The organism is Sphingomonas sp. FG14 (assembly GCF_057809675.1).
In genome coordinates this window covers 113459-161852 of the sequence record NZ_JBMDKK010000008.1, presented here as the reverse complement: position 1 = coordinate 161852, position 48394 = coordinate 113459, and the positions used below count along the sequence as shown (strand labels likewise).

Here is a 48394-nt window from a genome sequence, read left to right as displayed (position 1 = left end):
GCCAGACCGCTTCATCGTCAATCCGATCCACCAAATGCCGGGACTGAACACCTAGGACGCGCTGAACGCGCCGGGAATTTCGAGCTTTAGCTTCGTCGTCAACCCGCCGTCCTTGGCGTGGTGTGGGTGATCTCCGCGACCATCCAATCCTTGCCCTCGATCACCGGGTTCAGGCCGGTCAGCTTGACAGGCTGCTCCGGCACCACGTCCAGACGGCCGAGCCCGAGCGACACGTCGAACGCCACCTCGTCGCGCTTGGCGCGCTTCGATGCCGCCTCGGCCGCCTGACGCGCCTTTTCCTCACTGTGATAGACGCGGCGCAGGCGGCGCGGATCGCCCTTGGCATCGCCGCCGCCAACCTTCATCGTCTTTCGCTCGGCCGCGTCCTGGTCGACATAGCGCGCCTCCACGCCGGCGTCGGCCGATCGCTCGTACTCGCTGTAGCTATAGGGCGGCGACAGATCGGAGCGACGCAGCTCGAGGACGGGCAACTCCTTGCCGCCGACGCTCTTTCCCTTGCCGATCGGCGCGAGCAGCAGCTTGCCATCCTTGACGGTCGCGACGGCGTCGTGCTCGCGGCCGTCCCTTCATGATGTTGGAGCGAATGCAATGGTCAGGAGCGTGGCTGGTCGCGCCTTGCCTGAGCAATTGCATCGCTGAGCTTTGAGTAGCGATAATCTTTGCAATGATACTGATCGGCCGGGACGCGCGTGATGCCGTAAAGAGCCATCTGCTCGGCTGCTGTAGCTTCATCGAGGCCGGAGCGACTGTTCACGATCGTTGCTCCTGCGTCTGAAAGCTGGCGCGCAAGGCATCGAGCTTGGCCTTTTGCTGGCGCAGGACACGCGAACGATGAGCATAGGTGTTGTAACGCGTTCCGACTTTTCCATTGGCAAAATCGCTGGCCAAAGTGCCTTCCATGGCATTCACTTTGGCCTCGAACACCTCAACATCATCAGCTGAAATAGTGCGGGACGCGCTCGTGCTGCTTGGACTCGCCACACGCCCGCCTTCATTCTCCCAATTCTCCTCGCGCACCGATCGGGAGGCATCACGGCGTGCGGCGCTGGAAACCCGGATCATTGTAAGATCGAGCAGAAGAAGCGCTCTGCCTGTGTTGCTAATGCTACTGGATAAAAGGACATCGTTCGTCTCCATCGGCGAGCGGGAGCACGAACTATCTCTCAGCCACACTCATGCCCGAGGCATCCGGAGTGCGATGGAGCTGATATGGGGTATGAAATGCGAATTACCATGGGTGACAGGCGTTTTAATAATCACCAAGCAATTCGCCGATGCCCGGGATTTTCAGCGCATTTCCACTCGCACGGACTATGGTTCAGCATGTCCATAGGGCCCCATAGCTTCCGCTGACCGGCATCACCTGACGGATATCACGCACTAGCGCCACCTGGACACGATTGAAGGTATTACTGCTTGGTCGGTTTATCTCAGACGCACGTCCGGTTTCGGCGTGAGCCGAGGTTCACCCGGCAACCGACGAACGGCTAGAGCTGGTCGGAACCCACCAGACCGGGCTCGCCCCAATCGCCGTCACCGACGACAATTAATTTCCAGTCTGCGCGATCACCTTGTCGAGCACACGCGCGCTATCTTCGGGCGCGAGTCCGATCACCGGACGCTCCGGATAGGTCACCGCCGGTGAGCTCGGATCCCGCGTCACGGTATCGCACAAGCCGTATTGATGGACGCGCATGATGCGCGCCATGGCGCCGGCGTATGCAATCGTCGTGGGGTTTGGGAGAACCTTGAACACACAAGACGAAATTCAATATCTTAAACGACGTGCAAAACAGGAACATCGTCTTGCTGATTATGCGGACTGTCCATTAGCCAAACAGGCGCATTTAGAGCTGGCAGCCGGTTACGAGGCTCGAATCTACGTGCTCGAAAAGGCTGCGAAGCGCCCGGCCATGCGCTGGGGCGTTTGAGGTCAGCTATAAGCTACAGAGGCCGGTTTCGTGACGGCAGCACGACCATGAATTATCTCTACGTGTTGTAATTGACGGCGCTACAACTGCCGCAAATTGAAGTTCGCCGAAGTTCGTCGGAGCGGGCTCGGGCGCGCTGCAACCCGCACCGACGACGAGAGCAAGCTCGCCATGACCAGTCCGGCCGAACAGGCCAATCCCGCACCCGCGCAACGGGCGGGGCTCTTGGAGTGTGCTTTCATGAATTTTTCGTCAACGGCGCCGGCGAAGCCGGTTAGCCCTGAAGCTGGCTATATCGGCGGCAAGCGCAACCTGGCCGGCAGAATCGTGCCGATCATCGAGCGAACGCCACATCGCGCCTATGCGGAGCCGTTTGTCGGTATGGGCGGTATCTTTCTGCGCCGGCGCCAGCGCGCTCGGTGCGAATTCATCAACGACATATCGGGCGATGTCGCGACGTTTTTCCGGGTCCTCCAGGAGGCGTATCCCTATTTCATCGACGTGCTCAAATGGCGGATCGCCAGCCGAGCCGAGTTCGAACGGCTGCTCGGCCAGGACCCTTCACGCCTGATCGACCTGCACCGTGCCGCGCGTTTCCTGTATCTGCAGCGACTGGCGTTTGGTGGGAAGGTCAATGGCCGCACGTTTGGAGTCGACAAGAGAGCGTCGGCGCGGTTCAGCGTGTCGAAGCTGGAACCCATCCTTGCAGATATTCATGCGCGCCTGGACGGCGTCGTGATCGAGCAGCTGCAGCGGATCCGCGGACGGTTCATCTTGTCGTTGAACGATACGCCAGGCGCGCGCGAGTGCTTCGGCCGCTTCATCATCGCCGGCGTTGAGACGACCTACACGATCGGCGCCGGTGCCACGAAGCCTGCTGGCGAACTGATCGTCTCCAATTTCGACCTGGAGTGACCGGCCACTCGTTATCGCCCGGCTGGGGAAAGGCTTTCTCGACCCAGTTCGGGCGATCCTGCGGTTTGGTGCGATCGATGGAGGAGAGGTCGCACTTGTGCCGCGCCAAACGAGTTGAACAGGCCGGACACTAATGTTCGCCGCTGCTCAAGAGCCCAACGAGCAATGGCGATCCGGGCCTGGATCTGGTATGAAGGGGGCATCGTTGAGCCCGATCAAGCACGTCAGCGACTGAGGGCATCTGTAACGCTCCCGCTTGACGCTGGTGAGGCGCATCTGCGCCGCCGAATTGACGGAGCACATGATGCAGAAGCGACAAGTCCATATGGGCGATCTTCTATGCGCATGCGGGGCCAAAGGCCTGACGCGGTGGTCGCAGAACAAGAGCCCCGCTCGCGCCGGGGGCAAGGTTGCGGCAGTCGTGCTTTCGCTCGTCGGCCGGTTCACGCTTACGCGGAATCGCGGCGATCTCCCTCCCATCTACCGTTGCAGCCATTGTGGCCGCACCTCATCGGCCAGACCGCACGCCGTATCGGACGATGGATACAGCAATGACGCCTGAACCAGGGCGCGACAAAGAAGAAATGACCGCCGAGCATGAGCGTTGGGCCTTAGCGGCCAAGCTACTGGATGTGCATGGCACCGCCATCGGCGATTTCATCAAACACCGCGTCGACGATCTCACGGATATGGGCAACCTGAAAGGCCTGCGATTTTGGCACGACATCGCAGCGAAGCTCGTGCAGCTGATCGAACCGGCGGAAGGCTCAAGGCATCAGTGACATGCTCATTCGCCGGTGGTTCCGGCCTCGTCCATCTCAGAGGCCAGGATCTCATAACCCTCCGCAAAACGGAGCATTCGGGCGCGTATCTCATCGGAAACCCTGCCGCGCGCAGCTTCGCGGCACTGGTTCGATCGCATTCGCCAATAGGCCGCGTCGGGCGTGATCACAGGGGGTTGATTTCGAGCGCGCCCGCTTCCGCCCGGAGGGCGTCAACGCGAAGGCCGTAAGCTTTCGCCATGCCGATATGGGAAGCCTTGCTGGACACGCATTTCGCCTGATCGGCGCGCATCAGCGATATCTGATGGCGCGAATAGAAATAGTTGAGGTCTTCCATGAGACTGCTCCTGGCTTACAAGCGGGAGCACTGTCGGTCTCTCAGGCACGCGGTGCTTGGGCAGGATCCGCGCGATGCATATTCATACCGCACATCAGAGAAAATAGCGAATCGCCCGGCGAAAACATTTCGATCATCCAATGAGTTCGAGCAGTTGTTGGCCTTGCTGCCCGCCCCTGCCGAGATCCGGGAACAAGGGCAGGACCTCACTTCGGCAGCTCGCGACCGGGGCGGCGGCGATCGACGCGATCATGATCCATTCGACCTGCCAGTCGAAATCTAGCGCCTGGCGATCATCGCCTGAGATGCGAACCGTGGCCGCGCGATGGCCGCAGCCAGGTGCGGCGCGTCGCGCTTGCCCCCGCGCCTCGCCTGCGGGCTTTTTGGGTCAGATGCACGATCCTTTGGCATACCCCAATGCGGCCGGGCCAAATGAAATGCTCTGAGGCGTCGCGTCGTTGCAACTTGTTGCACGCCAGCCCCTCGAGGTGCCGAGGCACGGGAGAATTTTTTTGGCACGGAACCAATACGGTTAATCTAGGTTAAATCGGCATCTCGTGGACATCCGCTGCGGGCATCTAGGGGAAAATTAGTGACTCAGCCGGCGATTCTGGTCGTCGAGGATGAACCCATCCTTCGACTAAACGCGATCGACATTCTTGAATCCGAGGGATTCGAAGCTTTAGAAGCCGAGAACGCCGATGCGGCCATCGCCATCCTGACGGCTCGTCCTGACATTCAGCTGCTTTTCACCGACATCGAAATGCCGGGATCAATGGACGGATTACAGCTTGCCGCTTTCGTCCGCGATCGATGGCCTTCAATTCATATTATCCTAACCTCGGGACGTGGCCCGATCGACCTGTCCGGGGTGCCAACCGGATGCCTATTTTACAGGAAGCCACAGGTTTGGCCGACCGTGATCGACAGCATGAGGCGTTTGACCGCAGATAGCGGAGGTGGCGCTGGCCCTCTGCCCGTCATGCCGATTTGATGTCGCCGCTCAGGAATTCGACCAAAACGTGCCAGCGGAAATCGCTTGCTCCCCCGGGGAGCACCCGCGGGCGCGAGCCCGCGTTCGGCGGCCGTGCCACGACCGTCGTTTGAGTGAGTCATTGGGGGCTGTGCAGGTGGATCCATCAAATAGCGCAACGCGAAGCGCTTCCTTTAAATCTCTATGCCGGATTCTGGCCCCTTGGTGAACTCGCGCTCAGATCTTCGATCCCCTCGCCCATGCGGGCGAGGATCTCGGCGAGGTGAGGATCGTTGACGCGGGCTGCCATTCGCTCGCGCATCGGCAGGGACTCAATCATCTCCTCCAGCTCGGCCGCCTCGGCCGCTCGCCTGGTCACATCGTCATCGGGCGGCGGGGCCGCTCCCATAACCTGCTTCACCCAATCGGCCGCACGTTTGGGCAAGCCGAACCAGCAGGCATTGGTGATCTGGCGTACCTGAGGGCGTTGTCCCTCATTGTCGGTCGGCTCGGTACGACGGATCCAGTTGAGGAAGCCATGGGCCTTCAATCGCGCCAGGGCGCGTACGACGGCCGCCCTCGAGCGCTTGATACGCGACATGATGGTAGCAATCGAGGGATCGAGCCGGCCGGTTTTGAAGTCGACCATTCTGTAAAGCCCGCGAAGCACCTCAAACCCGATATGCCCGAGCGGGCCGTTGTGCTTGCCCGCCTCCTTGTGGCTCCGATCAAAATGCTCCGCAGCTTTCAGGCGCGCGCCGATCTCCCGTTTGTTGATCGGACGCCAGTGCCGATGCTCGCGCTCGCCGGCATGGTAGCTGTTCCGTCGGACGGGCTGGAAAGTCCGACGAACCTTCTTCGCCGTGCCAGCGAGAATGTCATCTATCGAACGCCCGGTCATGCGCGGATCTCGCGCGCGCGCTTCAGCTCCTGAAGCGCTTGAGCAGGCTGGAGGCTGGTGGGAAGCCGTCGAACAGCATATCGGCCCATTCCTGCGCGATCTCGCGCCGGCGCGGCATGTATGCCGCATGATTGTATGCGCCCTCGACGTTGTCGGGCACGTGCGCGAGCATCAGATCGATAATCACCCGATCGAGCGCACGCCCTTGCAGTTCCGCGCGTTCGTTCATGATCGTCGAGAAGGTCGCCCTCCAGCCATGGGGAACATGTCGGCCGCGCACAGGCCCCGAGCGTCGGCTAGTTTGTGAGGTTTCTCTTATCCCTTGGCATTCCGGCAGTGAATGTCGGTCAGCAAGCGATGCCCCCATTTGGCGAAACCGGTGCCCCGAAAATGCCCCCCACATTGGGGGCGCTGGATGGGGATCCGATGAGACAAGCTGAGGCGGCTATAGGTGCGTAAACACCTAGAAAAAAGCCCCTTTCGGGACTGGTTGAGATAGCTTGAGATTGAGTTTTGGTGGACAGGGCTGGATTCGAACCAGCGTACGCTCACGCGGGCAGATTTACAGTCTGCTGCCTTTAACCACTCGGCCACCTGTCCAGGGTGCCTGACGTCAGGAAGGCGGCTCAATGACGAAAGGGGGCTTGCCTGTCAACCGTGCCGCGGCCTACCGGTCGCACATTCACGAGGGAGATCCCGTTTCATGCGTCATGTTCTTGCCGCACTGCTGCTCGCATCCGTCGCCGCCGTCCCGGCAAATGCCCAGAAATCCGCGTCCGACAAAGGCGCATCCGCCGAAACCGGCCGGATCATCGACGAAGGGCTCAATCACAGCGAGGTGATGCAGACCGCCCAATATCTTACCGACCGCATCGGCGGACGGATGACCAACTCGCCCGCGATGCGCGAAGCCGAGAAATGGACGCAGGAAGAATTCCGCCGTTACGGCCTGTCGAACGTGCGCGCCGACCCCTTCGAATTCGGGCGTGGCTGGTCGATCGTGTCGTCGAGCGTGCGGATGACGAGTCCGCGCCCCATCGCCCTGACGGCAATTCCCGTGGCCTGGACGCCGGGCACCAACGGTGCGGTCAGCGCGGAGGTGATCGTCGCGCCGCTGAGGAAGGCGCGCGATTTCGACACGTGGCGCGGCAAGCTGGCGGGCAAGATCGTGCTCATAACCCTGCCCGACAACGGATCCGAGCTCGAAACCGCGCCGTTCCGCCGGCTCTCGTCCGATGATCTCGGCAAGCTCGATAAATTCGAGCAACCCAAATATACTCCCGATTCGGTCGAAAGCGACCTGAAGCAAGCGCGTTTCGCGCGCGAGATGGACGCGTTCCTGAAGCAGGAGGGCGCGCTCGCCTGGGTCCGCATGGCCTATCGCGACGGCAAGCTCGTCCATGGCGCGGGCAGCGTCGCGTTCCGCACCGGCCAGACCCCGGCGGTGCCGGGCATCGAACTGGCGGCGGAGGATTATCGCCGCCTCGCCCGTCTGGCGAAGGCTGGGCCCGCGCCGGTGGTCTCGATCGACAGCCAGGTGAAATGGCATGACGAGGATCTGAACGCCTATAATATCCTGGCCGATATCCCGGGCAGCGATCCTGCGGCCGGCTATGTGATGGCGGGTGCGCATCTCGACAGCTGGGTCGCCGGTGACGGCGCGACCGACAATGCGGCTGGCAGTGCCGTGATCATGGAAGCGGCGCGCATCCTGGCCAAGCTGGGCGTGCGGCCGAAGCGCACCATCCGCTTCGCGCTGTGGAGCGGCGAGGAACAGGGGCTGCGCGGATCGCTCGCCTATGTCGGCAAATATCTCGCGAATTTCCCGCCCATCGCACAGGGCGGCATCAACACGCGCGAGGAAGCGATCCTGCTGCGCCAGGCCTGGCCGATCACGCCCAAGGCCGGGCACAAGGATCTTGCCGCCTATTTCAACATGGACAATGGCTCCGGCCGGTTCCGCGGCGTTTACGCAGAGAACAACCCTGCGGTGGTGCCGATTTTCAAGGAATGGCTGGCGCCCTTCGCCAGCATGGGCGCGAACACTGTGGCGATCGGCAAGACCGGCGCGACCGACCATGTCTATATGCAATATGTCGGCCTGCCCGGCTTCCAGTTCATCCAGGATCCGCTGGATTACGGATCGCGCACCCATCATTCCAGCGTCGACACGTTCGACCATCTGAAGCCGGAGGATCTGCGGCAGAATGCGGTGATCCTGGCGAGCATGCTGCTCAACGCCGCCAACCGCGCCGAACAATTGCCGCGCCCGCCCTTCCCGACCAAACCCACGCCGACCGATCCGTTCGGCTATCGCGACGACAGGGACGACTGATGAGCCGCCGTGGTCACCGCCCGTCCCAGCCCGCGCATGGCCGTCCGCGCCTGTGGGGCCGTCACGCCGTGCTCGCCGCACTGGCCAATCCCGAACGAACCGTGCGCAAGCTGTGGGGCACGCGCGACGCGCTGACCCGGCTGGAGCTGCCTCCAGTGATTCCCGTCACCTATTGCGATGTCGCCGATCTCGGCCGGCTGGTGCCTTCGGACGCGCCGCACCAGGGGCTGGTGGCCGAGGTCGATCCGCTGGAAGACATCTGGCTGGGCGACCTGCTGGAGCAGAATGCAGAGGGCACACAGCCTTTGGTGGTGCTCGATCAGGTGACCGATCCGCACAATGTCGGCGCGATCCTGCGTTCGGCGGCGGCGTTCGGCGCGATCGGCATCGTCACCCAGGATCGGCACAGCCCGCCCGAATCGGGCACGGTCGCGCGCGCCGCATCGGGCGCGCTCGAACTCGTGCCCTGGGTGCGCGTGGTCAATCTGGCCCGCGCGCTCGACGAGATCGCGGAGGCTGGATTCTGGCGCATCGGACTGACCGGCGAAGCGAGCGACACGCTTGCCGATGCGATGGGCACCGCGCGCATCGCATTGGTGCTGGGCGCCGAGGGCGAAGGGCTGCGCTTCAACACCCAGGCGCATTGCGACATGCTTGCGCGGCTGCCGATCAGTCCTAAGGTGGAAAGCCTCAACGTGTCGAACGCGGCGGCAATCTCGCTCTATGCGGTCGCGACACGCTGACGATGGGGGATCCTATGACGGTTTACCGCTTCGGCCGGCTCGCGCTGGCGCTGTGCGCGCCCCTGTTGCTGCTCGGCTGCATCCTGACGCCGGGCAAGTTCACGTCGACCTTGTCGATCAATGCGGATCGCAGTTTCGCCTTCACCTACAAGGGCGAAGTGATCGCGGTCGACATGGCGAACGAGATGTCGAAGGGGCTCAATTCAGGCTCCAGCGACAGCGATTCCGAATCGATCGAGGAAACCGATCCCGAGAAGAAGGACAGCCTGTTCACCCCGACGGCGCTGCAACAGGACGAAAAAGCCGACGAGAAGGCCGAGGCCGCCAAGTCGAAGGCCGAAACCGAAGCCAAGAACCGCGCGATCGCGGAGGCACTATCGAAGGAAGCGGGCTATCGCTCGGTCCAATATGTCGGTGATGGCAAGTTCATCATCGACTATGCGATCAAGGGCACGCTCGACCACAATTTCGTCTATCCCTACAATGTCGACGCGGAAATCATCTTTCCCTTCATCGCCGTGGAGCTGCGCGCCAACGGCGCGGTGCGCATGAAGGCGCCGGCCTTCGGCAACGAGAAGAATGGCGGCGACAAGTCGATGGGCATGGGCGGCATGGGCGAGGACAAGGCGTCCAGGCTACGCGAAGGCACCTTCACGCTTGACACCGATGCCGAGATCATCAGCCAGAACAACGAGGACGGTGTTCAGACGATCAACGGCCGCAAGACCATCGTCTGGAAAGTCACGCCGCTCAGCCAGTCCGCGCCGACGGCGGTGCTGAAGATGGCGAAATAGGGGGTTCGGCAGGAGTCGCCCGACTCGTGGAGCGCCCATCAGCCGTTCGGGCTGAGCCTGTCGAAGCCCTGTCCTTCTTCTCGCATCGAGTCAGAAGAAAAAGGGGCAGGGCTTCGACAGGCTCAGCCCGAAGGGGTTTCATAGTGCGCCGGAGCGCTCAATCCTCGGCGGCGATGGTGATGCGCAGGCCGTCGAGATCGTCGCCGAAGGTGAGCTGGCACGAAAGCCGCGACGTCTCGTCACGGTGATCGGAGCTGTCGAGCAGGTCGTTCTCGTCCTCGCTCATCGCCGGCAGCTTGTCGGCGAATGCGGGATCGACATGGACATGGCAGGTCGCGCACGAGCAGCAGCCGCCGCACAGCGCCAGCAATTCGTCGAAGCCGGCATCGCGGATCACTTCCATCACCGACAGTCCGGATTCACCCTCGACCGTCCGTTCAGACCCATCCCGTGTCACGACGACCAGTTGCGGCATCTCAATCTCCCTTGCGTTCCCGCTGGGCTAATAGGGCGTACAGTCCGCAAATCAAGCGTCCAGGCGCGACAGGGCTGTTCAGCATGGTCGCCATGCGGCATGAGAACAAAATGGGACTTTCACAGGAACAGATCATCCGATCGATCGACGCCATCGCCGCGATCGAGCCGGGCTTCGCCACGGCGTTAGGCCGGGTCGGCTATCCCGAACCGCGCATCCGCGCACGCGGATACGACACGCTGCTGCGCACGATCGTCGGCCAGCAGGTGAGCGTGAAGGCCGCCTCGGCGGTCTGGAGCCGGCTGGAAGAAGCGCTGGGCGCGGGCTGCGATCCGGCGGCGCTGCTCGCCAGTGATTTCGACACGCTGCGCGGCTGCGGGCTCTCCCGTCAGAAACAGGGCTATGCGCGCAGCCTGGCCGAACTGGTCGTTTCGGGCGGGATCGATCTCCACGCGCTTCCGGAAGACGACGAGGCGGCCATAGCCACGCTCACGCGAATCAAGGGCATCGGGCGCTGGTCCGCTGAAATCTACCTGCTGTTCGCGGAAGGCCGGCCGGACATCTGGCCGGCGGGCGATCTGGCCGTCCAGATCGAGACCGGGCGGATCCTGGGGCTCAAAGCGCGGCCGAGCGAAGCGCTCACCCGCGAGCTGGCGGAACGCTGGCGGCCGCATCGCGGCGCGGCGGCCATCATGACCTGGCACCACTACAACAGCGACATGGGCATTCCGGTCTGACGGACCAGACGCGCGAGCATGAGAAACTCGCTTGCATCACCGATGGTTAGCATCAATCCTGATCCCGATGAGCCGGTTGATCGACAGGGATTCGCAGGCGGAGACAGCTCCGTCGCACGATGTGCGTTTCGCGCGCCCCTGCGCCGCGCTCGCGGACTGCCTGGCCGGCTATCACAGCTATGACATCCGCCTTCCGGCAGGGGAGGCGCGGGAGGAGGTCTTCTTTCCCGCCTGGGCCAATATCCGCTTCAAGCTCTCCGGGAACGACTGGGCAATGCGCTATGGTGAAACCCGGATCGACCCCATTCCCATGCCGGCGCTTTTCGGGCCGACATCCTGCGCCGGCTTCGCGGAGTTTTCGGGCGGCCATATGTTCGGCGTGGGCATCACGCCGGTCGGCTGGGCGCGGCTGATCGGCGGCGACGCCAGCCGCTTCACCGATGCGATCGTTCCGCTGGAAATCGTGCTGGGCGTGGATGCCGCGACACTCGACGAACGGATCGCGGCGAACGCCGGCGATTTCGAGGCGATGGTCGAGATACTGGAGACCTATCTGCTCGCCCGGCTGGCGCGATCGCGCCCCGCCACCGCCGAACTTGCCCGCATCATGGACCTGCTCAACAATCCGGGCATCGAGAGCGTCGAGCAGGCGGCTGAACGGCTGGCCATGCCGGTCTGGCAGTTCACCCGGCTGTGCCGCCGCAATTTCGGCTTCGCGCCCAAAAGGCTGATGCGCCGCGCACGCTTCCTGCGAACGCTGATGACGCTGCGCGAACCGTCGCCGCTGCCATGGACCGAACGGATCGAGGAAAGCTATCATGACCAGTCACATTTCATCCGCGACTGCCATGATTTCCTGGGCATGGCGCCCGGCCAGTTCCTCGCCCGCGCCCAGCCCGTGGCCAACACCTCCTTCGCCGAACGCACACGCGTTCTGGGCGCCCCCGCCCAGGCGCTGCAGCGCACGTCGGACGACGACATGAAGGACTGACCGAGATCGTACCGCGCGACCTTGTCGATGCGCCCGATCGCTCTATCTGATCTTGCGATGGCCGATACCGACACCCCCTCGCCTGCCGCCGCTGTCGAAGCCGCGGCCCCGCTCATCGAACGCGCCAAGCTGTTCGGCAATCCAAGCCGGGCGGCGGGCACGCTCAGCCCGGATGGCAACTGGCTGAGCTGGATCGCGCCGCGCGACGGCGTGCTCAATATCTGGATCGCGCCATCGACCGACCTGGCGGATGCAAAGCCGATCACGGCGGAAAAGCTCCGCCCGATCCGCGAGCATTTCTGGGCGCCGGACAGCCGTTCGGTGCTCTATATCCAGGACAAGGGCGGCGACGAGAATTACCTGCTCTACGGCGTCGATGTCGCGACGGGCGTCGAAACCAACCTCACCCCGTTCGAGAATACGCGGGTGATGCTGGTCGGCTCCTCGGTCACCATCAAGGACCGCATCCTGATCGGCCTCAACAATCGCGATCCGCACTGGCACGACATCCACAGCCTGGACCTCAACAGCGGCGCATTGACCGAATTGATCCGGGGCGACGGCTTTGCCGGTTTCCTGGCCGACGATACACTGACGCTGCGGCTGGCGGTCGGCCCCAATGAAGCCGGTGGCATGGATTATTTCCGGGTCGCCAACGGCGTGGTGGAAGACGAGCCCGTCGCATCGGCAGGGCTGGAGGATGCGCTGACCACCAGCCCGGCCGGCTTCACCACCGACGGCACGACGCTCTACTGGATCGACAGCCGGGGCCGAAACACCGCGGCGCTGATCGCGCAGGACGTCGCGTCCGGCGACAGCGTGGTCATCGCGGAGGATGCGCGCGCCGATATCGGCGGCGTGCTCTCCGATCCGAAGACCGGTGTGATCCAGGCCTATTCGGTCGATTATCTCACCACCGAATGGACGGCGATCGATGCCGGGATCGGTGCGGATCTCGCCTTCCTGCAGGCGCGGCTGCCCGGCAAGATCGCGGTCACCTCACGCACCGAAGTCGACGATAAATGGACTGTCGCGCACGACGCCGTCACCGCGTCGCCGGCGGTCTATCTCTACGACCGGATCGCGAAGACGCTCGACCAACTCTATGTCAGCCGACCCGAGCTCGAAGGCGCGCCGCTCGTCGCGATGCACCCGCGCGAAGTTCCCGCACGCGACGGACTGGCGCTGGTTTCCTATCTCTCGCTACCGCCGGGCAGCGACACCGACGGCGACGGACGGCCCGATGCCCCGCTACCGATGATATTGCTCGTTCATGGCGGGCCGTGGGCGCGCGACGCCTATGGCTACAACCCCTATCACCAATGGCTCGCCAATCGCGGCTATGCCGTGCTTTCGGTCAATTTCCGGGGCTCGACCGGCTTCGGCAAGGCCTTCATCTCAGCCGCCGACCTGCAATGGGGCCGCAAGATGCATGACGACCTGCTCGACGCGGTCGCCTGGGCCGAGCGACAGGGCATCGCGCTGCCGGGCAAGACCGCGATCATGGGCGGCAGCTATGGCGGCTATGCGACGCTGGCTGGCCTCGCCTTCACGCCCGATACCTTCGCCTGCGGCGTCGATATCGTCGGGCCATCGAACCTGGAGACATTGCTGGCGACAATCCCTCCCTATTGGGAAGCGGCACGCCAGCAATTCCACCAGCGCATGGGCAATCCCGAAACCCCGGACGGTCTGGCGATGCTCAAGGAGCGTTCGCCGCTCCACAAGGCGGGGGACATCCGCAAGCCGCTGCTGATCGGGCAGGGCGCCAACGATCCGCGCGTCAACCAGGCGGAATCGGACCAGATCGTCACCGCGATGAAGGGACACGGCATTCCCGTCACCTATGTGCTGTTCCCCGACGAAGGCCATGGCTTCGCCCGACCCGAGAACAACATCGCGTTCAACGCGATCACGGAGAATTTCCTGCAAGCTTGCCTGGGCGGCCGCGCCGAGCCGATCGGCGGCACGGTGAAGGCGTCAAGCGCGCAGGTGCCCGAGGGCGCAGTATTCACGCCGGGCCTGGAAGACGCGCTGAAGTAAAGATCCTCCCTGAAGGGCAGAGGAACCGGCGACCGCAGGTCGACGGTGGAGGGGCAGGCGACGCCAGTCGCCGCTACGCGGCGCACCCCTCCACCATGCTTCGCATGGTCCCCCTCCCCTGCAGGGAGGATTTACTCTGCGAATCTTTTCCGGGCTTCGGTCATCCGTGAGATGCCCGCGTCGATCGTCTCGTCGCGCTTGGCGAAGCAGAGCCGCGCGACAGAGGCCACCGGATTTTCCGCGTAAAAGGCCGAAACCGGGATCGCCGCCACACCACCTTCACGCACCAGCATCTGGCAGAATGTCTCGTCGTCCATATGGATGCCCGATCCGGGCAGGTCGATGGAGAGGAAATAGGTGCCCTGGCTGGGGAGCACAGACCATCCGGCCGCGGACAATCCGGCGGTCAGCCGGTCACGCGAGCGCGCGAGTTCCGCGCGCATGTCGACGAAATAATCCTCGTCCTTGCCCAGGCCGTAAGCGACGGCGGCCTGAAGGCTGGGCGGCGTGGTGAAGGTGAGGAACTGATGCGCCTTCGCCAGCACGCGCGTCAGCGCGGGTGCCGCGACCATCCAGCCGACCTTCCAGCCGGTGACCGAGAAGATCTTGCCCCCCGATCCGATCTTGACGGTGCGTTCGCGCATGCCCGGCTGCGCCATGATCGGCTGATGGGCGCGACCGTCGAAGATCACATGTTCCCAGACCTCGTCGCTGACGACGATCGCGTCATGACGGACAACCCATTCTGAGAGCAGCGCCAGATCCTCGTCCGGCCAGACACTGGCCGTGGGATTGACCGGATTGTTGATGACGACGAGCCGGGTCTTGTCGCTGAACGCCTCCTCCAGCGCGGCTTCGGTCAGCCGCCATTCGGGCGGCTGGAGGCGAACGAAGCGGGGAATGCCGCCCGCGCGAAGCACCAGCGGCAGATAGGCGTCGTACATCGGCTGGATCAGCACGACCTCGTCGCCCGGCGAGACCAGCGCCAGGATCGCGGCTGCCAGCGCCTCGGTCGCCCCCGACGTGACCGTTATTTCGCTCTGCCAGTCGAGATCGAGGCCCTGGTGACGCCCGTAATGATCGGCGACGGCCTTGCGCAATTCGGGCAACCCCGCCATCGGCGGATACTGGTTCGACATGCTGGTCAGCGCATCCGCGGCGGCGCGCACCACATCGGGCGGACCGTTCGAATCGGGAAAGCCCTGGCCGAGGTTGATCGCCCCGGTTTCACGGGCAAGGCCGGACATGACCTCGAAAATGGTGGTGGGCATGGAAGCGTAGAGCGGATTCATGGGCTCTGTTTGCGGCAGAGCAGCGCTTGGGTCCACCCAAAACCCGTTTGGACCAGGCCCGTCGAACTCCTGCCTTTTCTTTTGTCGCGGAAAGAAGGACAGGGTTTCGACAGGCTCAGCCCGAACGGTAGAATGAAGCGATGGCAACCGTCTCCTTCCCAGAAGCACGCCGAACGATCGTGGCGGTCGGCCGCTGGCTCGATTCGAAGGGCTGGGCGCCCGCGACCGCCGGCAATTATTCGATGCGGCTGGACGACGGCAGCGTCGCGATCACCGTTTCGGGCCGCCACAAGGGCCGGCTGAGCGAAGACGATGTTATGCGCGTCGATCTGGCGGGCGCATCGCTCGACGGCAAGAAGCCGTCCGCCGAAACCGCGCTGCATCTGGCCATCTATCGCGACTTTCCCGAAGCCGGCGCGGTGCTGCACAGCCATTCGCCCCAGGCCGTCGGGCTCAGCCGCGCCTTTCCCGCCGCCAGCGGCTGGACGCTCGCGCAGCATGAGATGCTGAAGGTCTATCCGGGCAATACGACGCACGATCTGAGCCGCATCCTGCCGATCGTCGACAACAGCCAGGACATGGCGGTGATCGACGCGGCGATCGCACCGCGCCTGCTGGACGCCGATGCACTGCCCGCCTATCTCATTCGCGGGCACGGGCTTTACGGCTGGGGTGCCGACATGGCGGAAGCCGAGCGCGTGATCGAGGCGACCGAATGGCTGATCGCCGCCGAACTGGCGGAGATTGGCTTCGGGAACGGGAGCAAGGCATGAGCAATCTCCAGATCTTCGCCGAAAGCGGCGAATTGCTGTCCGAAATCGGCGATGGCGATGCGATCGCGCAAGCGCTCGACGAGATCGCCGTAGGTTTCGAACGCTGGCCGACGCGCGAAACCGACGGCGACATCCTCGCCGCCTATGCGCCCGAGATCGATCGATTGAAGGCCGAGGGCGGATACCAGTCGGTCGATACGATCAGCCTGGGGCCGGACCATCCCGATCGCGACGTCCTGCGCGCCAAATTCCTGTCCGAACATATCCATGCCGAGGACGAAGTGCGCTTCTTCGTCGCGGGCGAAGGGCTGTTCACGCTTCACAGCCATGGCCGGGTGTTCAATATATTATGCACCCAGGGAGACCTGATCCGCGTGCCCGCCGGCACCAGGCACTGGTTCGACATGGGGCCGCGGCCCAGCTTTACCGCGATCCGACTGTTCATCAATCCCGAGGGCTGGGTGGCGCACTTCACCGGCGACGACATCGCCGCGCGCTTCCCGCGCCACGAACCGGTGGCCGCCTGAATGACCAGGGCCGTGCTGACCGATATCGAGGGAACGACGAGCAGCATCGCGTTCGTCACCGATACGCTGTTTCCCTATGCCAAGGCCAATCTGCGCGATTTCGTCGAGAGAAATCCCGAGATTTCCGAGCCGCTGCTCGACGCGGTCCGCGCCGAGGAACCGGGCGATCCCGTCGAGACGCTGCTGCGCTGGATCGACGAGGATCGCAAGGCGACGCCGCTCAAGACGCTGCAAGGACTGATCTGGGCGGAAGGCTATGCGGACGGCACGCTGAAAGGCCATGTCTATCGCGACGCCGCCGACGCGCTGAAGCGCTGGCATGATGCCGGCATCGCGCTCCACATCTATTCCTCCGGCTCGATCGCGGCGCAGAAGCTGATCTTCGGCCACAGCAACGAAGGCGATCTGACGCCACTGTTCTCGGGCTATTTCGACACGACCAGCGGCCCCAAGAAAGAGGCTGGATCCTACAGGATCATCGCGCGAGCGATCGGCGAAGCACCCGGCGACATCCTGTTCCTGTCCGACAATATCCAGGAAATCGACGCGGCGCGCGAAGCGGGCATGCAGGCGATCCATATCGATCGCGAGACCGGCGGCGGAGAGATGGCGAGCTTCGCGGGGATCGAGCTGTGAAGCTGGAGGGCGCGCATCACCGATCGATCCAGCGGACGGCCGATGGTCGCGGCGCGCTGATCCTGGATCAGCGCAAGCTGCCCTGGACGATCGAATGGGTGGAATTGCGCAGCGCCGGGCAAGCGGCGGTCGCGATCCGCGACATGTGGACGCGCGGCGCCCCGCTGATCGGCGCCACCGCCGCCTATGGCCTGGCAATGGCGCTGGCCGAGGATCCCGACGGACTGGATGTGGCGCACGCGCTGCTGCTCGCCACGCGGCCGACCGCCGTCAATCTGCGCTGGGCGCTCGATACGGTCGCCGACGCGGTGCGTGCGCTGCCCGCAGGCGAGCGGGCCGAGGCGGCGTTCGCGAAGGCCGATGCGATCTGCGACGAGGATGTCGCGCTGTGCCGCGCGATCGGCGAGCATGGCCTGGCGCTGCTGCGCGAGCTGCACGCTCGGCATCCCGACCGCCCGGTCAATATCCTGACCCATTGCAATGCCGGCTGGCTGGCGACCGTCGACTATGGCACCGCGACCGCACCCATCTATCTGGCGCACGAAGCGGGCATTCCCGTCCATGTCTGGGTGGACGAGACGCGCCCGCGCAACCAGGGCGCGCTGCTCACCGCGTTCGAGCTTGCCGGCCACGGCGTGCCGCACACCGTGATCGCCGACAATGCCGGCGGCCTGCTGATGATGCGCGGTCAGGTCGATGCGGTGATCGTCGGCACCGACCGGGTGACCGCCAATGGCGACGTCTGCAACAAGATCGGCACCTATCTGAAGGCGCTGGCCGCGCATGACAGCGCCGTGCCCTTCTATGTCGCGCTGCCCTACACGACCTTCGACCCCCATATGCCATCGGGCGCGGACGTGCCGATCGAGGAGCGCGACCCGAGCGAGCTTACCTCATTGTCGGACGGCGAAGCGAGTGTCCGCGTGACGGGGTCCCCTGCCTATAACCCGGCCTTCGACGTGACGCCGGCACGACTGGTGACCGGTTACATCACCGAAACCGGCGTGAAGGACCGCATCGGCTGAGCCCAGCCGTCATGCCAGCAAATCGGGCACACGGACCCGCCCGGCATTTGCGCGAAGCTGCGTATACCGAAAGCCGATGATCGGTCATCCGTGCGTGCGGATCTTAGGGAGCCCTGCCTCAGGCGACCGCGAGCAGCTCGGGCTGGTCGCGATGGCTCATCCAGATGCTGATCGCCTCGGCGATCGAATTGGCTTCCAGGCGCTGGCGGATGCGCCGGCGGAACATCTCCACGGTACGCGGGCTCAGTTCCATGCGGTGTGCGATCTGCTTGGTGGCGAGGCCGGCCGCGAGCAGCCGCAGCACTTCGCGCTCGCGTGCGCTCAGCGCGTCGATGCGCGTGCGATGGGCATTGCCCGCCACCTGCGCGACTTCCTGTTCGCGCGCGCGGGCGGCGGCCTCGCGGATCTGCTCGCGCGTTTCCTGCACCGGATGGCGCTTGTTGACGAAATCGATGGCGCCGGCGCGCATGGCGTTGACGACGATCTTGATCGACGGTGACGATGCCGCCGCGACGATCATCGTGTGCGCCGCCTGGCTCCGGATCTGCGCGATCGCGTCGAACACGCCGTCGCTGCCATGATCGAGATCGAAGATCACGCAGTTCGCGCGCTCCTGATCGAAATGTTCGCGCCAGCGCGCCGGGCTGGCCGGCGTCAATGTCGGCAGATGGTGGTCGCGCAGTTCCTGCGCGAGCGACGTTGCCCATTCGCGATCTTGAGTCACGATCGTGGTCTGCACTTCGCTCGCCAATCCGAGCGACTGGACCACTGCCGCGCCGATCAACCCCGCGGCGCCCATCAGTTGGTGACCAAACGGAATCTGCGGCGCGCAACGCCGGATATCACGCAGGAAACGCCATCGCGGCGTCGCGAGAAAATCAGCACTTAGCCCCCCACAGGCCAGAGCGACCCCAAAGCCCCCCACAGGCTCAAGCTGCCGCAACCCCTGCTTCCCATTTCGGGACATACAGAGATTTCCCGATTTGAGTCATATCCGCAAAAAATGCAACGGGAAATTGCACACCAAATCTGGTGCTTATGTGAATATGGCGTCTCGACGCCCATCGCATCGGCCTGAATTGGCCAGGTCTGCAAGTCCGGGCACGGGTTCGCTCACCAGTTGCAGACCGGCATGGGACGATGGCGAACAGCCCTAGTCCGCGATGGTGATGGAGATCCGACGGTTCCTGGGGTCAGTCGGCGTCTTCACGATCAGCGGCTCGCGATCGGCGACGCCTTCGATCCGGCGGAAGCGCGGCTCGAGCACGCCGAAGCGCATCAGCGTCTGGCGCGTCGCCTCCGCGCGGCCCGAGGACAGCGACCAGTTGCTCGCCACCTGGCCGCGCCGCCAGGGCAGCGAATCGGTATGGCCGCGAATGGTCAGCGCACCGCTTTCGTCCTTCACCGCATCGCCGATGATGCGCAGCAGTTCCACCGCCTCGGGCACCAGCACGGTGGTGCCGAGCTGGAACATCGAGAAGTCGGCATCGTCGACCAGGTCGATGCGGATGCCCTCGCGCGTCTGGACGAAGCGGATCTGGCTGGCCAGCCGCTTGAGCTTCTCCTGCGTCTCGACGCGCTGGGTCACGCGCTGGCGCAATTCGTTGAGCTTGAGCGCCTTCTGCTCGGGCGTCGGCCCCTGGGCGATCTTGCGATCCTCGGTCGCGCCTTCGCGCGGGCCGCCGGTGGTATCGCGCGGAATGGTGATCGATCGCGTGCCCGTCTGAGAGGCGCGGTGCGGATAATTGTCGGCCGAGGTGATCGAATCGCCGCCAAACATGCCGTTGCTGCCCGCGCTCTGCTCGCGCATCTTGACGAGCGTCGGCGAGAAATAGTCGGCGATGCCCTTGCGCTGGTTCTCGTTGGTGGCGCCGAGGAGCCACAGCAACAGGAAGAACGCCATCATCGCGGTCACGAAATCGGCATAGGCGACCTTCCAGGCGCCGCCATGATGACCGCCGCCGCCGGCGACGATGATCTTCTTGACGATGATGGGCGGGGGAAGGTTCGAGCCCTTCTTGGCCTTGGTTGTCACCTCAGCGGCTCCTCAGCCCGTCGAGCATCTCGGAGAGGCCGGGGCGGAAGGCGTGGCTGAGGCCGGAGCGCGCGGCTTCGACAACCAGCGGCTGGGGATAATTGTGGAGCGATGCGATGACGATCTGCTTCACCGCGTGGAAGATCTGCTCATCGGCGTCGGCGACCTGCTTCAATCGGGTCGCGAGCGGGCCGACGATGCCATAGGCGAGCAGAACGCCCAGAAAGGTGCCGACCAGCGCCGAACCGATCATGCCGCCCAGCACCGCCGGGGGCTTGTCGATCGAGCCCATGGTCTTCACCACGCCGAGCACGGCAGCGACGATGCCGAGCGCGGGCAACGCGTCCGACAGCGACTGGAGCGTGTGGACGGGTTCCTGCATCTCGTGGAAATGCGTCTTCATCGCATTGTCCATCACGTCCTCGACGGCATGGACCTCCAACGTGCCGGAAGAGACCACGATCAGCGTCAGCGTGTCGCAGATCAGCGCGACCAGCGCGTCATTGGCGAGGATACGCGGATATTCGGCGAAGATCGCGGAGGATTTGGGATCCTGGACGTGCGATTCCATCGCCACCGGCCCCTCGGTGCGCAGCATCCGCATCAGCTTGGATGTCAGCAGCATCGCATCGATGTGATCCTGCTTGTTGTGCTTCGGCCCCTTGAAGACCTTGCCGAGGCCGCTTCCCAGCGCCTTCAGCTCGTGCATCGAATTGCCCGTGATCAACGCGCCGGCAGCGGCGCCGCCGATGATCAGCATTTCGTGCGGGATCGCTTCCATCACCGGGCCAAGCGCGCCACCGGTGATGGTGAAGCCGCCAAAGACCATGACGATCAGAACGACAATGCCGATGGCTACGAACATGCTTCCCCCGGGATGGCCGATGCGCGGCCAGAACTTTGAACGGTCCGCCCGACAAGGAGCGGCACTTGTTAGAACGGCATGGTCAGCGCCTTGTTAACCTCGACAAGGCGCTAAAATTCACCGGAGATAATCGAACAGCGACAGGCTGGAGAGCTTGGTGAAGCTGGCCTGGCTGGCCTCGAGCACCGTCATCATCTCCTGCAATTCGGCGATCGCCGTCGGCAGGTCGGTCGCGCCCAGCCGGGTCTGGTCGGCGGCGCGGACTTCGCCGCGTTCGGTGGCGAGCGATGTGGCGAGTTCGACGCGCGCCTGGCGCGCGCCGATGATGGCATGGCCGGTGCCGATCGCGCCGAGCCCCGCCTTCAGGCTGTTGAGCGCGGCGCTGGCGTCGCTCGCGCCCGTCGCGGCGCCGGACTGGAGCGAGGTGGCGAGATTGTGGACAACGGTGAGCAGATCAGTGTCGGTGCCGTCGACCGAGAAATTGAGGAATTCAGGGCCGGTGAGGCTGCGCGCGACGGTGATCCCCTCACCCACGTCGAGCTCGCCTAGCGTGGTATTGCCCGCATAGCTGGCGGTGCCGTCGGCGGCGACCACATAGGCGGGGCCATTGGCGGTGCCGGCGAAGAGCGGCTGGCCGGTGGAATCCTTTCCGTTCAGGATCGCGACCATGCTCTTGTGGATCTGGGCGATCTCCTCGCCGTTGATCTTGCGCTGCGCATCGTTGAGCGTGCCGTTCGCCGACTGGGTCGCGAGTTCCTGGACGCGGATCACGAGATTGCCGAGTTCGGTCAACGCCTGATCGGCCAGCGCCATGTCCGAATTGGCGATCGCGGCATTGGTCTTGTGGACGGCGGCCAGCGTATCCTGGTGATCGAGCTGACGCAGTTGCCGCGCAGCGACCGCATCGTCCGAGCCGCGCTGCAGTTTCTGCTCGGTCGCGATCTGGGTCTGCAGCTTCTCGGCGCGCGCGCGCAACGACGACAGGCTGCCGATCGAGCGATTGTAGAATCCGTCGGTGCCGATGCTGGTCATGGTCAGCCTCAGTTGATCGAGATGATGGAGTCGAAGAGATCCTTCGCCACCTGCATGATCCGGCCCGACGCCTGGAATGCCTGCTGGAAGCGGAGAAGATTGGCGGCCTCGTCGTCAAGGCTGACGCCCGCCTGCGTGGCGAGCGCGCCTTCCGCGCCGCTAGCGATCACGCCGAGCGCGTCACGCGTCACCGACCGCCCCGCGACCGCCGCACTGGTATCGTTGAGCAACGCGTCGAACTTGCGCAACGCATTGCTGCCGTCGATCGCGGCGATCATCGTGTCGAGATTGCCGGTGTTGCGGCTGTCCGCTCCCGCACCCGCCGGCGCCGTGGCGATCGCGCCGCCCGTCGTGGCAACCACGGTGATGTTGCCCGCGCCGGTGCCACCGAACAGCGGCTGGCCGGCGCTGCCGTCGAGTGCGACGCCAGAGGCCTGCGCGCCGTTGACCGCGCCGATGATGGTGGCGGCGACATCGTCAAGCCGCGCACGCGCGTCGTTGACCTGGGTCAGACCCGATGCGGTGCCCGCAAGCGATCCCGAGACGACCGCGACGCCAGTGCCCCCGACATCGAAGGCGAGCGATCCGTCAGCCGCGACGCCGACACCCACCGTCGATGCGCCATCGGGCGTGACGAGCGCGACGCCGCCCAGGCTGACCTCGGCGGTGCGATGCGCGCCGATCGTCACCGAGACGCCGGCGATCTCGCTCATCGATTTCAGGAGTGAATCGCGCTTGTCGAGCAAGGCGGCCTGATCGCTGCTGCCCTCGGTCGAGCGGATGAGCCGCGTGTTGATCTTGGCGAGATCGGCGGAAAGCTGGTTGAGTTTGCTGACGCCGTCCGCGGCATCCGCCTGCAGCGCCGTCCTGGCCGAATCGAGGCCGCCCGCCGCCGCGTTCAGCGCGTCGGCGACGGTCTGGGCATTTTCCAGCACAACCGCACGGAGCGCGGGATTGGTCGGATCTGCCTTCAATCCCTGCAGGCTCGCCGAGAATTTGGAGATCGCCGACGAGACGCCGGGCTGCTCCAGCGCACTCTCGATATTGGAAAGCGCGCCCACTTCAGCATTGGCGCGCGCCAGATCGCTGCCGGTGCGGCGCACTTCGGCCAAGCGGAACTCGTCGGCGTTGCGCACGATACCCGAAACGCGCACGCCGTGAAGCGAGACGTCGTTCTGGGTGTAGAGCATGCCGCTGCCGGAGACCTCGGCCATCGCGACCGAGCGGCGGACATAGCCGTCGGTGCCGGCATTGGCGATGTTCTGCGCGGTGACATCGAGCGCGATCCGCGCGGCGCTGGCGCCGCTGCGCGCGATCGAGATGAGATCGGAGCTCATGGCGTGTTACCGCCGATCTGGCGCGAGAGCTGCTGCTCGATCGTGCGCGCCAGACCCAGTCCGCCATTTTCGGAGACGATGTCGGCCAGCCGCGAATCCTGCATCGACTGGAACTGTTCGACGGCGCTGTTGTCGAACAGCCCGTCGGCCAGTTTCGCCTTGTGCGCGGCGGCGAGCATCTGCCGGACGAAAATCGCCTCGAACTGCTGCGCAGCCTTGCCAAGCTGGGCCTTCTGATCCGCCGGCCTGGATGCGAGGGGAAGGGAATTGGCGATCTTCATATCACGATCAACTCCGCCTTGAGCGATCCCGCCTGCTTGAGCGCTTCGAGGATCGCGACCAGATCGGGAGGGCTGACGCCCAGCTTGTTGAGCGAATCCACGATCGACGACAGCGACGGACCGGGATTGAGCACGGCCAGGTGATTGTTGCTCTGTTCCACCGAGATGGTGCTGTTTTCCTGCACCGCGGTCTCGCCACGCGAGAATGGCGCGGGCTGCACGACCTGCGGCGCTTCATCGATATGGATGACGAGCTTGCCATGGCTGACCGCCGCCGGCGCCAGACGCACGGCGCTGCTGATCACCACGGTGCCGCTACGGCTGTTGACGATCACGCGCGCGGGCGCTTCGGCCGGCGTGACGTCGAGCATCTCGATCGCCGCCATCATCGCGCCGCGCGTATTGGCCCCCGCCGGCAGCGCGAGCGAGACGGTGACCGCGTCCTCGAGCGTGGCGATGGGGCCGAATTTCTGGTTGATCGCGTCGCGGATGCGCTGCGCGGTCAGGAAATCGGCTTCGTTGAGGTTGAAGCGCAGCGCTTCGCGCGTATCGAAGCCCGTCGCCACCGCGCGCTCGACCGTGGCGCCAAGCGGGATGCGGCCGACCGTCGGCACGTTGACCGACAGTTTCGATCCGTCGCGCGCGGAAACGCCGAGACCGCCGACGACGAGATTGCCCTGCGCCATCGCATAGATCTGCCCGTCGGCGCCCATCAGCGGCGACAATACCAGCGATCCGCCACGCAGCGACTTCGCCTTGCCCAGCGCCGATATCGTGATGTCGATGCGCTGGCCGGGCTTCGAGAAAGCCGGAAGATCGGCGGTGATCATCACCGCCGCCGCGTTCTTCAGCCCCGGTTGCACGCCCGGCGGCAATTGCAGGCCGAGCCGGTTCGTCACGCCCTTCACCGCCTGCGCGGTATATTCGAGATTGTCGTCGCCCGTACCTTCGAGCCCGACGACCACGCCATAACCGACGAGCTGGTTGGTCCGCACCCCCTGGAAGCTGCCGAGATCACGCACGCGTTCGGCATGCGCCGGCGCGGCAGGAAGGATCGCAACGGCGAGAAGTGCGAGAAGAAGCTTCGGCAGACGGGTCATGGCGTGGGGTCCTTGAACCTTAGAAGGGACTGATCATGTTGAAGAAGCGCTGCAGCCAGCCTTCGCGGCTGGCGCGCGCCACCTGGCCGTTGCCCGAATATTCGATCTGGGCATCGGCGACGCGGGTCGATGCGATGCGATTCATCTGGTCGATGTCGGCAAGCCGGACGATTCCTGAAAACTGCACCCATTCCTCGCCCTGGCTCAAGGTGAGCCGCTTCTGGCCCTTGACGATGGCGCTGCCGTTTCCGAGCAGTTTGGCGATGGTCACGCTGACCTCGCCACCCAGCGCGCTTTGTTGCGCGGCAGTGCCATTGCCATTGAACGACGAACCGCCCGAAGCCTTAAGGGCATTGGGGTTCAGAAAATCGAGCGGGCCGGCTGTGGGCGGCGTGATCGAGAAGCCTCCGTCACGCGCCGTCTTCGACGTGGCGGACTTTGACGAGGTGATCCGTTCGACCAGCACGACGGTCAGCAGATCGCCGACCGAACGCGCCCGATTGCCTTCGTGGAGCGCGGCATAGCCGCTGCTGGCCTGGAAGATCGCGCCATCGGCCATCGCTGGTTGCGGTGCGGGCGGCAGCGGCAAAGTCGCCTCGAAACCCGGCTTGGGCCGGGCCTTTTTCGCGTCGGCGGGCGACAGGAAAAATGCCAGGCCACCCGCGAGCAGCAGGCCGACGGTGCGATTAAAGTGTCTGGTTCGCATTGCGCAGCATCTCGTCGACAGCGGAGATCATCTTGGAGTTCACTTCATAGGCGCGCTGGCATTCGATCATGTCGACCAGCTCCTCCACGACATTGACGTTCGATCCCTCGAGCATGCCCTGGCGGATCGAGCCGCGACCGTCCTGGCCGGCGATGCCGACCTGCGCGGCGCCGCTCGCCGCGGTCTCGAGCAGGAAATTGTCTCCGGCCGCCTGGAGCCCCGCCGGATTGGCGAAGCTGGCGAGCGTAAGCTGGCCAAGCTGGCTTGGCTCGCTCTCGCTCGCGACCGTGGCGGACACGGTGCCATCCAGGCCGATGGTGATCTCGGTCGCATTCTCCGGGATCGTGATGCCGGGCTGGACCGGATAGCCCTGCGCCGTGATGAGCTGCCCCTCGGGCGAACGCGCGAAATTGCCGGCGCGGGTATAGGCGACCTGCCCGCCGGGCATCTGCACCTGGAAATAGCCGTTGCCGTCCAGCGCCACGTCGAGCGCGTTGCTGGTGGTGTTGAGCGAACCCTGGGTTTCGATCCGCGCGGTGCCCTGCACCTTCACGCCGGTACCGAGATTGAGCCCGATCGCATATTTGGTCTCGCTGCTCGACTGGGTGCCGGCGACGCGGACGTCCTGATAGGCGAGCGTTTCGAACGAGGCGCGGTCGCGCTTGAAACCGGTGGTGCCGACATTCGCGAGGTTGTTCGCGATGACGCGCATGCGCGCATCCTGTGCCTCCAGGCCGGTGCGGGCGACATGCATTGCGGAAGTGGGCATGAATCAGGTCCTTCGCTGGAATCAGTTGATGCGCATGAGCGCCGCGCCGCCCTCGTCGAGGTCCTTCGCGGTGGTCAGCATCTTGGTGCGCATGTCGAACGAGCGCTGGTTCTCGATCATCTCGACGAGCATCTGCGCGCTGTTGACGTTGGATTGCTCGAGCGCGCCAGTGGTGACGCGGGCGTCGAGATCGGCGGGCAGCGCGCCATCACCGACGACGCGGAACAGCCCGTCCACCGATTTCGCGATCTGGGTGCCTTCGGGCGAGACCAGCTTGATACGGTCCACCGTCTCCGGATTCTTCGGATCACCGCCGGGCGCAACCACCTGGACCGAGCCGTCTGGCGAAATCGAGACGGAGGCGGAGGTAGGGATCGAGATCGGACCACCATTGCCGAGGACGAGATGACCGTCACCGGTCTGGAGCAGCCCCGAGGGCGAGACCATCAGGTCGCCGCGCCGCGTATAGCCTTCCGATCCGTCGTCGGCCTGGACGGCGAGCATCGCCTTGCCGTCGACCGCCAGGTCCAGCGACCGCCCCGTCTGCACCACCGCGCCCGCCGTCATGTCGGCATCCTTGACCTCCATGGCGCTCGGCGCGCGGACCTCGAGCATCGGGCCCTTGAGCGTCTGCGCCTCGAACGCGGTGCGTTCGGCGCGAAAGCCGATCGTGTTCGCGTTGGCCAGGTTGTTGGCGATCGCGGTCTGCGCGGACAGCGATCCGCGCAGGCCCGAATAGGCAGTGTAGATGAGGCGATCCATGGCGCTTAGGTCCGGATGCCGATGATCGTCTGGGTGATCTGCGACGCGGTGTCGATCGCCTTGGCGTTCGCCTGGAAATAGCGCTGCGCCGTGATCAGGCCGACGAGTTCCTCGGTCAGATCGACATTGGAGCGTTCGACCGCGCCCGACATCAGATCGTTGAAGCGTCCGTCGCCGGGTTCGCCCCAACTCGGTTCGCCGGACAGGCCAGTCGGCGTCCAGTTCGACGAACCCACCTGGCGCAGGCCCGTCGGCGCGGTGAAGCTCGCCATCGCGACGCGGCCGAGCGTCTGGTTGGTGCCGTCGGCAAAGGTGGCGATCACATCGCCATTGCCGCTGACGGTGATGCCGGCGAACTTGGACCCATCGGCATTCTCGGCCGGGATCTGCGCGTCGATCGTGGCGCCGACACTGGCGGTGCCGTCCGGCGCCACCGCATAGAGCTGCAGGCGATCGTCGGTGCCGCGCTTGATATAGCCGTCCTCGTCGACCGAGAAGGATCCGTTGCGGGTGAACATTACCTCTTCCGACGCGGCCGACTTGGTCGCGAAGAAGCCTTCGCCGGTGATGGCGAGATCGAGCGCGTTGCCCGTCTGCTCGATCGGCCCGTTCGAGAAGGTCTGCGTGATCGACTCGACGCGCGTGCCGACGCCCATGGCGAGCTGCGGGTTCGTCGTCGACGAGGTCGCGAAGACGTCGGCGAAATTGGCGCGGCTGCGCTTGAATCCGGCGGTCTCGGAGTTGGCGAGATTGTGCGAGACGACTTCGAGCTGGGTCTGGGCGCTCTTGACGCCGCTCAGCGAGGTATAAAAGGACATGGCGTATCTCCCTTGAAGGACAGGTTCAGGTGGAAGGCGTGGCGGCGTCGCCGCCGAGCTTGGCGTTGATCAGCTTCAGCGTGTCGTTGATCTCCGAAAGCCCGGCGAGACTGGAGAACTGCGCCATCTGCGCCAGCATCTCCTTGTTATCGACCGGATCGAACGGATCCTGGGTCTGCATCTGCGCGGTGAGCAGGCGCAGAAAATCCTTCTGGCCGAGTTGGCTGGAAACCTTCGCGTCAGCCGGAACCGGCTTCGAGCTGTTCGTCGCGATGACGGAATTGAAGTTCATTTGCCTAGCCTCATCGTATCGAGCATCAGGGTCTTGGTGGTCTGGAGCACCTCGATCACATTCTGGTACTGGCGGGCGCTCTCCATCATCTCGACCATCTCCTGGGTCTCATCGACGGGGGCTGCCCACACGTCGCCATTCTCGTCGGCGAGCGGGTGATCGGGATCATGCCGGCGGATCGCCTGCGCATCGGAGCGGACGACGCGATCGACGCTGACGCTCATCATGCCGGTCGAACGATCAAGCTCGGTGCGGAACACCGGCTTGATCGGCTTGTAGACCGCGTTGGCATCGCCGGCGATGCTGCCGGCATTGGCGAGGTTCGAGGCCGAGCTGTTCATGCGCACGAGCTGGGCGGACATGGCGCGTCCGGCGACGTCGAAGATGGTCATCGGGTTCGCCATCGTCATTCGCCCTTGATCGCGCGGGTGAGCGTCTCGACCCGCGACTGGATGAAGGACAGGGTGGTGGCGTAGCCAACCGCATTCTCGGAAAAGGCGACCTGTTCGGTCGCGAGCTCGACGGTATTGCCGTCCATCGAGGGCATCAGCGGCACGCGGTAGAGTTCCGCCTTCGCGGTCGCCGCATCGCTGCCGGCGCCGTTCAGGCGCGCGTCGAGCGCGGTCTTGAAATCGATGTCGCGCGCCTTGTAGCCGGGCGTCGCCGCATTGGCGATGTTCGACGACAACAGCCCCATGCGCTGCGAACGCACCTCTAGTGCCGCGCCATGAATGCCAAAGAGACTTTCGGCCATCGGCCATGCTCCCAATCTGATCCGGCACGGGCCGGACCTTCGCAAGCATGTACGCAATTGACGTGCCAACTCGCGAAAGAGCACGTTTTTCCGCCGATCCCGTCGCGATCCGGCAAGCGCCCGGCAAGATCTTGCCGCATCCAGGCAAGAATTTTCCGCCTTGCCGTCCGCTTGCCGCCCCGCCCCGCTTCCCGCCGCCGCTCGCCCGCCCATGGATCGGCCATTTCGGGCAATTGGCACGCCACTTGCGAAACCCTCTCACGCGAATGTGCGGACGGCCCCGGCCGATCCGGATCGCGATGGGAGATTGATGAATGTCGCTCGACAGGATGTTCGATCCGAATGCGTTGCTGCTGGTGGTGCTGGGCACCCTGGCCGCCACGCTGCTGCGCTCCGGTTTCGGCGAGATCGCCAACACCGGCCGCGCGCTGGCATCGCTGTTTCGGCCGCGTTTCTCGGAAGCGCGGGCACGCGCGGCGCTGGCGGCGCAGGCGCGGCACATCGATCGCGAGGGCATGTTGCGCGCGCCGCTGGCGACGATTCCCGATCGCGACCTGTCCCAGGCGGTGGAGGCCATGCTGCAGCGCCGCTCGATCGACGCACTGACCGAGCATCACGAAACCAGCCGCATCGCGCGCGAGCGCATCGCGGCCGACGGCACCCGGCTGTTCAATCTGGCGGCGGACCTGTCGCCCGTGTTCGGCCTTGCCGGCACGCTGGTCGCGCTGACGCAATTGCCCGCCGGCGGGCTGGCGCCGGAAGCGATCTCGGCGGCGGTGTCCTCCGCCGTGCTCACCACGCTTTACGGCGTGCTCAGCGCCAATCTTGTCTATGCGCCGATCGCCCGCCACATCGCACGGATCGCCGAAAGCGAGGAAGCCGGGCGCCAGGCGATGGTGGACTGGCTGCAGGCGCAGATCGCCCCGTCGCCCGCGATCGCGCGGCCAACACGGACGATGGCGGCATGAACGCGCCCGGCACAAGCTGGCAGATCATGCTGGCCGATCTCTCGATCATCCTGTTCCTGACGACTTTTTCGGCGTTGGCGCGGGTCGAGAGTACATCCGCAAAGGCCGCCACCCCGGCGCCCGTCGCGGCCCCCGCGCCCACGCCGCCGCCCGCTCCGCTGGTGGCCGAGCCGGTGGCGATGTGGCGCCCCGGCCCGGGCACGCCACCGCTCGGCCAATGGCTGAAGGAACAGGCCGTCGACACGCGCATGCGCGTCAACATCCATGGCGCCTATCGCCCCGGCCGCCGCGACGCGGTGCTGGCCGATGCCGCAGCCGTCAGCGCCGATCCGGCGCTGCAAGGCCGCGCGGTGCGGCTGATCCTGGAGCCCGCCAATAGCGACACGATCACCGTGACGCTCAGTTTCGACCAAGGCTGATGGAAACATCGGCGCACTTCTCACCGAAAGCAGACCGACTCTCATGACCCACTTCAACACGCGACAATCGAAAGGCCAGACCATGATCCGTTTGATTCCAGCTCTCGCTCTCGTGGCGGCCGCCATCCCGGCGCATGCCACCATGCCGACGATCGATCACAATGCGCTCGATCTCGCGGTCCAGCGCTTCACCGGCAATGCCCTGGGCGCGCCCGGCGGCGCCGCCGCGCCGATCGATCGCAGGCTCCGCCTCTCGTCATGCGGCGGCGATGTCCGTGTGTCCTGGCGCACGGTGCGCCGCGATACCGTCATCCTCGAATGCCCCGTGGGCGCGGGATGGAAGCTGTTCGTGCCCGTCGTGCCGACCAATGCGGTGATGGGTGCGGAGACCGCCGTGCAAACCGCCAGCCTTGCCGTCGCCAAGGGCGATGTCGTGACCATCGAGGTCAAGGGCACCGGCTTCACGATCAGCCAGGGCGGCCAGGCGATGGAAGCCGGCCCGGTGGGAAGCTGGATCAAGATCAAGGCCGCCGGCAAGGGCGAGGTCCTGACCTGCCAGGTGCTGCGTCGCGGCCTGGTCAGCATGCCCACCTCCTGATCGGGTACGGCCGACACCGTCGGCCGCCCCGTCCGCCATTCATGAGAACCGGTCTCCGGGATGCCCAGCGCATCCCGGATCGACCGGTTTTCGCGTTGAATCCGCCCCAGCGCCGACCACTGGCGATTTCACCCCTTAAGTCCTGAGCGCCGCTGCCGTTCTGGTGTGCTGAAAGGCTTGGATCAGGACTTGAGCAGCATGGATACCTCACCCATCAACCCGGTACGGCGGATCGCCAACACCCGGGAGCAGGCTGCGGCCGGTGCGGCGACACAGGCTGGCCGGCCCGGACGGACGGCCACCGCCCAGCCCGTCGTCACGGCGGAAACGCTCGGCACCGGTTCGGCGCCGCCCATCGACCAGGATCGCGTGACGCTGATCCGAAAGGCGATCGCGGAGGGCAGCTATCCCGTGGTTCCCGCCAAGATCGCCGATGCGATGATCGCGGCCGGCATCTTGCTGCGGGCTCCGAAATGAGCGCGATCAAGGACAATCTGCGGCAAATGCTTGCCGCCCTGCAGGACGAGCGGCAAGCACTTGCCGCCATCGACCTCGACACCATCATGCTGTGCGCCAACCAGAAATCGGCACTCGTGGGGCAGATCGCCAGCGCGGACATGGCCGAACTGGACGACGAATGCCGCGGCATGGTCGAGGCCGCGCACCGGCTGAACGAGGTAAATCGCCAGACGCGCAACCTTTTGGCCGCCAATGTGACCGCCCGGCTCAATATGTTGACGGGCCGCACCGACGTCTATCGCGCGGCCCCCGCCAGCGCGCATTTCGGCCGCCGACCCGCCTGACCGGCACAACTGGCACGCCTATTGCTTAATTCCCTCCCGTCCGGACGCGCCGTTGCGCCGGGCGAGGAGGAATTTTGGGAATGCCGCAAGTTCAGCCAGTGGCGAACCAGGCCGCAGTGCGCGCGGAGATCCAGCGCGCCTCGACCAGCACCGGCGTCGATTTCGACTATCTGCTCGGACAGGCCAGCCTTGAAAGCAGCCTGGATCCGGACGCGCGCGCATCGACGTCGAGCGCGAGCGGCCTGTTCCAGTTCATTTCCAGCACCTGGCTGAACACGATCCAGAAGCATGGCGGCGAACATGGCCTGGGCTGGGCCGCCGCGCAGATCGAACAGACCGGCAAAGGACCAGTCGTCCGCGATCCCGCGATGCGTCAGCAGATCCTGGCGCTGCGCTTCGATCCCCAGGTCTCGTCGCTGATGGCGGGCGAGTTCGCCAACGACAATCGCGCGACGCTGCAGACAGCGCTCGGACGCGAACCCAACGGCACCGATCTCTATCTCGCGCATTTCCTCGGCCCGGCGGGCGCCACCAGCTTCCTTCAGAACGCGGCGCAGAATCCGGGCATGACCGCGGCCGCGCTGTTTCCCAAGGCGGCGGCGGCGAACCGCTCGATCTTCTTCGACGCCAGCGGTGACGCCCGCTCGCTCGGCCAGGTCTACGACATGTTCCAGAACAAGCTGGGCAACGCGATCGAACGCAATGGCGGCGATGCCGGCAGCTTCGGCGGCTTCGACATCGCGGCGATGAGCCCCGGCGCGATGCCCGCCGCCTATATGCGCCCGCAGCCCCGGCCGATGGACCCGGTCCAGCCGGCGGGACCACCGCCACGACCGACCATGGCGGAAACGCTGCGCGCCAGTTTCGGGCTGGACGTCGCCGGCAATGACACTGGCCGCGCCAATGTCCGTCAGGCCTATGCCCGTCTTCAGGCGTTCAACCTGTGAGCGCGCTGGCCCTTCCCGCCCGCATGATGCCCTCGGCGCGCGGTTTCGCGCTGCCCGCCGGCATCCTTGCGCTGATCGTGCTGATGGTCGTGCCGATCTCCTCGATCGTGCTCGACATCTTCTTCGTGGTGAATATCGGCCTGTCGATCGCCATCCTGATGACGGCGATCAACGCGCGCAAGCCGCTCGACTTCTCGTCCTTCCCGACGGTGCTGCTGTTCGCGACCCTGCTCAGGCTGGCGCTCAACGTCGCATCGACGCGCGTCGTGCTCGTTTCCGGCCATGAGGGCACGGCGGCGGCCGGCCATGTCATCGAGGCGTTCGGCGCCTTCCTGATCGGCGGCAATTTCATCGTCGGCCTGTTCGTCTTCGCGATCCTGATGATCATCAACCTGGTGGTCGTCACCAAGGGCGCGGGCCGCGTCTCAGAAGTGTCCGCACGATTCACGCTGGACGCCCTGCCCGGCAAGCAGATGGCGATCGACGCCGATCTCGCCGCCGGGCTGATGACGCCCGACGAAGCCCGCGCGCGCCGCCAGGAAGTATCGACCGAAGCCGATTTCTACGGATCGATGGACGGTGCGTCCAAATTCGTGAAGGGTGACGCGATCGCGGCGCTGCTGATCCTGGCGGTCAACATCATCGCCGGTTTCTGCCTGGGCATGATCAGCCACGGGCTGACCGCGTCCGAGGCGGCCGAACATTATATCACTCTCGCCGTCGGCGACGCGCTGGTCGCGCAGGTTCCCTCGCTGCTGCTGTCGATCGCGGCCGCCGCCATCGTCACGCGCGTCACCAGTTCCGAGGACCTGACCGGACAGATCGGCGGCCAGTTCGCCGACGCCGCGATCTGGATTCCCGTCGCCTTCATCCTGGGCGTGATCGGCATGATCCCGGCGATGCCGCAGAGCATCTTCCTGCCCGCCGCCGCGATCTCCGGCTATATCGCCTGGCGGCTGGCCAAGCGCGCCAAGGCACCGCCCAAGCCAGTGGCGGAGCCGGTCGAGGTCGCCAATCCGAACGAAATCCGTCTCGACGACGTCAGCGATCACACGCTGGTCACGATCGAGCTCGGCTTCGGCCTGGTTCATCTGGTCGACGACAAGCGCAGCGCTCCGCTGATCAGCCGCATCACCGGCGTCCGCAAGCAATTGTCCCAGCTCTTCGGCTTCGTCGTTCCGCAGATCCGCGTGCGCGACAGCCTGGACCTGTCACCGACCGCCTATCGCGTGCTGCTGGGCGGCGTCGTCATCGGCGGCGCTACGATTCGCCCGGACAAGCTGCTCGCCATCAACACCGGAGAGGGCAGCGCGCAGCCCGCCTTTGCCGGTGAACCGACGCGCGATCCCAGCTTCGGCTGCGACGCGCTCTGGATCGATGCCGGTCTGCGCGATCTCGCCATCGCCGACGGGTTCCTGGTGGTCGATGCGAGCACGGTCGTCGCGACCCAGCTCAACCAGTTGCTCATCGATCGTCCGCAGGCGCTGCTCGGCCCGGACGAGGTCCTGGCACTGATCGACAGCCTGAAGGAACGCGCATCCGGGCTGGTCGAGACCGTCTATCCGCAGCCGCTGTCATTGGCCGCCATGACGCGCCTGCTGCGCTCGCTGCTCGAGGAAGGCGTCTCGATCTCGCACCTGTTGCCGATCTTCTCCAGCCTGTCCGCATCGGTGCAGCAGACGCTGGATCACGAACGGCTGATCGACATGCTGCGGATCGACCTGGGCGGCTATATCGTCGGGCGCATCTGCGGCCCCGCCGATCGCCTGCCGGTGATCACGCTCGATGGCGGCCTGGAATCGATGATCATGCAGGGCATGATCGATCCGGCGACCAACCAGCCGGTGATCGAGCCCGACCTTGCCCGATCGATCGGCGATCGCATCCGCGACCTCATGGCGCAGCGCACGCCCGATCAGCCGCCCTGCGCGCTTGTCGTGCAACCGCGCGTGCGCCGCGCCGTCACCGCGCTGCTCAAGCTGCGCGCTCCGCAATGCCTGGTGATCAGCATCGCCGAACTGCCCCCGACCCAGCCGATCGAAGTGGTCGCGGTGGTCGGCGGCGCCGGCAGCGAAGCGCCCGTCACCTTCAGTGAAGACCCTGGCCGCCCGGCCCAGAAGGAAAGCATGACCGCATGACTCATCCTTACAAATCGTCCGTCGCCGCGACCGTCTACCGGCAGGATCCGATGGACCGCATCCGCCAGTTCATGCCGCTCGTCCGGCGCCTGGCGTGGCATGTGCATGGATCGGGCCATGCCGATCTGGAGGTCGAGGATCTCGTCCAGACCGGGCTGGTCGCGCTCACCGAATGCGTGCGCCGCCACGAGGGCGAAGGTGATGACGGTTTCGCCGCCTATGCCAAGATGCGCGTCCGCGGTGCGATGATCGACATGCTCCGGCGCAACGCGACGATCTCGCGCGGGGCGATGGAGCGGCGTCGCGAGATGCGCGACAAGTCGGATGCGTTGCAGATCCGGCTGGGCCGCCCGCCCTCGTCCGCCGAACTCGCGGCAGCGATGGAGATGAGCGAATCCGAACTCGCCGCGCTGCGTGTCGCATCGACACCGTTGCGCTTCGAGGGATTGGACGATTGTTATTCGGATTCCGACCCCGCCTTTGCCGATGCCGAACCCGACAGCTTCGACCAACTCGCCGATGCGCAGACACGGACGCGGCTGACCGACGCGATCACCGGCCTGGCCGAGCGACACCAGTTGATCGTTCAGCTCTATTTCGTCGAGGAGCTCAACCTGTCTGAGATCGCCGAGATACTGGGCGTCAGTGTGCCGCGCGTCCATCAGATCAAGGCGCAAGCGCTGGCCGCGCTGCGCGAAGCGATGGGCGGGGACGTGGATTTCATCGGCTAGAGCATTTTGAAGTCAAGTGATCCCACCTGACGACTCGCAAAATGCGGAAATAATCAATAGAGCGGGATGCGCTTCAACCCATAGCCACGGGATATGGCCGATCTCCACCTCTTCGCTTGGAGATCGCCGCCCGCGCATGGGAAGCTGATCCTCCCCGAAGCATGGCCCCGCGTCCGTTTCGGGAACGGATCGGGAGGACTCTTTGAAACAGCATCTTCGCGCGCTCTGCCTTGGCGCTACCCTGTCGTTGCTTGCTCTTTCAGCGGGCGCGCCGGCGCAGCCGGGTGAGGTCTACGACGTGGTCATCGCCGGCGGGCGCGTGATCGATCCCGAAAGCGGACTGGACGGCATCCGCCAGATCGGCATCCGCGACGGACGCATCGCCATCGTGACCGCGGAGCCCTTGCGCGGCCGCACCACCGTCGATGCCAAGGGTCTGGTCGTCGGCCCCGGTTTTGTCGATGTCCATTCGCATGCCCAGACGATTCCGGCCGCCTGGATCCAGGCCTTCGACGGCGTGACCACCGCACTCGAACTGGAAGGCGGCACATGGCCGGTCGCCAGGACCTATGACACGATCGCGAAGGAAGGCCGGCCGATCAACTACGGCTTCAGCGTCAACTGGCTGGCCGCGCGCACCGCGCTCGGCCTCTCGCCCACGGCGCCCGCGTCGGACGAGGATGCCGCCCAAGTGGTCTCGCGCGTCGAACAGGGGCTGAACGAAGGCGGGCTCGGCGTCGGCATGCTTGCCGGCTATGCGCCCAACACCGGCCGCCAGGAATATCTCGACGTGGCCCGGCTCGCCGCCAGGCGCGATGTACCCACTTTCACCCATGTCCGCACCAAGAACACGCGCGAGCCCAAGGGCGCGGTCGAGGGATTCTCCGAAGTGATCGCGGTGGCGGCGGCGACGGGTGCGCATATGCACATCTGCCACATCAACAGCTCGGCCTTGCGTGCGATCCCGTCGATCGCCGCGATGATCGAAACGGCGCGCGCCAATGGCGTCTCGATCAGCAGCGAAGCCTATCCCTGGGGCGCGGGATCGACCAAGATCGACGCGCCCTTTCTCCATCCCGACAATCTGCCGCAGATCAACATCAAGTCGGACAGCATTGTCTATCTGAAGACCGGGGAACGCCCGGCGACCAACGCGCGGCTGGCCGAACTGCAGAAGAGCGATCCCGACGGGCAGGTGGTGATCCACTATCTCGACGAGAAGGTGCCGGCGGAGCGCCGCTTCATCGACGAAGCCGTGATGGTAAAGGACAGCATGATCGCGAGCGACGCCGTCCCCTACGAGATCGACGGCAAGATCTTCGACAAGGCCGTATGGCCGCTGCCGGCCAAGGCGGTCAGCCATCCGCGCACCGCATCGACCTTCACCGCGACGATCGCCTATTATGTCCGTGAAAAGCGCATGTTCTCGCTGAACGAGATGTTCCGGCGCGCTTCGCTGCTGCCCGCCAGGCTGATGGAAAGCGTGGCGCCGGGCATGCGCGACAAGGGGCGCATTCGCCCGGGCGCCGATGCCGACATCATCGTCTTCGATCCGGAGACGGTGGCCGGCCAGGCCAGCTATGAGGATACGACGAAACCCGCGCGCGGCATGGTCAATGTCCTCGTCGGCGGCCAATTCGTGATCCGCGACGGCAAGCTGATCACCGCCGCCCGCCCGGGCCGGCCGATCCGTGGAGCGACACGATGACCGGCATTCTGCGCTATGGCCGCCACCACGCGATGCAAGCCGCCATGCTGCTCGCGCTGCTGTTCTTCCCCACCAATCCCGTATGGGCGCAGAACCGGCCGCATGTGCTGGTGATCGCGACGGGGGGCACCATCGCCAGCACGGCGTCCGGTCCGGGGCTCACCGGCGATGCGCTGGTCTCGGCGATCCCGGGGCTCGACACCGTCGCCCGGCTCCAGGTCGAGGACCTTGCCGCCGGCGGATCGAGCGGCTTGAAGCGCGCCGACTGGGCACGGCTGGTCCGCCGCATCCGCGCCGCCTTTGCGGACGATCCGGCGCTTGCCGGCATCGTCGTCACCCATGGCACCGATACGCTCGAAGAAACCGCGATGCTGCTCGATCTGGTGATCGCGGATACACGGCCGGTGGTGCTGACCGGTTCGATGCGATCGAGCGAAGCGGTTTCCGCCGACGGCCCTGCCAATCTGCTGGAAGCCGTGCGCGTCGCCGCCGATCCGCAGGCGCGCGGGCGCGGCACGTTGGTCGCGCTCGACGGGCAGATCCTGTCGGCCGGCGACGCCGCCAAGCTCAGCACCAGCCGGACATCGGCCTTTGCCAGCCCCAATCAGGGCGCGATCGGCGCGGTTCTTGAGAACGAGATCCGCTTCTTCCAGCCCGCCGGACGCAACGGACGCATCTATGATCTTTCGCCAGAGCGGATCGAGGCGCTGCCGCGTGTCGATATCGTGCAATCCTATCTCGACGGCGACGGCGCGCTTGCCGATGCCGCGGTGGCGGCCGGCGCAAAGGGGCTGGTGGTCGCGGGCTTCGGCAGCGGCACGCTGGCTCCGCCGATGCGATCGACGGTGAAGGCGCTGGCCGAACGCGGTTTCCCGGTGGTGCTGTCGGCACGTGTCGCCAGCGGCGCCGTCAAGGATTCGGGGCTATGGGATGGAAAGGCACCGGCCGCATTCGAGCGATCGGGCTTCCTCAATCCCGCCAAGGCGCGGGTGCTGCTGATGGTGCATCTGGCCGCTGGTGGGACGGGACCATTGCAGGCCGCCTTTGCGGGGCGGTAGATCCACACCTCCCTGCCTCTTGTTATTCCCGCGAACGCGGGAGACAGAGTCGACCGAAGGTCAATCCAGCTTTTCCGTGAAGCATCCCAAAGGCGAAGAAGCTGGATCCCCGCTTTCGCGGGGATGACGACATACGGGGCCCGCCATCCACCCCTAGCTCCCCGCCACGCATTCATGCCGCAGCGCCACGCCCGCGCGTGCACCGGTCGGCTTGCCGCCGGTGATCGTCGGCACGCCGTTGACGATGACGTCGTCGATCCCCGATGATGGCCGCAACGGTTGCGCGAAGGTCGCGTTGTCCTGGATCTTCGCATAGTCGAACACGACCATGTCGGCGCGCATGCCTTCGCGGACCAGCCCGCGATCGCTCAGCCCCATGCGTTCAGCGGGCCAGCTCGTCATCTTGCGCACCGCATCCTCCAGCGTCAGCACGGGATTGTTGCGGACATATTCCGCGATGGTGCGCGCGTGATTGCCATAGGCGCGCGGGTGCGGCAGCACGTCACCGTCAGCCTTGCCCAATTCGATCGAGGCGCCGGCATCGCTGCCGATGCTGACCCAGGGGCGGCGCAGCGCGGTGCGGATATCCTCCTCGCCGATGGTGAAATAGACGGCGGTGGCGCGCTCGGGCTGCGCCTCGATCAAGATATCCCAGGCGGTGTCTGCCGGATCCTTGCCGAGCGCGGCGGCGATCTTCGCGATGCTCATGCCCTGATATCTGGCGTATTTCTCGACCCGGCCATTGGCGAGCATGATATTGTCCCAGCCGCCGGCGGCCGCGACATGATTGGGCCAGTCCGGCTGCGGCCCCGCCGCGACTTCCTTCTTCAGCCGCTCGCGCACCTTGGGATCCTTGAGCAGCGCCAGCCCCTTTTCCTTGCCGCCCGCCCAGACCCAGGCCGGTACCGTGATCTCCAGTCCGGTGCCGCTGGCGGTGTAAAGATACATGTTCGCCGCCACGTCGACGCCGCGATCGCGCGCCGCCTCGATCGTCGAAAGCGCCTTCGGCATCAGCTTGCCCCAGCCGATCCGCGTCGCCGCCTTGAGGTGGAAGATCTCGACCTTGACGCCGCCCTTCTCGCCGATCTCGATCGCTTCCTCGATCGCGGGGATCAGGTTGGACGCCTCGTCGCGCATATGCGTGGCATAGATCGCGCCACAGCGGCTCGCCGCCTTCGCCAGCGTGACCAGATCGGACGTCGTCTGGAAGCTTGACGGCGCATAGATCAGCGCGGAGGAGATACCGAACGCACCACCGCGCATCGCGATGTCGACCTCGCGGCTCATCTCGTCGAGCTGAGCCGGTGTCGGGCGGCCATCGGCATCACCCATCACCTTCCGGCGCGCCTGGGTGCTCGCATAATAGGTGCCCAGATTGACCGCGATGCCCTGCTTCTCCAGCCGGTCGAAATAGGCGGGCAGTTCGGCGGCGGGCACCGGCGGCCCGCCCTCGCCCGTGATCACCGTGGTCACGCCCTGGAGCAACTTGTTCTCCGCGCCGCCATTCCGGAGCAAACTGCGGCTCGACTGATCCATCATGTCGATGAAGCCGGGCGCGACATAGCGCCCCTTAGCATCGATCTCCTTCGTTCCCCGGCCCTTGACCGGACCGACCTTGACGATCCGTCCGTCCTTCACCGCGACATCGGCGGAAACCCAGGGATTGCCCGCGCCATCGAGCACGCGTCCACCACGGATCACCAGATCATATTCGGCCGGCGCCCCTTGCGAAAAAGCGATGCTGGCGGACGCCAACAGGGTCGCGGCGAGAATCAGGCGCGGCATCGTCTTCGGCTTCATGGACTGCCCCCGTGAATTTTTCGGATAGCGGAATCGATTCGCTGGATATGAAAGCTGCAATCCGGAATGGAAAAGCGCAACCGGCAACGCGCTCTACTTCGTGTTCTACAATTTTGCTCGCATCCACAAGACGCTGCGCATGTCGCCCGTGATGTCCGCTGGCATCACGGATCGCCTGTGGTCGCTGGATGATGTTGTCGCTAAGATCAATGAACTGGCCCCGGCTCCAGAGGCTCGCGGACCTTACAAGAAGCGGGATGCGGTAGCATGAGCAGCCTTTGGTGGATGATTCCGGTTGGCGCTTTCATGGTCTGGTGCCTTGTTCAGTTTTTCAGGAGCGGTGGCCCACCATCGGGTCGGAACGAGGACAGCACGTCAGCATATGACGTGACCGGCGGTTCCGACTAAAATTCAAACTGAGACACTCCCCGCGATTCCGGATGACTATCCGGCGGGCTCGGCTAGATTGCGCCTCTTTTCAAAGGGAACTGAGATGCCATCCGGACTTGTTGCGCTGCTCGATGACGTTGCCGCGATCGCGAAGCTGGCGGCGGCGTCGCTCGACGACGTCGCCGGCGCCGCGGGCAAGGCGGGAGCCAAGGCGGCGGGCGTGGTGATCGACGATACGGCGGTAACGCCACGATACGTGGTCGGCCTGTCGCCCGATCGCGAATTGCCGATCATCGGCAAGATCGCGCTGGGATCGTTGCGCAACAAGCTGCTCTTCCTGCTGCCCGCCGCCTTGGCGCTGAGCGCGTTGGCGCCTTGGGCGATCACCCCGCTGCTGATGATCGGCGCCGCCTATCTGTGCTTTGAGGGCGCGGAAAAAGTCTGGGAAGCGGTATCGGGCGACAGCCATGCCGATGATGTCCTTGAGGTGACCGACCCCAAGGAACTGGAGGACCGCCAGGTGGGCGGCGCGATCCGCACCGATTTCATCCTGTCGGCGGAGATCATGGCGATCGCACTGGCAGAGCTGCCCGCGCAGACGATCTGGATGCAGGCGGCGGTGCTGGCGGCGGTGGGGGTCGCGATCACAGCCGGCGTCTATGGCGTGGTCGCGCTGATCGTGAAGATGGACGATATCGGACTGCATCTGGCCGAGCGTAGCGCCAGCAGCGTGCGGGCGCTCGGCCGGGGGATGGTGACCGCGATGCCGGTGCTGCTCAAGGCGCTGGCGATCATCGGCACGGCCGCGATGATCTGGGTGGGTGGCGGCATCATCATCCATGGCCTGGAGGTGTTCGGGCTGGAGACGATTCCGCACATCGTCCATGGCGCGGCCGAAGCCGCCGCGCATGCCATGCCCGTCGCCGGCGGCGTGGCCGAATGGCTGGTGGGCGCGGCGGGTGCCGCCGTGGTTGGTATCGTGGTAGGCGGCGCGATCGTCGCGCTGCTCCACCTGATCCCACGCAAGCACTGACAAGAGCGCCGGCTCACCGCCGGTCGCTGCTCAACTCAGGCAGGAACCGCCACCATTTCAGTCAGCGTCACCGAGCGTACGGTGGTGATCATCCGCATCTTCTCCGCGATGATCTCCGCGCGCCGCCGATCGATCCCGGGCTGGACGATGCTGAGCGTCAACACCTCGTCACGCTGCTGACCCTCGATATCGGCGGGGATCAGATCCTGCTGGGCGAACAGCCCCAGCAGGCGAAGATAGAGTTGCGGACAGGCATGGCCGTCCACCTGGTAACGATATTGTTCGAACATGTTTTCTCCAGACATCATGCGACCCTCGGCAGCGGCGCATGGCGGGCATTGGTGGACAGTGCGATCGTCTCGCGCGCGAGGCGGTCGGCGGCGCGGCCAGGCGGCAAGCCGCTGGCGGCCGCCAGATCCAGCACGCTCGCCAGCCGCGCGCCGATCGCATCGACCCGCTGGCGAACCTCTTCGCTTCGCCAGCCAAGATATTCGGCAGCGACGCTGATCATGCCGCCGGCGTTGACGACATAATCGGGCGCATAGAGCACGCCCCTGTCGGCTAGGCGATCGCCGTCCTCCGGCGTCGCCAGGACGTTGTTGGCGCCGCCGCAGACGATCGTCGCACGCAGGGCGGCGATCGTCCGCGCATCGAGCACACCGCCCAGCGCGCAAGGCGCGAAGATATCGGCCTGCACCTCCATGATCCTGTCGGCGGGAACCACCGTCGCGCCGTAATGCCGGGCGAAGGTCGCGGCGACGCCTGCGCGCGGCTCGGCGATGACCAGCCGCGCGCCCGCCTCATGCAGCAGCGCGCACAGCGCCGATCCGACGCTGCCCAACCCCTGGACTGCGACGGTGAGCCCGGCGAGCGAACTGCCCAGCCGGTGATCGGCGGCCACCTTCATCGCATCGAACACGCCCCGCGCGGTCCAGGGCGAAGGATCCCCGCCGGCCTTTCCGCGCGCCGCGCGCCGGCCCGCGACATGGCGCGTCGAGGCACCGACCGCATCCATGTCGGCCATGGTCGTGCCGACATCCTCGGCGGTCACATAGGCACCGTCATGCCGCTCCACCGCGCGGCCGAACGCCTCGAACAGGCGGCGGCGATCGAGATCGCCCGCCGGACGCCGCAACACCGCCTTGCCCCCGCCCAGCGGCAGACCGGCGAGCGCGTTCTTGTAGCTCATGCTCTCGGCAAGCCGCACCGCATCGACGGCCAGTGCCTCCTTGTCGGGATAATCCCAGAAACGGCAGCCGCCCGCCGCCGGACCAAGCGCGGTCGAGTGGATGACGATGACGCCGGACAGGCCGGTCGCTTCATCCTCGACGGCGACGCATTGCTCCGGCGGATGGGCATTCAGAAAGGCGAGATGAACCATGGAGACTCCGATCGAGGCTGGGCATGATCGTTCATCCGCCGCGAAACTTCTTGCCTTTCTCAGCGAAGAATTGCGATATTCAGGTCAATTTCACCCATATTTGGCTTTATCTGGACAAACTATGTCTCACGATCTCGATTCCTACGAACGGAAAATCCTGGCGCTGCTCCAGGCGGATGCGAGCCTGTCGACGGCTGAAATCTCGGAACGCGTCGGCCTGTCCCCCTCGCCGTGCTGGCGCCGGATCGACCGGTTGCAGAAGGATGGGTACATCACGCGCCGCGTCGCGCTGATCGACCGGCGCAAGGTGGGGCTCAACGCGCATATCTTCGCGCAGGTGAAATTGAGCGAGCTCGGCCGCGCCAATCTGGACGATTTCACCGCGGCGATCCGCGAACTGCCCGAAGTGCTCGAATGCTATGTGGTGATGGGCGTGTTCGACTTCATCCTGCGCGTCGTGACCAAGGACATCGAGGCCTATGAACGGCTGTTCTTCGAGAAGTTGAGCAAGCTGCCGGGCGTGCAGGAGATCAATTCGACGATCGCGCTGTCCGAGATCAAGGCGACCACCGCCCTGCCACTGTGAAAACTCAATACAGATTGGTCTTCGCGTCTTCCTCCAGCGCCTGATCGATCGTCTCGGCAGGAATGTTGAGCTGGAACTGATCCCGCACAATCTTGCCGAGCGTCGGGAAAGCGCCCTTGGGCAATCTCCGGTCGGGATTCCACAGCTCCGAACGCCGCAAGGCCTTCGAGCAATGGAAATAGACTTCGCGGATTTCGATCAGCGCCACCGAACGCGGCGGCTTTCCGTCATGGATGAAGCGATCCATCAGCACGGGCTCGGTCGTGACCGATGCCAGGCCGTTGATCCGCAGCATGTCCTCCACGCCGGGCAGGAAGAACAGCAGGCCAACCGCCGGCTGGTGGACGATATTGCTCAAGGTATCGAGACGATTGTTTCCCGGCCGATCGGGGAAGGCGATATGCGTGTCGTCGATCGCGTGGACGAAGCCCGGCTCGCCGCCGCGCGGCGACACGTCGGCCAGACCGTCGGCGCGTGACGAGCCGATGCAGAAGAAGGGCGAGAGCTCGAGAAAGCGCCGGCTATGCGAGTCGAGACGCGGAAAGCATTTGTCGACCACCGTCTGCGACGGCTCGGCATAGACGGTGCGGAGATCCGCTTCGCTGTCGAGCGTCGCAAGCGGGCGATTGCCGGGTGCCGAATCGGTCATGTCGATCGGACGGCGACGAAGCGGCGGAAACGGAAAAGATCTGACATGGCAGGGATTCTAGCCTTGGCGATCGGCTGCGTCGAGCGGCAGCCGGGCCATATTGCGCATCTTTTTTGCTAACGCGAATCACTTGCATAATTGACATCGGCTGATTAAGACGCGTCCCGCGTCTTCGATCCGGCCTCTGGCAGCAATGCGTGACATGGGAAAGACGGTTTCAGCCGATTGATCGCCAAAATCGATCAGTCAGTCTCTAAAATCCAATTTCCGCATTGCAACAGAGACACCTAGATCGGCGCTCGCAGACACCGCAAACACATGGAGCATGCATGTCCCTCATCAATTCCGACCTGAAACCCTTCAAGACCGAAGCCTTCAAGGATGGCAAGTTCGTGACCGTCACGGACGCGGACGTGAAGGGCGGCTGGGCCGTCTTCTTCTTCTATCCCGCGGACTTCACCTTCGTCTGCCCCACCGAGCTGGAAGACCTGGCCGACAATTACGACGCGTTCCAGAAGCTGGGCGTGGAGATCTACAGCGTTTCGACCGACACGCATTTCTCGCACAAGGCGTGGCATGACACGTCGCCGGCGATCGGCAAGATCAAGTACACGATGCTGGGTGATCCCACCGGCACGATCACGCGCAATTTCGACGTGATGATCGAGGAAGCGGGCCTGGCCGATCGCGGCACCTTCGTCGTCGATCCCGAGGGCAAGATCCAGATCGTCGAAGTGACCGCCGGCGGCATCGGCCGCGACGCGACCGAACTGCTGCGCAAGGTGAAGGCCGCGCAATATGTGGCCGCGCATCCCGGCGAAGTCTGCCCCGCCAAGTGGCAGGAAGGCGAAGAGACGCTCGCCCCGTCGCTGGACCTCGTCGGCAAGATCTGAGCCGACCAATCGCGAAAGTTCCGGGGGCGGCAGCGCCGTCCCCGGGATCTTCCCGACGACTATTCCGGTGTGCGTGATCGCCACCGAAGCTTCCTCCTCCGCCGTTGCGAGGAGCGAAGCGACGAAGCAATCCAAAGTCGGATGTATCCCTGGATTGCTTCGCTCCACTCGCAATGACGCGAGCATAGCCCCTATCGGAGCACCATCATGTTGGACGCCAATCTCAAGCAGCAGCTCAAGACCTATCTGGGCAACATCACCCAGCCGATCGAACTGGTCGCGTCGCTCGACGACGGCGCCAAATCGGCCGAATTGCTGACGCTGCTCGAAGAGATCGCCGCCCTGTCCGACAAGGTCACATTGCTCCGCGGCGGCACCGACCGCCGCGCGCCCAGCTTCATGATCCGCCGCACTGGCACCGATATCGGCGTGCGCTTCGCCGGCATCCCGATGGGCCATGAATTCACCTCACTGGTGCTCGCGCTGCTCCAGGTGGGCGGCCACCCCTCCAAGGCGGCGCAGGAGCTGATCCAGCAGGTCAAGGACCTCGACGGCGATTTCGCGTTCGAAACCTATTTCTCGCTGTCGTGCCAGAACTGCCCGGATGTCGTCCAGGCACTCAACCTGATGGCCGTGCTCAACCCACGCATCAGCCATGTCGCGATCGACGGCGCGCTGTTCCAGGACGAGGTCGATGCGCGCAAGGTGATGGCGGTGCCCTCGATCTTCCTCAACGGCAAACCCTTCGGCCAGGGCCGGATGGAGCTGGAGCAGATCCTGGCCAAGATCGACACCGGCGCCTCCACGCGCGCCGCCGAAAAGATCAAGGCGAAGGACGCGTTTGACGTGCTCGTCGTCGGCGGCGGCCCGGCGGGCGCCGCGGCAGCGATCTATGCCGCGCGCAAGGGCATCCGCACCGGCATCGCGGCCGAGCGTTTCGGCGGCCAGGTGCTCGACACCATGGCGATCGAGAATTTCATCTCGGTCCAGCACACGGAGGGCCCGAAGCTCGCCGCGCAGCTCGAGCAGCACGTCAAGGATTATGACGTCGATATCATGAACCTGCAGCGCGCCGAAAAGCTCATCCCCGCGAAAATCCCCGGCGGCCTGCACGAAGTGCGACTGGAAAACGGCGCGTCACTGAAAGCGCGCACGGTTATCCTGTCGACCGGCGCGCGCTGGCGGCAGATGAACGTGCCGGGCGAGGATGCGTATCGCAACAAGGGCGTCGCCTATTGCCCGCATTGCGACGGGCCGCTCTACAAGGGCAAGCGCGTCGCCGTGATCGGCGGCGGCAATAGCGGCGTCGAGGCCGCGATCGACCTGGCCGGCATCGTCGCCCATGTCACGCTGATCGAGTTCGACAGCCAGCTCCGCGCCGATGCCGTGTTGCAGCGCAAGCTCTACAGCCTGAAGAACGTCACCGTCATCACGTCGGCGCTGACCACCGAAGTGCATGGCGATGGGGAGAAGGTGATCGGGCTGACCTATCGCGATCGCAATGCCGACAGCTCGCACCTTGTCGAGCTGGAGGGGATCTTCGTCCAGATCGGGCTGGTGCCCAACACCGAATGGCTGACCGATTCGGTCGCGCTCTCCGCGCGCGGAGAGATCGAGATCGACCATCGCGGCCACACCTCGATCGAGGGTGTGTTCGCGGCCGGCGACGTGACGACCGTGCCGTACAAACAGATCGTCATCGCGATGGGCGAAGGATCCAAGGCCGCGCTTTCGGCCTTCGACTATCTGATCCGCCTGGCGCCAGTGGAGACCGCGGAAGCGGCCTGATGTCTCGCGCTTCGGTGCCCGCCGGAACGATGACTACAGGATCGGCTAAAGAAAGGACCACCCTCACGGGTGGCCCTTTCCGGCTGGTCAAACGATTTTCAGCGCTGTTGTTGGCCGCCCCGGCTGCCGTCGCCATCGTCGTCCATCTGGCGGTCCTGGCGATTCTGGTCACCGCCCTGCTGGCGGTCGCGCCCGGGATTCTCCTGCTGTTGCTGCTGCTGGCCGGGATTGCGCTGCCGGTCCTGCTGATTGTTCTGGTCCTGATTGGCCATGATGGCATCCTTCCTATGATCTCGCCGATTGCGCGAGCCGGTTTTCGAACCCCTGGTCGATCCGGGATGTTCCGATGAATGCGATGGGCGGTTCGCCGCGATCGTAACAAGCGCGCATCCGCTTGGCGCTTTGTTAAAGGCTGCCATGCAATGGTGGACGAATGGCGAGAATTGTCGTCCCCCTGTTGCTGCTGATCGTCGCGCTCGTATCGCTGAGGCCGGACGGACGCGCACCGGCGTCGCCCGTGCCCCTATCACATATGGTCGAGGCAACGCCGCAGGCCGCTGCGAAGCTGGCGCCCGACGCCGGCAACGGTTTCGCGGGCACCACGCTGACGCGGGAGTCCGACGGGCATTTCTATGCCGATGCGCAGGTCAACGGCGCGACCATCCGTTTCCTTGTCGATAGCGGCGCGAGTGCGGTCGTACTGAGCCGCGCCGATGCACAGCGCGCCGGAATCGCGGCGTCGGCCGGCGAATTCACCGCGGAGGCCCAGGCCGCCAGCGGGGTGGTGAAGCTGAAGCCCGTCGTGATCGACAGGATCGCGATCGGGCCTGTCTCCGCGAAGGGCGTGGCGGGCGCCGTCGCCGAAACTGACATGCCCATTTCCCTGCTGGGACAAAGCTTCCTCGCCCGCGTATCACGCGTCGAGATCGAGAAGGACGCGATGCGGTTGCGCTGACGGCGCGGCGCGATAGCCCTGATCAGTGCCGGGTGGCGCCGCTTGCAGGGGCGGCATTGCCCTCAATCATCCATTCGGGCCACACGTCGAGCGGCCAGGACGCGGTCTCGAACTGGCGATGAAGCATGCTCAGCCATTGGCGAACGAGCGTCCGGTCGAGCACGATGCTCGGCTGGAAATCGAGATCGGATTCGAAGAAGAGGCCAATCTTCTCGGCCGACAGCTTGAGCGTGATGTTGGTCACCAGATGGATGGGCACATCGGGATCGGCAACGACGGGTCGCGAGGGCTTGATATTCGACACCGCCTGCGCCTGCTCCTGCGCCATCATCGCATCGCGCACGGTCGGCAGCGGAATCCCCTCCGCCTTTTCCATATGGTTGGCGAGCGCCCGGACGAGCAGGCGGGCCAGCCGCTGCGTCAGCCACATGCGGACGGTACGCGCGTCGTCCAGCAAAGTGGCGAAGTGGATGCGGTCCTCCGCCTGCACATAGGACAGGGTGATGCTGGTGATCTTCGCCATGATGACGACAGGATAGGGATTATCCGGGGCGCCGCAACCATGGC

General features: G+C 65.0%; 57 protein-coding genes, 1 tRNA gene and 2 pseudogenes. 30 read left to right on the top strand and 30 right to left on the bottom strand.

Annotated features, from left to right (window positions below):
- Positions 1-98: 98 nt before the first annotated feature.
- From ACODTA_RS20330 to ACODTA_RS20315, 4 genes are all read right to left on the bottom strand, one after another.
- A complete protein-coding gene (locus ACODTA_RS20330; RefSeq protein ID WP_489067986.1) occupies positions 99-491 on the bottom strand; it encodes a hypothetical protein in 393 nt (130 codons plus the stop codon).
- 122 nt (positions 492-613) lie between these two features.
- The gene (locus ACODTA_RS20325) at positions 614-775 is read right to left on the bottom strand and encodes a hypothetical protein (RefSeq protein ID WP_489067984.1); all 162 of its coding nucleotides are present in this window, start codon (positions 773-775) and stop codon (positions 614-616) included.
- Positions 772-1083, bottom strand: a complete 312-nt coding sequence (locus ACODTA_RS20320) for a hypothetical protein (RefSeq protein ID WP_489067982.1) — start codon at positions 1081-1083, stop codon at positions 772-774. Before ACODTA_RS20320 ends, ACODTA_RS20325 begins: the two co-directional genes overlap by 4 nt.
- A 484-nt stretch (positions 1084-1567) precedes the next feature.
- Positions 1568-1717 (bottom strand): phage virion morphogenesis family protein, encoded by a 150-nt coding sequence (locus ACODTA_RS20315; RefSeq protein ID WP_489067980.1) that lies wholly within the window; start codon positions 1715-1717, stop codon positions 1568-1570.
- Here ACODTA_RS20315 and ACODTA_RS20310 point away from each other — a divergent pair.
- The 3 genes from ACODTA_RS20310 to ACODTA_RS20300 all read left to right on the top strand — a co-directional run bounded on the left by ACODTA_RS20310 (position 1716) and on the right by ACODTA_RS20300 (position 3649).
- Positions 1716-1952, top strand: coding sequence for a hypothetical protein (locus ACODTA_RS20310; protein ID WP_489067978.1), 237 nt, complete (start codon positions 1716-1718; stop codon positions 1950-1952). The two genes, ACODTA_RS20315 and ACODTA_RS20310, sit on opposite strands and share 2 nt — an antisense overlap.
- Before the next feature lie 240 nt (positions 1953-2192).
- Positions 2193-2867 (top strand): DNA adenine methylase, encoded by a 675-nt coding sequence (locus ACODTA_RS20305; RefSeq protein ID WP_489067994.1) that lies wholly within the window; start codon positions 2193-2195, stop codon positions 2865-2867.
- A gap of 551 nt (positions 2868-3418) precedes the next feature.
- Positions 3419-3649, top strand: coding sequence for a DUF6961 family protein (locus ACODTA_RS20300; protein ID WP_489067976.1), 231 nt, complete (start codon positions 3419-3421; stop codon positions 3647-3649).
- A gap of 166 nt (positions 3650-3815) precedes the next feature.
- Here ACODTA_RS20300 and ACODTA_RS20295 read toward each other — a convergent pair whose 3' ends face one another.
- On the bottom strand, positions 3816-3986 hold the full coding sequence (locus ACODTA_RS20295; RefSeq protein ID WP_489067974.1) for a hypothetical protein: 171 nt from the start codon (positions 3984-3986) through the stop codon (positions 3816-3818).
- Between the two features lie 592 nt (positions 3987-4578).
- On the opposite strand from ACODTA_RS20295, the gene ACODTA_RS20290 reads away from it, so the two are divergent.
- Complete coding sequence (locus ACODTA_RS20290; protein ID WP_489067972.1) at positions 4579-4980, top strand: response regulator; 402 nt, start codon at positions 4579-4581, stop codon at positions 4978-4980.
- A gap of 181 nt (positions 4981-5161) precedes the next feature.
- On the opposite strand, the gene ACODTA_RS20285 is transcribed toward ACODTA_RS20290, so the two are convergent.
- The 3 genes and pseudogenes from ACODTA_RS20285 to ACODTA_RS20275 form a co-directional block, all read right to left on the bottom strand.
- Positions 5162-5860, bottom strand: a complete 699-nt coding sequence (locus ACODTA_RS20285; protein WP_489067970.1) for a replication protein A — start codon at positions 5858-5860, stop codon at positions 5162-5164.
- 22 nt (positions 5861-5882) lie between these two features.
- Positions 5883-6134 (bottom strand): annotated as a pseudogene (locus ACODTA_RS20280) (integrase); the annotation flags it as partial.
- Between the two features lie 240 nt (positions 6135-6374).
- Positions 6375-6460 (bottom strand) — tRNA-Tyr (locus ACODTA_RS20275).
- A gap of 103 nt (positions 6461-6563) precedes the next feature.
- On the opposite strand from ACODTA_RS20275, the gene ACODTA_RS20270 reads away from it, so the two are divergent.
- The 3 genes from ACODTA_RS20270 to ACODTA_RS20260 are packed head-to-tail and all read left to right on the top strand — an operon-like array spanning position 6564 to position 9732.
- Entirely contained in the window at positions 6564-8195 is a 1632-nt protein-coding gene (locus tag ACODTA_RS20270; RefSeq protein WP_489067968.1) for a M20/M25/M40 family metallo-hydrolase, read from the top strand.
- Positions 8195-8938, top strand: coding sequence for a 23S rRNA (guanosine(2251)-2'-O)-methyltransferase RlmB (rlmB, locus tag ACODTA_RS20265; protein WP_489067966.1), 744 nt, complete (start codon positions 8195-8197; stop codon positions 8936-8938). Before ACODTA_RS20270 ends, rlmB begins: the two co-directional genes overlap by 1 nt.
- Before the next feature lie 14 nt (positions 8939-8952).
- Positions 8953-9732 (top strand): hypothetical protein, encoded by a 780-nt coding sequence (locus ACODTA_RS20260; protein WP_489067964.1) that lies wholly within the window; start codon positions 8953-8955, stop codon positions 9730-9732.
- Positions 9733-9889: 157 nt separating this feature from the next.
- Here the strand turns inward: ACODTA_RS20260 and ACODTA_RS20255 are convergent, their stop codons facing one another.
- Positions 9890-10207: a 2Fe-2S iron-sulfur cluster-binding protein gene (locus tag ACODTA_RS20255; RefSeq protein ID WP_489067962.1), complete on the bottom strand. Its 318-nt coding sequence runs from the start codon at positions 10205-10207 to the stop codon at positions 9890-9892.
- Between the two features lie 110 nt (positions 10208-10317).
- Here ACODTA_RS20255 and ACODTA_RS20250 point away from each other — a divergent pair, with 110 nt between their 5' ends.
- From ACODTA_RS20250 to ACODTA_RS20240, 3 genes are all read left to right on the top strand, one after another.
- Complete coding sequence (locus ACODTA_RS20250) at positions 10318-10944, top strand: DNA-3-methyladenine glycosylase family protein (protein WP_489067960.1); 627 nt, start codon at positions 10318-10320, stop codon at positions 10942-10944.
- 67 nt (positions 10945-11011) lie between these two features.
- Complete coding sequence (locus ACODTA_RS20245; protein WP_489067958.1) at positions 11012-11935, top strand: AraC family transcriptional regulator; 924 nt, start codon at positions 11012-11014, stop codon at positions 11933-11935.
- Between the two features lie 57 nt (positions 11936-11992).
- Entirely contained in the window at positions 11993-13978 is a 1986-nt protein-coding gene (locus ACODTA_RS20240) for a S9 family peptidase (RefSeq protein ID WP_489067956.1), read from the top strand.
- Between the two features lie 131 nt (positions 13979-14109).
- Here the strand turns inward: ACODTA_RS20240 and ACODTA_RS20235 are convergent, their stop codons facing one another.
- Complete coding sequence (locus ACODTA_RS20235; protein ID WP_489067954.1) at positions 14110-15270, bottom strand: aminotransferase; 1161 nt, start codon at positions 15268-15270, stop codon at positions 14110-14112.
- A 140-nt stretch (positions 15271-15410) separates the two neighbouring features.
- On the opposite strand from ACODTA_RS20235, the gene mtnB reads away from it, so the two are divergent.
- The 4 genes from mtnB to mtnA are packed head-to-tail and all read left to right on the top strand — an operon-like array spanning position 15411 to position 18231.
- Complete coding sequence (gene mtnB, locus ACODTA_RS20230; RefSeq protein WP_489067952.1) at positions 15411-16043, top strand: methylthioribulose 1-phosphate dehydratase; 633 nt, start codon at positions 15411-15413, stop codon at positions 16041-16043.
- Positions 16040-16570: a 1,2-dihydroxy-3-keto-5-methylthiopentene dioxygenase gene (locus ACODTA_RS20225; protein ID WP_489067950.1), complete on the top strand. Its 531-nt coding sequence runs from the start codon at positions 16040-16042 to the stop codon at positions 16568-16570. Before mtnB ends, ACODTA_RS20225 begins: the two co-directional genes overlap by 4 nt.
- The gene (gene mtnC / locus ACODTA_RS20220; RefSeq protein WP_489067948.1) at positions 16571-17206 is read left to right on the top strand and encodes an acireductone synthase; all 636 of its coding nucleotides are present in this window, start codon (positions 16571-16573) and stop codon (positions 17204-17206) included.
- A complete protein-coding gene (gene mtnA, locus ACODTA_RS20215; protein ID WP_489067946.1) occupies positions 17203-18231 on the top strand; it encodes an S-methyl-5-thioribose-1-phosphate isomerase in 1029 nt (342 codons plus the stop codon). Before mtnC ends, mtnA begins: the two co-directional genes overlap by 4 nt.
- Before the next feature lie 118 nt (positions 18232-18349).
- On the opposite strand, the gene ACODTA_RS20210 is transcribed toward mtnA, so the two are convergent.
- From ACODTA_RS20210 to flgB, 14 genes are all read right to left on the bottom strand, one after another.
- Positions 18350-19030: a response regulator transcription factor gene (locus ACODTA_RS20210; protein WP_489067944.1), complete on the bottom strand. Its 681-nt coding sequence runs from the start codon at positions 19028-19030 to the stop codon at positions 18350-18352.
- 354 nt (positions 19031-19384) lie between these two features.
- Positions 19385-20266 (bottom strand): flagellar motor protein MotB, encoded by an 882-nt coding sequence (locus ACODTA_RS20205; protein WP_489067942.1) that lies wholly within the window; start codon positions 20264-20266, stop codon positions 19385-19387.
- A 1-nt stretch (position 20267) separates the two neighbouring features.
- Positions 20268-21131 carry a flagellar motor stator protein MotA gene (gene motA, locus ACODTA_RS20200; protein WP_489067940.1) on the bottom strand — a complete coding sequence of 288 codons (864 nt, stop codon included), beginning with the start codon at positions 21129-21131 and terminating at the stop codon, positions 20268-20270.
- A 117-nt stretch (positions 21132-21248) separates the two neighbouring features.
- A complete protein-coding gene (locus ACODTA_RS20195) occupies positions 21249-22163 on the bottom strand; it encodes a flagellin N-terminal helical domain-containing protein (RefSeq protein ID WP_489067938.1) in 915 nt (304 codons plus the stop codon).
- An 8-nt stretch (positions 22164-22171) separates the two neighbouring features.
- Positions 22172-23500, bottom strand: coding sequence for a flagellar hook-associated protein FlgK (gene flgK / locus ACODTA_RS20190; protein ID WP_489067936.1), 1329 nt, complete (start codon positions 23498-23500; stop codon positions 22172-22174).
- Complete coding sequence (locus ACODTA_RS20185) at positions 23497-23781, bottom strand: rod-binding protein (RefSeq protein WP_489067934.1); 285 nt, start codon at positions 23779-23781, stop codon at positions 23497-23499. Before ACODTA_RS20185 ends, flgK begins: the two co-directional genes overlap by 4 nt.
- On the bottom strand, positions 23778-24881 hold the full coding sequence (locus ACODTA_RS20180) for a flagellar basal body P-ring protein FlgI (RefSeq protein WP_489067932.1): 1104 nt from the start codon (positions 24879-24881) through the stop codon (positions 23778-23780). The genes ACODTA_RS20185 and ACODTA_RS20180 overlap by 4 nt, the downstream gene beginning before the upstream one ends.
- A 19-nt stretch (positions 24882-24900) precedes the next feature.
- Complete coding sequence (locus tag ACODTA_RS20175; protein ID WP_489067930.1) at positions 24901-25587, bottom strand: flagellar basal body L-ring protein FlgH; 687 nt, start codon at positions 25585-25587, stop codon at positions 24901-24903.
- Entirely contained in the window at positions 25568-26356 is a 789-nt protein-coding gene (gene flgG / locus ACODTA_RS20170) for a flagellar basal-body rod protein FlgG (protein ID WP_489067928.1), read from the bottom strand. Before flgG ends, ACODTA_RS20175 begins: the two co-directional genes overlap by 20 nt.
- Before the next feature lie 21 nt (positions 26357-26377).
- A complete protein-coding gene (locus tag ACODTA_RS20165; RefSeq protein ID WP_489067926.1) occupies positions 26378-27118 on the bottom strand; it encodes a flagellar basal body rod protein FlgF in 741 nt (246 codons plus the stop codon).
- Positions 27119-27123: 5 nt separating this feature from the next.
- Positions 27124-27936 carry a flagellar hook-basal body complex protein gene (locus ACODTA_RS20160; RefSeq protein WP_489067924.1) on the bottom strand — a complete coding sequence of 271 codons (813 nt, stop codon included), beginning with the start codon at positions 27934-27936 and terminating at the stop codon, positions 27124-27126.
- A 25-nt stretch (positions 27937-27961) separates the two neighbouring features.
- A complete protein-coding gene (locus ACODTA_RS20155; protein ID WP_489067922.1) occupies positions 27962-28228 on the bottom strand; it encodes a flagellar hook assembly protein FlgD in 267 nt (88 codons plus the stop codon).
- Positions 28225-28620: a flagellar basal body rod protein FlgC gene (flgC, locus tag ACODTA_RS20150; RefSeq protein ID WP_489067920.1), complete on the bottom strand. Its 396-nt coding sequence runs from the start codon at positions 28618-28620 to the stop codon at positions 28225-28227. Before flgC ends, ACODTA_RS20155 begins: the two co-directional genes overlap by 4 nt.
- Before the next feature lie 14 nt (positions 28621-28634).
- Positions 28635-28982 (bottom strand): flagellar basal body rod protein FlgB, encoded by a 348-nt coding sequence (flgB, locus tag ACODTA_RS20145; protein WP_222991571.1) that lies wholly within the window; start codon positions 28980-28982, stop codon positions 28635-28637.
- Between the two features lie 314 nt (positions 28983-29296).
- On the opposite strand from flgB, the gene ACODTA_RS20140 reads away from it, so the two are divergent.
- The 10 genes from ACODTA_RS20140 (at position 29297) to ACODTA_RS20095 (ending at position 38352) form a co-directional block, all read left to right on the top strand.
- The gene (locus ACODTA_RS20140; RefSeq protein ID WP_489067917.1) at positions 29297-29950 is read left to right on the top strand and encodes a MotA/TolQ/ExbB proton channel family protein; all 654 of its coding nucleotides are present in this window, start codon (positions 29297-29299) and stop codon (positions 29948-29950) included.
- Positions 29947-30369, top strand: a complete 423-nt coding sequence (locus tag ACODTA_RS20135; protein ID WP_489067915.1) for a hypothetical protein — start codon at positions 29947-29949, stop codon at positions 30367-30369. Before ACODTA_RS20140 ends, ACODTA_RS20135 begins: the two co-directional genes overlap by 4 nt.
- An 82-nt stretch (positions 30370-30451) precedes the next feature.
- Complete coding sequence (locus ACODTA_RS20130) at positions 30452-30967, top strand: flagella basal body P-ring formation protein FlgA (RefSeq protein ID WP_222991574.1); 516 nt, start codon at positions 30452-30454, stop codon at positions 30965-30967.
- Between the two features lie 198 nt (positions 30968-31165).
- A complete protein-coding gene (gene flgM / locus ACODTA_RS20125) occupies positions 31166-31444 on the top strand; it encodes a flagellar biosynthesis anti-sigma factor FlgM (RefSeq protein ID WP_489067913.1) in 279 nt (92 codons plus the stop codon).
- Positions 31441-31770, top strand: coding sequence for a flagellar protein FlgN (locus tag ACODTA_RS20120; protein ID WP_489067911.1), 330 nt, complete (start codon positions 31441-31443; stop codon positions 31768-31770). The genes flgM and ACODTA_RS20120 overlap by 4 nt, the downstream gene beginning before the upstream one ends.
- An 80-nt stretch (positions 31771-31850) precedes the next feature.
- On the top strand, positions 31851-32717 hold the full coding sequence (locus ACODTA_RS20115) for a lysozyme family protein (RefSeq protein ID WP_489067909.1): 867 nt from the start codon (positions 31851-31853) through the stop codon (positions 32715-32717).
- 26 nt (positions 32718-32743) lie between these two features.
- The gene (locus ACODTA_RS20110; RefSeq protein WP_489067992.1) at positions 32744-34855 is read left to right on the top strand and encodes a flagellar biosynthesis protein FlhA; all 2112 of its coding nucleotides are present in this window, start codon (positions 32744-32746) and stop codon (positions 34853-34855) included.
- Positions 34852-35586 (top strand): sigma-70 family RNA polymerase sigma factor, encoded by a 735-nt coding sequence (locus ACODTA_RS20105; protein WP_489067907.1) that lies wholly within the window; start codon positions 34852-34854, stop codon positions 35584-35586. Before ACODTA_RS20110 ends, ACODTA_RS20105 begins: the two co-directional genes overlap by 4 nt.
- Positions 35587-35788: 202 nt before the next feature.
- Positions 35789-37294: an amidohydrolase family protein gene (locus ACODTA_RS20100; RefSeq protein WP_489067905.1), complete on the top strand. Its 1506-nt coding sequence runs from the start codon at positions 35789-35791 to the stop codon at positions 37292-37294.
- Complete coding sequence (locus ACODTA_RS20095; protein WP_489067903.1) at positions 37291-38352, top strand: asparaginase; 1062 nt, start codon at positions 37291-37293, stop codon at positions 38350-38352. The genes ACODTA_RS20100 and ACODTA_RS20095 overlap by 4 nt, the downstream gene beginning before the upstream one ends.
- A gap of 153 nt (positions 38353-38505) precedes the next feature.
- On the opposite strand, the gene ACODTA_RS20090 is transcribed toward ACODTA_RS20095, so the two are convergent.
- On the bottom strand, positions 38506-40152 hold the full coding sequence (locus ACODTA_RS20090; RefSeq protein WP_489067901.1) for an N-acyl-D-amino-acid deacylase family protein: 1647 nt from the start codon (positions 40150-40152) through the stop codon (positions 38506-38508).
- A gap of 88 nt (positions 40153-40240) precedes the next feature.
- Here ACODTA_RS20090 and ACODTA_RS20085 point away from each other — a divergent pair.
- Together ACODTA_RS20085 and ACODTA_RS20080 are read left to right on the top strand one after the other, a co-directional pair.
- Positions 40241-40423, top strand: a pseudogene (locus tag ACODTA_RS20085) (IS1 family transposase); the annotation flags it as partial.
- A gap of 222 nt (positions 40424-40645) precedes the next feature.
- Positions 40646-41575, top strand: coding sequence for a DUF808 domain-containing protein (locus ACODTA_RS20080; RefSeq protein ID WP_489067899.1), 930 nt, complete (start codon positions 40646-40648; stop codon positions 41573-41575).
- Between the two features lie 35 nt (positions 41576-41610).
- Here the strand turns inward: ACODTA_RS20080 and ACODTA_RS20075 are convergent, their stop codons facing one another.
- Both ACODTA_RS20075 and ACODTA_RS20070 read right to left on the bottom strand, forming a co-directional pair.
- Entirely contained in the window at positions 41611-41865 is a 255-nt protein-coding gene (locus ACODTA_RS20075) for a hypothetical protein (RefSeq protein WP_489067897.1), read from the bottom strand.
- Between the two features lie 14 nt (positions 41866-41879).
- A complete protein-coding gene (locus ACODTA_RS20070; RefSeq protein WP_489067895.1) occupies positions 41880-42956 on the bottom strand; it encodes a Glu/Leu/Phe/Val family dehydrogenase in 1077 nt (358 codons plus the stop codon).
- Between the two features lie 121 nt (positions 42957-43077).
- Here ACODTA_RS20070 and ACODTA_RS20065 point away from each other — a divergent pair, with 121 nt between their 5' ends.
- On the top strand, positions 43078-43542 hold the full coding sequence (locus ACODTA_RS20065) for an Lrp/AsnC family transcriptional regulator (protein WP_489067893.1): 465 nt from the start codon (positions 43078-43080) through the stop codon (positions 43540-43542).
- 4 nt (positions 43543-43546) lie between these two features.
- Here the strand turns inward: ACODTA_RS20065 and ACODTA_RS20060 are convergent, their stop codons facing one another.
- On the bottom strand, positions 43547-44191 hold the full coding sequence (locus tag ACODTA_RS20060; RefSeq protein ID WP_489067891.1) for a pyridoxamine 5'-phosphate oxidase family protein: 645 nt from the start codon (positions 44189-44191) through the stop codon (positions 43547-43549).
- A 329-nt stretch (positions 44192-44520) separates the two neighbouring features.
- On the opposite strand from ACODTA_RS20060, the gene ahpC reads away from it, so the two are divergent.
- Both ahpC and ahpF read left to right on the top strand, forming a co-directional pair.
- The gene (ahpC, locus tag ACODTA_RS20055) at positions 44521-45084 is read left to right on the top strand and encodes an alkyl hydroperoxide reductase subunit C (protein WP_222991591.1); all 564 of its coding nucleotides are present in this window, start codon (positions 44521-44523) and stop codon (positions 45082-45084) included.
- A gap of 207 nt (positions 45085-45291) precedes the next feature.
- The gene (gene ahpF / locus ACODTA_RS20050; protein ID WP_489067889.1) at positions 45292-46872 is read left to right on the top strand and encodes an alkyl hydroperoxide reductase subunit F; all 1581 of its coding nucleotides are present in this window, start codon (positions 45292-45294) and stop codon (positions 46870-46872) included.
- Positions 46873-46970: 98 nt separating this feature from the next.
- Here the strand turns inward: ahpF and ACODTA_RS20045 are convergent, their stop codons facing one another.
- On the bottom strand, positions 46971-47144 hold the full coding sequence (locus tag ACODTA_RS20045; protein WP_489067887.1) for a hypothetical protein: 174 nt from the start codon (positions 47142-47144) through the stop codon (positions 46971-46973).
- Positions 47145-47305: 161 nt separating this feature from the next.
- Between ACODTA_RS20045 and ACODTA_RS20040 the strand changes: the two genes are divergently transcribed.
- On the top strand, positions 47306-47827 hold the full coding sequence (locus ACODTA_RS20040; RefSeq protein WP_489067885.1) for a retropepsin-like aspartic protease family protein: 522 nt from the start codon (positions 47306-47308) through the stop codon (positions 47825-47827).
- Positions 47828-47849: 22 nt separating this feature from the next.
- Here the strand turns inward: ACODTA_RS20040 and ACODTA_RS20035 are convergent, their stop codons facing one another.
- A complete protein-coding gene (locus ACODTA_RS20035) occupies positions 47850-48350 on the bottom strand; it encodes a hypothetical protein (protein WP_489067883.1) in 501 nt (166 codons plus the stop codon).
- Positions 48351-48394 lie beyond the last annotated feature (44 nt).

What these genes read in the sequence shown, in the direction of transcription:
- ACODTA_RS20235 (WP_489067954.1), bottom strand. Translation starts at nt 15,270, where the DNA reads ATGAATCCGCTCTACGCTTCCATGCCCACCACCATTTTCGAGGTCATG.
- ACODTA_RS20295 (WP_489067974.1), bottom strand. Translation starts at nt 3,986, where the DNA reads ATGGAAGACCTCAACTATTTCTATTCGCGCCATCAGATATCGCTGATG.
- ACODTA_RS20070 (WP_489067895.1), bottom strand. Translation starts at nt 42,956, where the DNA reads ATGGTTCATCTCGCCTTTCTGAATGCCCATCCGCCGGAGCAATGCGTC.
- ACODTA_RS20315 (WP_489067980.1), bottom strand. Translation starts at nt 1,717, where the DNA reads ATGCGCGTCCATCAATACGGCTTGTGCGATACCGTGACGCGGGATCCG.
- ACODTA_RS20245 (WP_489067958.1), top strand. Translation starts at nt 11,012, where the DNA reads ATGAGCCGGTTGATCGACAGGGATTCGCAGGCGGAGACAGCTCCGTCG.
- ACODTA_RS20075 (WP_489067897.1), bottom strand. Translation starts at nt 41,865, where the DNA reads ATGTTCGAACAATATCGTTACCAGGTGGACGGCCATGCCTGTCCGCAA.
- ACODTA_RS20180 (WP_489067932.1), bottom strand. Translation starts at nt 24,881, where the DNA reads ATGACCCGTCTGCCGAAGCTTCTTCTCGCACTTCTCGCCGTTGCGATC.
- ACODTA_RS20140 (WP_489067917.1), top strand. Translation starts at nt 29,297, where the DNA reads ATGTCGCTCGACAGGATGTTCGATCCGAATGCGTTGCTGCTGGTGGTG.
- ACODTA_RS20250 (WP_489067960.1), top strand. Translation starts at nt 10,318, where the DNA reads ATGGGACTTTCACAGGAACAGATCATCCGATCGATCGACGCCATCGCC.
- motA (WP_489067940.1), bottom strand. Translation starts at nt 21,131, where the DNA reads ATGTTCGTAGCCATCGGCATTGTCGTTCTGATCGTCATGGTCTTTGGC.
- ACODTA_RS20240 (WP_489067956.1), top strand. Translation starts at nt 11,993, where the DNA reads ATGGCCGATACCGACACCCCCTCGCCTGCCGCCGCTGTCGAAGCCGCG.
- ACODTA_RS20195 (WP_489067938.1), bottom strand. Translation starts at nt 22,163, where the DNA reads ATGACCAGCATCGGCACCGACGGATTCTACAATCGCTCGATCGGCAGC.
- ACODTA_RS20115 (WP_489067909.1), top strand. Translation starts at nt 31,851, where the DNA reads ATGCCGCAAGTTCAGCCAGTGGCGAACCAGGCCGCAGTGCGCGCGGAG.
- flgG (WP_489067928.1), bottom strand. Translation starts at nt 26,356, where the DNA reads ATGCCCACTTCCGCAATGCATGTCGCCCGCACCGGCCTGGAGGCACAG.
- ACODTA_RS20135 (WP_489067915.1), top strand. Translation starts at nt 29,947, where the DNA reads ATGAACGCGCCCGGCACAAGCTGGCAGATCATGCTGGCCGATCTCTCG.
- ACODTA_RS20130 (WP_222991574.1), top strand. Translation starts at nt 30,452, where the DNA reads ATGATCCGTTTGATTCCAGCTCTCGCTCTCGTGGCGGCCGCCATCCCG.
- ACODTA_RS20040 (WP_489067885.1), top strand. Translation starts at nt 47,306, where the DNA reads ATGGCGAGAATTGTCGTCCCCCTGTTGCTGCTGATCGTCGCGCTCGTA.
- ACODTA_RS20320 (WP_489067982.1), bottom strand. Translation starts at nt 1,083, where the DNA reads ATGATCCGGGTTTCCAGCGCCGCACGCCGTGATGCCTCCCGATCGGTG.
- ACODTA_RS20095 (WP_489067903.1), top strand. Translation starts at nt 37,291, where the DNA reads ATGACCGGCATTCTGCGCTATGGCCGCCACCACGCGATGCAAGCCGCC.
- ACODTA_RS20305 (WP_489067994.1), top strand. Translation starts at nt 2,193, where the DNA reads ATGAATTTTTCGTCAACGGCGCCGGCGAAGCCGGTTAGCCCTGAAGCT.
- ACODTA_RS20160 (WP_489067924.1), bottom strand. Translation starts at nt 27,936, where the DNA reads ATGTCCTTTTATACCTCGCTGAGCGGCGTCAAGAGCGCCCAGACCCAG.
- ACODTA_RS20060 (WP_489067891.1), bottom strand. Translation starts at nt 44,191, where the DNA reads ATGACCGATTCGGCACCCGGCAATCGCCCGCTTGCGACGCTCGACAGC.
- ACODTA_RS20255 (WP_489067962.1), bottom strand. Translation starts at nt 10,207, where the DNA reads ATGCCGCAACTGGTCGTCGTGACACGGGATGGGTCTGAACGGACGGTC.
- ACODTA_RS20185 (WP_489067934.1), bottom strand. Translation starts at nt 23,781, where the DNA reads ATGAAGATCGCCAATTCCCTTCCCCTCGCATCCAGGCCGGCGGATCAG.
- ACODTA_RS20120 (WP_489067911.1), top strand. Translation starts at nt 31,441, where the DNA reads ATGAGCGCGATCAAGGACAATCTGCGGCAAATGCTTGCCGCCCTGCAG.
- flgM (WP_489067913.1), top strand. Translation starts at nt 31,166, where the DNA reads ATGGATACCTCACCCATCAACCCGGTACGGCGGATCGCCAACACCCGG.
- ACODTA_RS20080 (WP_489067899.1), top strand. Translation starts at nt 40,646, where the DNA reads ATGCCATCCGGACTTGTTGCGCTGCTCGATGACGTTGCCGCGATCGCG.
- flgB (WP_222991571.1), bottom strand. Translation starts at nt 28,982, where the DNA reads ATGGCCGAAAGTCTCTTTGGCATTCATGGCGCGGCACTAGAGGTGCGT.
- rlmB (WP_489067966.1), top strand. Translation starts at nt 8,195, where the DNA reads ATGAGCCGCCGTGGTCACCGCCCGTCCCAGCCCGCGCATGGCCGTCCG.
- mtnB (WP_489067952.1), top strand. Translation starts at nt 15,411, where the DNA reads ATGGCAACCGTCTCCTTCCCAGAAGCACGCCGAACGATCGTGGCGGTC.
- ACODTA_RS20270 (WP_489067968.1), top strand. Translation starts at nt 6,564, where the DNA reads ATGCGTCATGTTCTTGCCGCACTGCTGCTCGCATCCGTCGCCGCCGTC.
- ACODTA_RS20175 (WP_489067930.1), bottom strand. Translation starts at nt 25,587, where the DNA reads ATGCGAACCAGACACTTTAATCGCACCGTCGGCCTGCTGCTCGCGGGT.
- ACODTA_RS20310 (WP_489067978.1), top strand. Translation starts at nt 1,716, where the DNA reads ATGATGCGCGCCATGGCGCCGGCGTATGCAATCGTCGTGGGGTTTGGG.
- ACODTA_RS20110 (WP_489067992.1), top strand. Translation starts at nt 32,744, where the DNA reads ATGCCCTCGGCGCGCGGTTTCGCGCTGCCCGCCGGCATCCTTGCGCTG.
- ACODTA_RS20065 (WP_489067893.1), top strand. Translation starts at nt 43,078, where the DNA reads ATGTCTCACGATCTCGATTCCTACGAACGGAAAATCCTGGCGCTGCTC.
- flgK (WP_489067936.1), bottom strand. Translation starts at nt 23,500, where the DNA reads ATGAGCTCCGATCTCATCTCGATCGCGCGCAGCGGCGCCAGCGCCGCG.
- ACODTA_RS20035 (WP_489067883.1), bottom strand. Translation starts at nt 48,350, where the DNA reads ATGGCGAAGATCACCAGCATCACCCTGTCCTATGTGCAGGCGGAGGAC.
- mtnC (WP_489067948.1), top strand. Translation starts at nt 16,571, where the DNA reads ATGACCAGGGCCGTGCTGACCGATATCGAGGGAACGACGAGCAGCATC.
- ACODTA_RS20285 (WP_489067970.1), bottom strand. Translation starts at nt 5,860, where the DNA reads ATGACCGGGCGTTCGATAGATGACATTCTCGCTGGCACGGCGAAGAAG.
- ACODTA_RS20090 (WP_489067901.1), bottom strand. Translation starts at nt 40,152, where the DNA reads ATGAAGCCGAAGACGATGCCGCGCCTGATTCTCGCCGCGACCCTGTTG.
- ACODTA_RS20155 (WP_489067922.1), bottom strand. Translation starts at nt 28,228, where the DNA reads ATGAACTTCAATTCCGTCATCGCGACGAACAGCTCGAAGCCGGTTCCG.
- ACODTA_RS20300 (WP_489067976.1), top strand. Translation starts at nt 3,419, where the DNA reads ATGACGCCTGAACCAGGGCGCGACAAAGAAGAAATGACCGCCGAGCAT.
- ahpF (WP_489067889.1), top strand. Translation starts at nt 45,292, where the DNA reads ATGTTGGACGCCAATCTCAAGCAGCAGCTCAAGACCTATCTGGGCAAC.
- ACODTA_RS20210 (WP_489067944.1), bottom strand. Translation starts at nt 19,030, where the DNA reads ATGGGCGCCGCGGGGTTGATCGGCGCGGCAGTGGTCCAGTCGCTCGGA.
- ACODTA_RS20225 (WP_489067950.1), top strand. Translation starts at nt 16,040, where the DNA reads ATGAGCAATCTCCAGATCTTCGCCGAAAGCGGCGAATTGCTGTCCGAA.
- ahpC (WP_222991591.1), top strand. Translation starts at nt 44,521, where the DNA reads ATGTCCCTCATCAATTCCGACCTGAAACCCTTCAAGACCGAAGCCTTC.
- flgC (WP_489067920.1), bottom strand. Translation starts at nt 28,620, where the DNA reads ATGACCATCTTCGACGTCGCCGGACGCGCCATGTCCGCCCAGCTCGTG.
- ACODTA_RS20260 (WP_489067964.1), top strand. Translation starts at nt 8,953, where the DNA reads ATGACGGTTTACCGCTTCGGCCGGCTCGCGCTGGCGCTGTGCGCGCCC.
- ACODTA_RS20165 (WP_489067926.1), bottom strand. Translation starts at nt 27,118, where the DNA reads ATGGATCGCCTCATCTACACTGCCTATTCGGGCCTGCGCGGATCGCTG.
- ACODTA_RS20105 (WP_489067907.1), top strand. Translation starts at nt 34,852, where the DNA reads ATGACTCATCCTTACAAATCGTCCGTCGCCGCGACCGTCTACCGGCAG.
- ACODTA_RS20045 (WP_489067887.1), bottom strand. Translation starts at nt 47,144, where the DNA reads ATGGCCAATCAGGACCAGAACAATCAGCAGGACCGGCAGCGCAATCCC.